Source organism: Nocardia sp. NPDC004415 (assembly GCF_053602435.1).
The window spans coordinates 115,344-167,280 of the sequence record NZ_JBSGDP010000003.1 but is presented as its reverse complement, the minus strand read 5'-3'; the positions used below and the strand labels follow the sequence as shown (position 1 = coordinate 167,280).

45 protein-coding genes (1 of these 45 running past the window's edge) are annotated in these 51,937 nt (G+C 70.7%); 27 read left to right on the top strand and 18 right to left on the bottom strand.

The genetic code is table 11. The features are described from left to right. Positions 1-183 precede the first annotated feature (183 nt). On the top strand, positions 184-1,548 hold the full coding sequence (locus ACWEMY_RS02815) for an MFS transporter (protein WP_452388607.1): 1,365 nt from the start codon (positions 184-186) through the stop codon (positions 1,546-1,548). A 1-nt stretch (position 1,549) separates the two neighbouring features. Here ACWEMY_RS02815 and ACWEMY_RS02810 read toward each other — a convergent pair whose 3' ends face one another. From ACWEMY_RS02810 to ACWEMY_RS02800, 3 genes are all read right to left on the bottom strand, one after another. Beyond that, complete coding sequence (locus ACWEMY_RS02810) at positions 1,550-2,026, bottom strand: nucleoside deaminase (protein WP_452388606.1); 477 nt, start codon at positions 2,024-2,026, stop codon at positions 1,550-1,552. Positions 2,027-2,110: 84 nt separating this feature from the next. Continuing rightward, positions 2,111-2,926 carry a class I SAM-dependent methyltransferase gene (locus ACWEMY_RS02805; RefSeq protein WP_452388605.1) on the bottom strand — a complete coding sequence of 272 codons (816 nt, stop codon included), beginning with the start codon at positions 2,924-2,926 and terminating at the stop codon, positions 2,111-2,113. Positions 2,927-3,009: 83 nt separating this feature from the next. Then, positions 3,010-3,891 carry a LysR family transcriptional regulator gene (locus ACWEMY_RS02800; RefSeq protein WP_452388604.1) on the bottom strand — a complete coding sequence of 294 codons (882 nt, stop codon included), beginning with the start codon at positions 3,889-3,891 and terminating at the stop codon, positions 3,010-3,012. Between the two features lie 71 nt (positions 3,892-3,962). On the opposite strand from ACWEMY_RS02800, the gene dapA reads away from it, so the two are divergent. Both dapA and ACWEMY_RS02790 read left to right on the top strand, forming a co-directional pair. Beyond that, complete coding sequence (gene dapA, locus ACWEMY_RS02795; protein WP_452388603.1) at positions 3,963-4,877, top strand: 4-hydroxy-tetrahydrodipicolinate synthase; 915 nt, start codon at positions 3,963-3,965, stop codon at positions 4,875-4,877. Between the two features lie 55 nt (positions 4,878-4,932). Continuing rightward, a complete protein-coding gene (locus tag ACWEMY_RS02790; protein ID WP_375926679.1) occupies positions 4,933-6,459 on the top strand; it encodes a DHA2 family efflux MFS transporter permease subunit in 1,527 nt (508 codons plus the stop codon). Between the two features lie 66 nt (positions 6,460-6,525). Here the strand turns inward: ACWEMY_RS02790 and ACWEMY_RS02785 are convergent, their stop codons facing one another. Beyond that, on the bottom strand, positions 6,526-6,957 hold the full coding sequence (locus tag ACWEMY_RS02785; protein ID WP_375926682.1) for a type II toxin-antitoxin system Rv0910 family toxin: 432 nt from the start codon (positions 6,955-6,957) through the stop codon (positions 6,526-6,528). A 293-nt stretch (positions 6,958-7,250) separates the two neighbouring features. Here ACWEMY_RS02785 and ACWEMY_RS02780 point away from each other — a divergent pair, with 293 nt between their 5' ends. From ACWEMY_RS02780 to ACWEMY_RS02760, 5 genes are read left to right on the top strand one after another with little or no spacing between them, the layout of a single operon-like run. Next, positions 7,251-8,636: a sensor histidine kinase gene (locus tag ACWEMY_RS02780; RefSeq protein WP_452388602.1), complete on the top strand. Its 1,386-nt coding sequence runs from the start codon at positions 7,251-7,253 to the stop codon at positions 8,634-8,636. Continuing rightward, complete coding sequence (locus tag ACWEMY_RS02775) at positions 8,614-9,024, top strand: roadblock/LC7 domain-containing protein (protein WP_278262022.1); 411 nt, start codon at positions 8,614-8,616, stop codon at positions 9,022-9,024. Before ACWEMY_RS02780 ends, ACWEMY_RS02775 begins: the two co-directional genes overlap by 23 nt. Continuing rightward, positions 9,024-9,374, top strand: coding sequence for a DUF742 domain-containing protein (locus tag ACWEMY_RS02770; protein ID WP_375926688.1), 351 nt, complete (start codon positions 9,024-9,026; stop codon positions 9,372-9,374). Before ACWEMY_RS02775 ends, ACWEMY_RS02770 begins: the two co-directional genes overlap by 1 nt. Beyond that, positions 9,349-9,951 carry a GTP-binding protein gene (locus ACWEMY_RS02765; protein ID WP_375926691.1) on the top strand — a complete coding sequence of 201 codons (603 nt, stop codon included), beginning with the start codon at positions 9,349-9,351 and terminating at the stop codon, positions 9,949-9,951. Before ACWEMY_RS02770 ends, ACWEMY_RS02765 begins: the two co-directional genes overlap by 26 nt. After that, entirely contained in the window at positions 9,948-11,153 is a 1,206-nt protein-coding gene (locus ACWEMY_RS02760) for a cytochrome P450 (protein ID WP_375926694.1), read from the top strand. Before ACWEMY_RS02765 ends, ACWEMY_RS02760 begins: the two co-directional genes overlap by 4 nt. A gap of 4 nt (positions 11,154-11,157) precedes the next feature. On the opposite strand, the gene ACWEMY_RS02755 is transcribed toward ACWEMY_RS02760, so the two are convergent. Beyond that, positions 11,158-11,712: a TetR/AcrR family transcriptional regulator gene (locus ACWEMY_RS02755; RefSeq protein WP_452388601.1), complete on the bottom strand. Its 555-nt coding sequence runs from the start codon at positions 11,710-11,712 to the stop codon at positions 11,158-11,160. A 194-nt stretch (positions 11,713-11,906) separates the two neighbouring features. Between ACWEMY_RS02755 and ACWEMY_RS02750 the strand changes: the two genes are divergently transcribed. From ACWEMY_RS02750 to ACWEMY_RS02740, 3 genes are all read left to right on the top strand, one after another. Further along, a complete protein-coding gene (locus ACWEMY_RS02750) occupies positions 11,907-13,136 on the top strand; it encodes a cytochrome P450 (RefSeq protein WP_452388600.1) in 1,230 nt (409 codons plus the stop codon). Between the two features lie 388 nt (positions 13,137-13,524). Then, positions 13,525-14,343 (top strand): carbohydrate-binding protein, encoded by an 819-nt coding sequence (locus tag ACWEMY_RS02745; protein WP_452388599.1) that lies wholly within the window; start codon positions 13,525-13,527, stop codon positions 14,341-14,343. A 71-nt stretch (positions 14,344-14,414) separates the two neighbouring features. Then, positions 14,415-14,807 carry a hypothetical protein gene (locus ACWEMY_RS02740; RefSeq protein ID WP_452388598.1) on the top strand — a complete coding sequence of 131 codons (393 nt, stop codon included), beginning with the start codon at positions 14,415-14,417 and terminating at the stop codon, positions 14,805-14,807. A gap of 61 nt (positions 14,808-14,868) precedes the next feature. Here ACWEMY_RS02740 and ACWEMY_RS02735 read toward each other — a convergent pair whose 3' ends face one another. Then, the gene (locus tag ACWEMY_RS02735) at positions 14,869-17,427 is read right to left on the bottom strand and encodes an ATP-dependent Clp protease ATP-binding subunit (RefSeq protein ID WP_452388597.1); all 2,559 of its coding nucleotides are present in this window, start codon (positions 17,425-17,427) and stop codon (positions 14,869-14,871) included. A 318-nt stretch (positions 17,428-17,745) separates the two neighbouring features. On the opposite strand from ACWEMY_RS02735, the gene ACWEMY_RS02730 reads away from it, so the two are divergent. Beyond that, a complete protein-coding gene (locus tag ACWEMY_RS02730; RefSeq protein WP_452388596.1) occupies positions 17,746-19,812 on the top strand; it encodes an AMP-binding protein in 2,067 nt (688 codons plus the stop codon). Position 19,813: 1 nt separating this feature from the next. On the opposite strand, the gene ACWEMY_RS02725 is transcribed toward ACWEMY_RS02730, so the two are convergent. Together ACWEMY_RS02725 and pruA are read right to left on the bottom strand one after the other, a co-directional pair. Beyond that, positions 19,814-20,788 carry a proline dehydrogenase family protein gene (locus ACWEMY_RS02725; protein ID WP_452388595.1) on the bottom strand — a complete coding sequence of 325 codons (975 nt, stop codon included), beginning with the start codon at positions 20,786-20,788 and terminating at the stop codon, positions 19,814-19,816. After that, positions 20,788-22,434, bottom strand: a complete 1,647-nt coding sequence (gene pruA, locus ACWEMY_RS02720) for an L-glutamate gamma-semialdehyde dehydrogenase (protein WP_452388594.1) — start codon at positions 22,432-22,434, stop codon at positions 20,788-20,790. Before pruA ends, ACWEMY_RS02725 begins: the two co-directional genes overlap by 1 nt. A 129-nt stretch (positions 22,435-22,563) precedes the next feature. Between pruA and ACWEMY_RS02715 the strand changes: the two genes are divergently transcribed. Further along, positions 22,564-24,426, top strand: coding sequence for a PucR family transcriptional regulator (locus ACWEMY_RS02715; protein ID WP_452388593.1), 1,863 nt, complete (start codon positions 22,564-22,566; stop codon positions 24,424-24,426). 26 nt (positions 24,427-24,452) lie between these two features. On the opposite strand, the gene ACWEMY_RS02710 is transcribed toward ACWEMY_RS02715, so the two are convergent. Next, positions 24,453-25,256 carry a VOC family protein gene (locus tag ACWEMY_RS02710; RefSeq protein ID WP_452388592.1) on the bottom strand — a complete coding sequence of 268 codons (804 nt, stop codon included), beginning with the start codon at positions 25,254-25,256 and terminating at the stop codon, positions 24,453-24,455. 299 nt (positions 25,257-25,555) lie between these two features. Here ACWEMY_RS02710 and ACWEMY_RS02705 point away from each other — a divergent pair, with 299 nt between their 5' ends. Beyond that, positions 25,556-27,547, top strand: coding sequence for a CocE/NonD family hydrolase (locus ACWEMY_RS02705; protein WP_452388611.1), 1,992 nt, complete (start codon positions 25,556-25,558; stop codon positions 27,545-27,547). A 12-nt stretch (positions 27,548-27,559) separates the two neighbouring features. On the opposite strand, the gene ACWEMY_RS02700 is transcribed toward ACWEMY_RS02705, so the two are convergent. Further along, the gene (locus tag ACWEMY_RS02700) at positions 27,560-28,477 is read right to left on the bottom strand and encodes an LLM class F420-dependent oxidoreductase (RefSeq protein WP_452388591.1); all 918 of its coding nucleotides are present in this window, start codon (positions 28,475-28,477) and stop codon (positions 27,560-27,562) included. 128 nt (positions 28,478-28,605) lie between these two features. Between ACWEMY_RS02700 and ACWEMY_RS02695 the strand changes: the two genes are divergently transcribed. After that, positions 28,606-29,088 carry a gluconokinase gene (locus ACWEMY_RS02695; protein ID WP_375935139.1) on the top strand — a complete coding sequence of 161 codons (483 nt, stop codon included), beginning with the start codon at positions 28,606-28,608 and terminating at the stop codon, positions 29,086-29,088. Here the strand turns inward: ACWEMY_RS02695 and ACWEMY_RS02690 are convergent. After that, positions 29,079-29,825: a M50 family metallopeptidase gene (locus ACWEMY_RS02690; RefSeq protein ID WP_452388590.1), complete on the bottom strand. Its 747-nt coding sequence runs from the start codon at positions 29,823-29,825 to the stop codon at positions 29,079-29,081. The genes ACWEMY_RS02695 and ACWEMY_RS02690 overlap by 10 nt on opposite strands. Before the next feature lie 179 nt (positions 29,826-30,004). Here ACWEMY_RS02690 and ACWEMY_RS02685 point away from each other — a divergent pair, with 179 nt between their 5' ends. Next, entirely contained in the window at positions 30,005-30,997 is a 993-nt protein-coding gene (locus ACWEMY_RS02685; protein ID WP_452388589.1) for an SMP-30/gluconolactonase/LRE family protein, read from the top strand. A gap of 6 nt (positions 30,998-31,003) precedes the next feature. Here ACWEMY_RS02685 and ACWEMY_RS02680 read toward each other — a convergent pair whose 3' ends face one another. Beyond that, a complete protein-coding gene (locus tag ACWEMY_RS02680) occupies positions 31,004-31,588 on the bottom strand; it encodes a pyridoxamine 5'-phosphate oxidase family protein (RefSeq protein WP_452388588.1) in 585 nt (194 codons plus the stop codon). A gap of 128 nt (positions 31,589-31,716) precedes the next feature. On the opposite strand from ACWEMY_RS02680, the gene ACWEMY_RS02675 reads away from it, so the two are divergent. Continuing rightward, positions 31,717-32,544 (top strand): NADPH-dependent oxidoreductase, encoded by an 828-nt coding sequence (locus ACWEMY_RS02675; protein WP_452388587.1) that lies wholly within the window; start codon positions 31,717-31,719, stop codon positions 32,542-32,544. Between the two features lie 3 nt (positions 32,545-32,547). Here ACWEMY_RS02675 and ACWEMY_RS02670 read toward each other — a convergent pair whose 3' ends face one another. Continuing rightward, a complete protein-coding gene (locus tag ACWEMY_RS02670; RefSeq protein WP_452388586.1) occupies positions 32,548-33,540 on the bottom strand; it encodes an LLM class flavin-dependent oxidoreductase in 993 nt (330 codons plus the stop codon). Positions 33,541-33,687: 147 nt separating this feature from the next. Between ACWEMY_RS02670 and ACWEMY_RS02665 the strand changes: the two genes are divergently transcribed. Together ACWEMY_RS02665 and ACWEMY_RS02660 are read left to right on the top strand one after the other, a co-directional pair. Next, on the top strand, positions 33,688-35,103 hold the full coding sequence (locus ACWEMY_RS02665) for an amino acid permease (protein WP_452388585.1): 1,416 nt from the start codon (positions 33,688-33,690) through the stop codon (positions 35,101-35,103). A 132-nt stretch (positions 35,104-35,235) separates the two neighbouring features. Beyond that, on the top strand, positions 35,236-36,240 hold the full coding sequence (locus ACWEMY_RS02660) for a hypothetical protein (protein WP_375926751.1): 1,005 nt from the start codon (positions 35,236-35,238) through the stop codon (positions 36,238-36,240). A 3-nt stretch (positions 36,241-36,243) separates the two neighbouring features. On the opposite strand, the gene ACWEMY_RS02655 is transcribed toward ACWEMY_RS02660, so the two are convergent. The 5 genes from ACWEMY_RS02655 to ACWEMY_RS02635 all read right to left on the bottom strand — a co-directional run bounded on the left by ACWEMY_RS02655 (position 36,244) and on the right by ACWEMY_RS02635 (position 44,692). Next, on the bottom strand, positions 36,244-37,686 hold the full coding sequence (locus ACWEMY_RS02655; protein ID WP_452388584.1) for a hypothetical protein: 1,443 nt from the start codon (positions 37,684-37,686) through the stop codon (positions 36,244-36,246). Beyond that, positions 37,683-40,709 (bottom strand): hypothetical protein, encoded by a 3,027-nt coding sequence (locus tag ACWEMY_RS02650; RefSeq protein ID WP_452388583.1) that lies wholly within the window; start codon positions 40,707-40,709, stop codon positions 37,683-37,685. The genes ACWEMY_RS02655 and ACWEMY_RS02650 overlap by 4 nt, the downstream gene beginning before the upstream one ends. An 80-nt stretch (positions 40,710-40,789) precedes the next feature. Next, on the bottom strand, positions 40,790-42,202 hold the full coding sequence (locus ACWEMY_RS02645) for an MFS transporter (RefSeq protein WP_452388582.1): 1,413 nt from the start codon (positions 42,200-42,202) through the stop codon (positions 40,790-40,792). Between the two features lie 89 nt (positions 42,203-42,291). Beyond that, on the bottom strand, positions 42,292-43,758 hold the full coding sequence (locus ACWEMY_RS02640; RefSeq protein WP_452388581.1) for an alpha/beta hydrolase: 1,467 nt from the start codon (positions 43,756-43,758) through the stop codon (positions 42,292-42,294). Positions 43,759-43,939: 181 nt separating this feature from the next. Continuing rightward, positions 43,940-44,692, bottom strand: a complete 753-nt coding sequence (locus ACWEMY_RS02635; RefSeq protein ID WP_452388580.1) for an IclR family transcriptional regulator — start codon at positions 44,690-44,692, stop codon at positions 43,940-43,942. 214 nt (positions 44,693-44,906) lie between these two features. Here ACWEMY_RS02635 and ACWEMY_RS02630 point away from each other — a divergent pair, with 214 nt between their 5' ends. The 8 genes in view from ACWEMY_RS02630 to ACWEMY_RS02595 are tightly spaced (at most 16 nt apart) and all read left to right on the top strand, a layout consistent with a single transcriptional unit that may run on beyond the window. Then, positions 44,907-45,944 carry an NrtA/SsuA/CpmA family ABC transporter substrate-binding protein gene (locus tag ACWEMY_RS02630; RefSeq protein WP_452388579.1) on the top strand — a complete coding sequence of 346 codons (1,038 nt, stop codon included), beginning with the start codon at positions 44,907-44,909 and terminating at the stop codon, positions 45,942-45,944. A gap of 1 nt (position 45,945) precedes the next feature. Beyond that, positions 45,946-46,761, top strand: a complete 816-nt coding sequence (locus tag ACWEMY_RS02625; RefSeq protein WP_452388578.1) for an ABC transporter permease — start codon at positions 45,946-45,948, stop codon at positions 46,759-46,761. Next, entirely contained in the window at positions 46,758-47,522 is a 765-nt protein-coding gene (locus tag ACWEMY_RS02620) for an ABC transporter ATP-binding protein (protein WP_452388577.1), read from the top strand. Before ACWEMY_RS02625 ends, ACWEMY_RS02620 begins: the two co-directional genes overlap by 4 nt. Next, positions 47,519-48,544 (top strand): ABC transporter substrate-binding protein, encoded by a 1,026-nt coding sequence (locus tag ACWEMY_RS02615; RefSeq protein WP_452388576.1) that lies wholly within the window; start codon positions 47,519-47,521, stop codon positions 48,542-48,544. The genes ACWEMY_RS02620 and ACWEMY_RS02615 overlap by 4 nt, the downstream gene beginning before the upstream one ends. Then, positions 48,541-49,641 (top strand): LLM class flavin-dependent oxidoreductase, encoded by a 1,101-nt coding sequence (locus tag ACWEMY_RS02610; protein ID WP_452388575.1) that lies wholly within the window; start codon positions 48,541-48,543, stop codon positions 49,639-49,641. Before ACWEMY_RS02615 ends, ACWEMY_RS02610 begins: the two co-directional genes overlap by 4 nt. Next, positions 49,638-50,807 carry an LLM class flavin-dependent oxidoreductase gene (locus tag ACWEMY_RS02605; RefSeq protein WP_452388574.1) on the top strand — a complete coding sequence of 390 codons (1,170 nt, stop codon included), beginning with the start codon at positions 49,638-49,640 and terminating at the stop codon, positions 50,805-50,807. Before ACWEMY_RS02610 ends, ACWEMY_RS02605 begins: the two co-directional genes overlap by 4 nt. A gap of 16 nt (positions 50,808-50,823) precedes the next feature. Further along, on the top strand, positions 50,824-51,543 hold the full coding sequence (locus ACWEMY_RS02600) for a class II aldolase/adducin family protein (RefSeq protein ID WP_452388573.1): 720 nt from the start codon (positions 50,824-50,826) through the stop codon (positions 51,541-51,543). Continuing rightward, on the top strand, positions 51,540-51,937 hold the 5' portion of the coding sequence (locus tag ACWEMY_RS02595) for an ABC transporter substrate-binding protein (RefSeq protein WP_452388572.1). Its footprint extends 532 nt past the window's final position; only the first 398 of its 930 coding nucleotides appear in the window; it begins with the start codon at positions 51,540-51,542; its stop codon lies off the right edge, out of view. The genes ACWEMY_RS02600 and ACWEMY_RS02595 overlap by 4 nt, the downstream gene beginning before the upstream one ends.

Sequence of the window (51,937 nt, the reverse complement as noted above, 5' to 3'; positions counted from 1 at the left end):
TCGGCCGCGATCTCGGCCAGCACCCGAGGGTCGGCGAGCTCCCCGAACGGCGGGAGATACACCCCGTGTCGCAGCACCATTTCCGCAGTGTAGAGCTATTCCGCAGCGATCTTCGCGCACTCGTCACGTTTGTCCGGGATGTCGTCCGGGTAGTCCGAATAGGCGACGACGAGAGGTATGTGCATGTCACAGGAATCGAAATCGGTGCTGCACCGCGCAATCGGTGCATCGGCGATCGGAAATGCGGTCGAATGGTTCGACTACGGTGTCTACGCCTATCTGGCCACCTATATCGCCACCTCCCTGTTTCCCGGCGACGGCGAGTCGGGCATGGTGTTCACCCTTCTCGGTTTCGCCCTCTCGTTCCTGATCAGGCCGATCGGCGGCATGATCTGGGGCCCGCTCGGTGACCGGATCGGCCGCAAGCGGGTGCTCGCGACCACCATCATCCTGATGGCAGGCTCCACGCTGTGTGTCGGCCTGATCCCGAGTTTCGACATGATCGGCATCGCCGCGCCGATTCTGCTGTACGCACTGCGGATGATCCAGGGATTGTCGGCCGGTGGTGAATACGGTGGCGCCGCGACATTCATGGCCGAATACGCGCCCGACCGCAAACGCGGTTTCTACGGCAGTTTCCTCGAGGTCGGCACGCTCGCCGGTTTCACCCTCGGCAATCTGGTGGCACTGCTGCTGGTGAATCTGCTCGACGACGCGTCCATGCATTCGTGGGGCTGGCGCATCCCGTTCCTGATCGCCGCGCCGCTGGGCCTGATCGGCATGTACCTGCGCAGCCGCGTGGAGGACACCCCGGTCTTCCGCGAGGTCGAGAGCAAAGACGAGACCGAGGAGACCGTCGGCGTCTACCGCGACCTGCTCACCCGGTACCTGCGCCCCGTGCTGACCCTGTTCGGCCTGGTCATCGCGCTGAACGTGGTCAACTACTCGCTGCTGAGCTACACCCCGACCTATCTCGGCTCCGCGCTGGGGATGGAGCAGTCCGACGCGCTGCTGGTGCCGCTGATCGGCCAGGCGGTCATGCTGTTCACGCTGCCGTTCCTGGGCGCGCTGTCGGACCGGATCGGGCGCAGGCCCATGTGGATGTTCTCCTGCGCGGCCATGATGATCGCGGTGATCCCGGTCTACATGCTGATCGGCACCTCGCTGACCGGCGCGATCGTCGGCTTCGCGATCCTGGGCCTGCTCTACGCGCCGCAGCTGGCGACGATCTCGGCGACCTTCCCCGCGATGTTCCCGACCATCGTGCGCTTCGCGGGTGTGGCGATCGGCTACAACGTGGCGACCTCGATGTTCGGTGGCACCGCCCCGGTCATCAACGAGGCGCTGATCAGCGCGACCGGCGATCACTTGATCCCCGCGTACTACATGTTCGGTGCCTGCCTCATCGGCCTGATCGCGGCGTTCTTCCTGATCGAGACCAAGGGTGTCTCGCTGCGCGGCACCCAGGTGCCCGGTACGCCGGAGGCCATCGAGGAGCAGAAGGAACTCGGCGATCTGCCCGAGGCCGAACTGACCCCGGTGAAGTAGGTCAGAGCCGCGCGGCGGCACGGAAGACGGTCAGCGCGTCCTCACCCAGGTGCGGACCGCTGACCTCCACCGGCACCGTCGCGGTGGCCACCAGCTCGGCACAGGTGATCGTGAACGCGGGCCCGCCCGGCAGAATCCGCCCGAACTCCGCGGCCGCCGCGCCGAACACGATCCGCCCGACCCCCGCCCACACCATCGCCGCCGCGCACATCGGGCACGGCTCCCCGCTGGCGTAGACGGTGGCACCCCGCAGCCCTTCGGCCTTGCCCGCCGCCGTCGCCACCGTGATCGCGACCAGCTCGGCGTGCGTGGTCACATCCCCGGTGGTGTTGACCGCGTTGACCCCCTCCGAGAGCACCTTCCCGTCCACATCCACGGCCACCGCCCCGAACGGCCGGTCCCCGAGCGCCAGGGCCTGCCCGGCGAGCTCGACAGCCCGCCGCAGATGAATGCTGTCGATCTCGGTGAGTGCGGTCATCGCCAGAGCCCACTTCCGTTCCGATGCCGTCGACCCCGGGTGCCGCCGGACTTGGTGAATGCGGTCGGCGCCGAGTCTACGACCTCACGATTCGGGCGAGTCACCCTTGCGTGCCCACGCTCGAATCGTCGGCGGGGCGTACAACCATCCCTGTTCGTCCGCCAGCTCCGCTTGCGCAGTGGTGATCGTCTCCGGCGCGACACCGAGGCCGACCAGCGTGTCCTGTGCCTGCGACCAGGTGAGATCCCACATCCGCGCCATCGGCGAACCTCCGCGAAAGATCGGGATGTCCGCTTCGGCGTGGACGTCGACGAGACCGAGCGACGCCAAGCGCGCAGGCAGGTTCCTGGCCCACGACTGGCTGGCACCGGCGTGCTCGGTCGAACGCGCGAACGCGCGCCAGACCACGCCGAACGCACCGGGCATCACGTCGAGCACGCCGAGCCCGTCGCCTTCTTCCAGCAGGAGAATGCCGCCGGGTGCCAGCGCGCGGACCAACCTCTCCAGGACGACCTCGCGCTCGGCGATGTGCAGAAGCACGAACCGGGTATGAACGAAATCGAAGGCGCGTTCGGGGATGTCGCCGGAGACGAGATCGAGCTCGGCGACTTCGCCACCGAGGCCGGGCAGGTCGGCGAGGTGGCGCGGGTCGGCATCCACCGCGAGGACCCGGCCGCCCGGCAATGCGGCACCGCACAGCCAGCGCGCGAACGACCCGCCACCGGCACCGGCTTCCAGGCATCGCCATCCCGCGCGCACGCCCAGCCGTCGAGCGAGCGCGATGCTTTCCGGGTCGTAGGCCGCGCCGAGCAGGGCCAGGCGTTCGTCCGCGAGCTCCCACGCGTTCGGCAGCGTGTAGTACGAGTCGCCCGACGAGGAGATCGATGGAGACCAGCTCATCCCTCAGACGCTAGGCCCGGAAACCCTGCGCCCGCATGGCTACTCGCGTCCGGTGATCGAAGCCACACCGGTGTCGGCCGTTGTCAGGTCGTGGTCGGGTGGGCTCGTGCCGCGGTGTGGAGGGCGCGGCGGGCGGCGTGGATGGCGGTGCCGTTGCGGTAGGCGAGGTGGGTGCGGCGGCGGGTGGTCAAAGGGGTGAGGGTGACGTCGAGGGGGTGGGTGGGGAGGGCCATGCCGGGGACGATGGCGGTGCCTGCGCCTGCGGCGACGAGGGCCAGGACGGTGTCGAAGTTGTCGGCATGGTGGCGGATGTGGGGGGTGAAACCGGCGGCCTGGCAGACGCGCAGGGTCATGGTGTGGCAGAGGGTGCCCGCGGTGCCCGCGATCCAGGGAGCCGTGCGCTGGGCGAGGAGGGGGTCGGAGGCGGACACGGGGTGGGGGGTGGCCAGGTGGACGGTGTCGGTGTGCAGGGGTTCTGTTTGGAGGGCGGGGCCGGGGTCGGCGGGGACCAGGTCGTAGTCGTGGGTGAGGGCGATGTCGAGCGTGCCCGCGCGCAGGGCGTCGGGAGCGTCGGCGGGGTCGATCTCGGTGACGGTGAGTTCAAGGTGGGGGTGTTCGGTGCTCAGCGCGACCAGGGCGGGGGAGAGCAGGCCGCGGGCGGCGGTGGGGAAGGCGCCGATGCGCAGGGTGCCCACGAGATCGTCTCGGGCGCAGGCCAATTCGGCGTCGGCGTGTTCCAGCGCGGCCAGGATGGTCTCGGTGTGGCCGACCAGCAGCTGCGCCGCGGGGGTGAGGGCGACCCGGCGGCCGGTGCGTTCGAGCAGCGGGACGCCTGCCTCGCGTTCGAGGGCGGTGAGCTGCTGGGAGACCGCCGAGGGGGTGTAGCTGAGCGCGTCGGCGACCGCGGCGATGGTGCCGCGGTGGGCGAGTTCGCGCAGCAGGCGCAGCTTGCGGACATCGAGCATCAGTTCAGCTTAGGTGTTTCGTCAAGAATGTGAACTGGACCTGATGTATCACGGGGTCGAGCATTGGAGTCATGACTTCGCTCCACGGACTCTTCGTCCCGCTGATCACCCCGTTCACCGCCGATGGCGCCCTGGCCGCCGACGCGCTGACCCGCCACGCCCACCGCGTCCTCGACGCGGGCGCCACCGGCCTGGTCGCGCTCGGTACCACCGCCGAGCCCGGCGCGCTCACCTCCGGCGAGCGGGCGCGGGTCCTCGACATCTGCGCCACCGTGAGCGCCGAGCGCGGCACGCCGCTGATCGTCTGCGTGGGTGGCACCGCCACCGCGGCGGCGGTCGAGGCGATCACCGCGCTGCCCGTCGACGCGGCCGCGGTGCTCTCGGTGGTGCCGTACTACGTGCGGCCCAGCGAGGAGGGCGTGATCGCCCACTTCACCGAACTCGCCGCGCACAGCCCCGTTCCCGTGCTCGTCTACGACGTCCCGTATCGCACTGCCCGCCCGCTCACCGGCGACACCCTGGTGCGCCTGGCCGCGATCCCGAACATCGCCGGGTTCAAGCACAGCGTCGGCGGCATCGACGCGGCCACCGTGGAACTGATGGCCCGCGCCGGAACCGCCACGACGGTGCTCGCCGGGGACGACCGCTTCGCCTCCGCCCTGCTCGGCCTCGGCGCCCACGGCGGCATCCTGGCCGCCGCCAATGTCGCTCCCGGCGCCTACTCCGAGCTGGTGGCCGCCTGGCGCGCCGGGGATCTGCTCAGGGCCCGCGAGATGGGTCACCGTCTCGACGCGCTCGGGGCGGCGCTGTTCGCCGAACCCAACCCCACGGTCATCAAGGCGGTCCTGGCCGCCCAGGGGTACATCCCCAGTCCCGCGGTCCGGCTGCCACTGCTGCCCGCCTCCGAGCCCGCGACGTCGGCCGCCCTCGCCGCGGCGACACTCCTCGGCGACGACATGATCCTCCCTGGTCAGCACGCTGTCTGACCACGAACATGAGATTTCGCTGGTCATCGGCGCCGAAAGGTGTCAGGCTCAAGCGGTGACGAAACCTCCGGATATCGGCGCCGCCGATCCCACTTCCGACAAACTGGACGCCGCCGTACTGAAGGTCGCCGGCGTGGTCGTCCTCGGCGCGGTGATGTCGATCCTCGACATCACCGTCGTCACCGTGGCGATCCCGACCTTCATGGCGGATTTCGACGCCTCCGTCGAGGTCGTCGCCTGGACCATGACCGGCTACACCCTGGCCCTGGCCTCGGTCATCCCGATGACCGGCTGGGCCGCCGACCGCTTCGGCACCAAACGCCTCTACATGGCCGCGCTGACCTTCTTCATCCTCGGCTCGGTGCTGTGTTCGATGGCGTGGAGCATCGAGTCGCTGGTGGCCTTCCGCGTCGTCCAGGGCATCGGCGGCGGCATGCTCATGCCGCTGGGCATGACGATCATGACCCACGCGGCGGGCCCGCAGCGGATCGGCCGGGTGATGGCCGTGCTCGGCGTGCCGATGCTGCTCGGCCCGATCTGCGGCCCGATCCTGGGCGGCTGGCTGATCGACTCCTTCAGCTGGCACTGGATCTTCCTGATCAACCTGCCGCTGGGCCTGCTCGCGCTGGTGCTGGCGTTCGTGGTGTTCCCCGCCGACAAGCCCAAGCCTTCCGAATCGTTCGACTTCGTCGGCATGCTGCTGGCCTCACCGGGCCTGGCCCTGTTCCTGTTCGGTGTCTCCTCGATCCCGGAGAAGGGCACCGTGCTCGCCGCGCGGGTCCTGATCCCGGTGATCGTCGGCGCGATCCTGCTGGTGGCGTTCGTGTTCCACGCACTGCGCACCGAGCACCCGCTCATCGATCTGCGCCTGTTCCGCAACCCGTCGCTGCGCTTCTCGGTGCTGACCATGTCGCTGTTCGCGACCGCGTTCTTCGGTGCGGGTTTCCTGCTGCCCAACTATCTGCAGCAGGTGCGCGGGGAGACCGCCTTCGACTCCGGTCTGCTGATGGCGCCGCAGGGCATCGGCGCCATGCTCACCATGCCGGTCGCGGGCTTCCTCGTCGACAAGATCGGCCCCGGCAAGATCGTCATGTTCGGCATCACCTTCATCACCATCGGCCTGGCCGGGTTCACCCAGCTCGGCGCGGACACCTCGTACCTGATGATCGGCAGCGCGCTGTTCGTGATGGGTCTGGGCATGGGCTGCACCATGATGCCGGTGATGACGGCCGCGATCCAGACACTCACCCACGCGCAGGTCGCCCGCGGCTCGACGCTGATGAACATCATCAACCAGACCGCCGCCTCGATCGGCACCGCGACCATGTCGGTGGTGCTGGCCTCCCAGCTCAACAATCACGAGGAGGCGGGCATCGGGATCGCGGCCACCGTGAATCCCGAACTCGCGTCGCAGTTCCCGGCGGCGGTGATCGAGCAGGGCAGGCAGCTGGCCGCGGAGGCGTTCAGCAACACCTACTGGGTGACGGTGATCCTCGCGGCGCTCACCCTGATTCCCGCGTTCTTCCTGCCCCGCACCAAACCGAAGGCCCCGGTCGACCCCGAGGCCGCGATGATGGTCTGACCCCGGACATCGCGGAAAGCCCGGGCCGAACAGCACAGTTCGGCCCGGGCTTCGTCGTCGGTGGGGTCAGCCGTAGAGCTTGACGAAGGCTTCCAGCGAGCGCTCGATGTCGCCGCGCAGTGCCTTGGCCACCGCCGAGCCGATCGGACCGAACAGCGGCGCGCCGCCCAGGTCGATGTCGACCTTCACCTTGGAGCCGCTGCCGTGCGGCTCGACGATCATGCCGAGACCGAACTTGGTGCCACCGATGCCCGTGCCGCGCAGTTCCAGGCGCCGCGGCGGTTCGGCCGTGCGCACGGTCCAGGTGACCTTGTTGCGGAAGCCCTTGACCCGCGCGATGCCGACGAGCACGGTGCCCGCGGTCAGTTCCTCGGGCAGCGTGCCGCGCCACGCCTCGTGAATGGTCAGCCAGTCGCCCAGGTGGGGCAGGTCGGAGGCATGGGCCCATGCCTCGTCCGGCGGGACGGGGACATCGACGGAGAGCTGGAGTTTCGCCACGCCCGGATAGTATCCGGTACCCGAGGTTCCGTTCCGGGCGGCTCGAGGCATAGCAAACCAGAATAGATCAGTTGCCCAATACCACGGGCGGCTTTCGGCCGGAAATCTGATGGCGGACAGGACGATCCGGCCTCGGGAACGATCATGGTGCTGCTAGGGTGTGCGGGTCGCTGGAACCGGAGTGTGTGTATCGGGTAACCGATACATCGCCCGGCTCCGCGAATGCCTCCCGGGCCGGCCGGTGAGGGCCCACCGACCAGGGCGCCCAGTGGTCGACGACGACGAAAGATCTGATGAACTCAGGAATCGCGGTGCTGTTACTGATCATCGGGGCTCCGCTGTTACTGCTCGCGATGGGTGTCGCCGTCCTGGCGATGCGCAACGAACGCCAGCAACGGCTGCGCACCGATGCCGCCGTCCGGGAACGCCTCGCGATGGAGGAGGCCGTGGTCGCGTTGGCGCAGACCACGTTGCCCGCCATCACCGACGCCGTGCGCAGGCACGAGATCCCGCAGGTCGGTGTCGAGATGCCCGCCGAGCTGGCGGAATCGCGACCCGGCCAGGCGCTGCAGTGGATCGCGACCGGGCACGCCGAGGACCTGCGTGCCGTCGCCGAGGACACCAGGGCGATGGTCGAGCGCTACAGCGAACAGCGCCGCACCGCCGAGGTGCAGGCCGCCCACGAGCAGGCGGGCAACGAACTCTCGGCCGCCTCGCGCGCGGCGACCAGCGCCGCGGTGCGCTCGTTCGGTACCTCGGTGGTCAGCCTCGGTACCGACCTCGGGCAGGTGGTGAGCACCGCGCTGCGCGAGCACCGCGACGACGCGATCTACGAGACGCTGACCCGCATCGACCACACCGTGCAGCAGATGATCCGCCAGGCGCAGTCCTATGTGATCGTCTCCGGTGGCCTGCCCGGGCGCCGGTGGCCGCAGCAGTCGCTCACCGACGTCGTCGGCGGTGCGACCGGCCGGGTCCGCGAATTCCTGCGGGTGCGCTCGGGCCAGTCCGACCGGGTGGTGATCAGCCGCGCGGTGGAACCGCTGGTGCACACGCTGGCCACCCTGCTCGACAACGCGCTGCGGTATTCGCCGCCGTCGTCGTTCGTCGAGGTCGGGTTCCAGGAGGGCCACCACGGCGTCACCGTGATCATCGACGACGCGGGCATGCGGATGAGTCCCGAACAGCTCGAGGACGCCCGGCAGGTGCTCAGCGGTGAACGCCCCGTCGACATCCACGATCTGGGCCCCGCGCCCAAGGTCGGCTTCCCCGGCATCGCCGCGCTGGCCCGGCGCTACGGCTTCTCCGTGCACGTGGACGGCCCCAACATCTTCGGCGGTATGCGGGCGATGGTGTATGTGCCCGCCGCGCTGCTGGTCTCGGGCGCGGCCCCGCGCCTGCCCGAACCCGAACTCACCGCGCCGGCGCACGTTCCGGTGCCGGTGCCCGACCTCGTCGAGCCCGAACGCGGCGCCGAGGTGCACGAGATCACCAGCGGCGGGCTGCCCAAGCGCCGCCGCAGGCCGGTTGCCCCGGATTCGGCGGGGGCAGTCACCGAATCGGGGCAGGCTCGCCCCGAACTCGCCGCTGCCTGGCACAGCGGTTCCCGCAGCGGTCGTGCCGCTGCGGCCGAGCGAACCACGGAAGGAACAGCCGATGAGCACACCGGTGGCCGATAGCACGAACCGATTGGCGTGGCTGCTCGGGGATCTGGAGATCCCCGGCGTCCGCTTCGCGGTGCTGCTGTCCGAGGACGGACTGCGCATCGCCCACTCCCGTGGTGTGGCCAAGGACGACGCCGAACGCTTCGCCGCGGCGGCCTCGGGCCTGCGCTCGCTCGGCAAGGCGCTCGGCGAGTTCTGTGGGGGCTCGCAGAACGCGGTGCGCCAGAACATGACCGAGTACGACGAGGGCATGATCATGATCACCGCCGCCGGAACCGGTGCGCTCCTAGGCGTGGCGACCACGCTCGACGTCGACGTCGCGCTGGTCGCCCACCGGATGAACGAGCTGGCCTCCCGGGTCGGCCACGAGATCGGCAGCGCGCCCCGTCACGGTGGCAGGTAATGACGCGCGGCAGGCGTGATCCCGACCTCGTCCGGTCCTATGTGCGGGCCGGTGGACGGGTCAAGGCCGCGCGGGAACTGGATCTGGTGACCCTGATCCGCGCGGTCGCCGACCCGCGGCCCGACCACCGGCCCGACCAGCGCCGGGTGCTGGCGTTGCTGAGCCGCCGTGGCGCGCTCTCGATCGCCGAGCTGTCGGCCTATCTCGATCTGCCCGCCTCGGTGGTGAAGATCCTCGTGTCCGATCTGCTCGACAGCGGACATCTGCAGTGCCCCACTCCGGCCGAGGTGAAGCCGGAACTAGCGTTGATCAAGGAGGTGCTGCATGGGCTCCGTGCCCTCGCGGGCTGAGGTCGATTACGTCGCGGATACCGTGACGCGCTCGGTGAAGATCCTGGTGGCAGGCAACTTCGGCGTCGGGAAGACCACCTTCGTCGGAACCGTGTCCGAGATTAGGCCGCTGCGCACGGAGGAGACGATCACCGAGGCCAGTATCGGCGTCGACGACATGGCGGGCCTGGGTACCAAGGTGCAGACCACCGTCGCGCTGGACTTCGGCAGGCTCACCCTGAATCCGCAGTTGGCGCTGTATCTGTTCGGCACCCCGGGACAGGAACGTTTCGCCCCGCTGTGGGAGGAGCTGGCCCGCGGCGCGCTGGGCGCGCTGGTACTGGTCGACACCCGTCGCATCGAGAAGGCCGACGACGTGCTCTCCGCGCTCGAGCAGCGTGGCGTGCCGTACGCGGTGGCGGTCAACGAGTTCGAGGGCTTCCGCCGCTATCCGCTCGAGGAGATCCGCGAGGCGCTGGACCTGGCGCCGGAGACGCCGGTGGTGGCCGTCGACGCGCGCCGCCGCGATCACGGCCTGCGCGCGCTGATCACGCTGGCGGAGTTCCTGTTCCACCGGCAGGAAGTAGCGGCGTCATGACGCTGGATCTCTCGATCGACGAGCGCGTGCCGATGTACGCGCCCGAGTTCGCCGCCGACCCGCAGGCGGCTTACCGCGAGATGCGGCGCCGCTTCGGTTCCGTGGTGCCCGTGGAGCTCTCGCCGGGGATCCGGGCGACGCTGGTCATCGGCTATCACACCGCGGTGCGCATCCTCAACGATCCCGAGCACTTCCCGGCCGACCCGCGGCTGTGGCAGCGCGACATCCCGCAGGACTGCCCGGTGCTGCCCATGCTGCAGTTCCGGCCTGCCGCGCTGCGCACCACCGGCGCCGAGCACGCGCGCTACCGGCAGGCCAATGTGGCCGGCATCGCCGGGGTCGACCTGTACGCGATGCACGCCACCATCGAACAGTTCGCCATCCCGCTGATCAACAGTTTCTGCGCCACCGGCTCGGCGGATCTGCTGAGCCAGTACGCGTTTCCGCTGGTCTTCCAGGCGCTGAACTCGATGCTGGGGTGCACGCCCGAGATCGGTCAGCAGGTGGCCACCGGCATGGCCCAGATCTTCGAGGGCGACGACGCGGAGGCGGGCAACAATCTGCTGGCCAGCGCGCTGTCGGACCTGGTCGCGTTGCGCCAGCGCGAGCCCGGCGACGATGTCGCCACCCGGCTGCTGCACCACCCCGCCGCGCTCACCGACGAGGAGATGGTGCACCAGCTGCTGGTGCTCTACGGCGCCGGGATCGAGCCGATGCTCAACCTGGTGGTCAACACGCTGCGGCTGATGCTCACCGACGACCGCTTCGCCGGTGATGTCCTGGGCGGCAGCCTGTCCACCCGTGACGCGCTCGACGAGGTGCTCTTCACCGACCCGCCGCTGGCCAACTTCTGCATGACCTATCCGCGCCAGCCGGTCCTGATCGACGAGATGTGGCTGCCCGCCAACGAACCCGTCGTGATCTCCATGTCGGCGTGCAACAACGATCCGGCCATCGCGGGCCGCGACGTGGTCGACAATCGGGCGCACCTGGCCTGGAGTGCGGGCCCGCACGGGTGCCCGGCCAAGTCGGTGGCCTACCTGATCGTGCAGGACGCGATCGACCAGCTGCTCGACGCGCTGCCCGAACTGCGCCTGGCCGTGCCCGCCGAGGAGCTGGTGTGGCGGCCCGGTCCGTTCCATCGTTCGCTGGCCGCGCTGCCGGTGGAGTTCCCGAAGACGCCGCCGCTGCCGATGCCCTGAGCCGTCACCGCGGACGCAGCGCCGGACCGACGAAGCGTTCGACCAGCGCGCGTTCGGCGGCCGCGTCGGGCAGTGGCCAGGTGAGCAGCGAGAGCACGACCCGCACGATCCAGCCCGCGGCCGCGTCGTCGGGGGCGATACGGGTGAGTGTGGTCGCGAGGTGTCCGAGTTCGGGTGCGGACGCCAGCAATCCGTCGGTGCCGGGGGAGCGGTGCCGGGTCAGCCACTGGTGCAGCACCGGATCGGCGCGCAGGGCGGCCACGGCGGCCAGGATCGCCTCGACCGGCCTGCGCTGCGCGGGAATCTTGTCGACGGCGTGGTCGATGCGCGCGACCACGCCGCCCGCGGCCCGCAGCACGACCGCGCGCACGAGCTGGGGTCTGCCGCCGACGTGGCGGTAGAGCGTGGCGCGCGAGCAGCCCGCCGCCGCGGCGATGTCCTCGGCGGTGACACTGTCGATGCCGTGTTCGAGGAACAGTGCCAGTGCCGTGCGTTCGATGCGGTCGACGGCCGCGGCCCGGCGGTCACCACCGGTCAGCCAGTCGTCGTGTCCGGTCATCGGTCCTCCTCGTGTCTCGGCATGAGACGCATTCGCGAATCTGTCTAGCCGAATCAGCGCTGGAAGGTCGGTGTTTCCGCGGAAACCACCGGATGGTGGTCGCGGCGGCGCCGTCTCAGTGCGAGACAGTCGTTGACCGGATGACCGTGGCGGCGCACGGTGGGCGCCGACACCCCTGACCCGGAAAGGCCGCCATGACCACCGACCTCGCGGCGTTCGACCTGTTCGACCCGGCCGTCCTCGACGACCCCGCTCCGCTGTATCGCGCTCTGCGCACCCACGCGCCGGTGTACCGGGTGCCGGGCACGGACTTCTTCCTCGTCGCCTCCTGGGCGGCGGTCGCCGAGGCCGCCGCCCGCACCACGGACTTCTCCTCGCACCTGACCGGCGTGCTCGTCGCGAACCCCGGCGCGGCGCCGGTGACCTTCGACCTGGACGCGGCGGGCGAGGCCGTCCATGTCCTGGCCACCGCCGACGGCGGCACGCACGCCGCGCATCGCGGCCTCGTCGGCCCGGCCCTCGCCAAACGCGTTCGCGCGCTGGGTCCGGTCGTCACCGCGCTCGCCGACCGGCTCTGGACCGAGGAACTCGACGACGACCGGATCGACTGGGCCACCGGTATGGCCGACCGCCTGCCGCTGGCCGTGATCGCCGAACTGGTGGGATTCCCGGCCCGGGACGTGCCCCGGCTGCTCACCTGGGCCTACGACTCCACCGAGATGCTGGGCGGGGTGGTCGCCGAGGGGCGGATGGCCGCGCTGGTCACCTCCGCCGCCGAACTCGCCCACTACGCCTACCTGGCCCTCCAGGAGGCGACAGCGCGTGGTGCGCAACCGCATACGCTGCTGGCCGTCCTCGTGGCGGCGGTGGCGGACGGGCGCATCGACGAGCAGCAGGCGGTGCTGATCCTGGTGCAGCTGATCGGCGCGGGTGGGGAGTCGACCGCGGGCCTGATCGCCGCGGCGGCACGCATCCTGGCCACCGACCACGCGCTCCAGGCCACGCTGCGCGCCCGCCCGGACCTGGTCCCGGCCTTCCTGGACGAGGCGCTGCGCCTGGAATCACCGTTCCGCGGTCATCACCGGCACGTCGTGGCCGGCACCCGCCTCGGTGGTGTCGACCTGCCCGCGGGCAGCCACCTGCTCCTGCTGTGGGGTGCGGCCAACCGCGATCCGGCGAGGTATCCCGATCCCGACACCGTCGACCTGACCCGCCCGCGCGGCCGATCCCACACCGCGTTCGGGGCAGGCGCGCACTTCTGCATCGGCTCGACCCTGGCCCGCCTCGAGGCCACCGCCGCGATCAGCCTGCTGCTGGAGCGCACCGCGCACATCTGCCTGCGCGCCGACGCCCCACCGCGCTGGGTGCCGAGCCTGTTCGTCCGGCGGCACGCGAGCCTGCCACTGCTGGTCACTCCACGCTGAGCCGGGGCACCGAGCACGACGAATTCGGCGTGGGTCGCGCAAGTTCGCCGCGGCGACCCGCCCGCCCCGCCCACAACCATGAAAAGTGCTCTTGTTGCGAACTGGTGGTCCTATCCGCAAACTCCGGCAAATCCCGGGAACGCCCCGAGCAGCGGGATTAACCGGAGTGTTGCGGTGGGTGGATACCGGTTGGTTCGGCGGGCGATGATTCGCCGAATTCGCACCGTGGGGATTCGGCCCCGGAATACCGGCTGGTAACGGTATTTCGGAGCGAAAGCGACCCTTGACGGTTGATCTTCGCCGCCCTACTGTCCCACTCTCTCGAAATGTTTCCGGACGGCACGCCGGCCCCTGCCGTCCCCCGTATGCGTTTCCAAGGAGTATTCACGTGAGAAGTCGATTTCTTTTCCTCGCCGGTGCGATGGTGGTGGCGCCCCTCGCGACGCTGCTCGTCCCCGTCGGAAATGCCCAGGCGCACGGCTGGGTCACCGGCCCCGCCAGCAGGCAGGAACAGTGCGCCCGCGGACTGGTGTCCTGCGGTGCGGTGAAATACGAACCCCAGAGCGTGGAAGGCCCCAAGGGGCTCACCTCGTGCAGCGCGAACAAATATCCCGAACTCGACGACGACACGCTCGGCTGGATACCACAGAAAGTCTCCGGCGCGACCACTTTCACGTGGAAGAACACGGCCAATCACCGCACCCTGAATTGGGAATACTTCCTCGGGAACACCAGGATCGCCGTCATCGACGGCCGCAATGAACAGCCGCCGATGGAAGTCACCCACACCATCGATCTCTCACCGTATTCCGGGCGCCAGAAATTGCGCGCGGTCTGGAACATCGGCGACACCGCCGCCGCGTTCTACAGCTGCGTCGACCTCGAGATCGGTGGCGGCGGCAGCACCCCGACCACCACCCCGACACCGACCACCACCACGCCCCCGCCCACCACGACGGTTCGGCCGACCACCACGAAACCCCCTGCCACCACCACGAATCCGCCCGCCACCACCACACCCGGCGGCGGTCACCACCACCCGACGACCACCGCGCCCGCCTCCTCCGCGTGGCGCCAGGGCGCCACCTACGCCGTCGGCGACAAGGTCACCTATCAGGGCGTCACCTACACCTGCCGACAGGCGCACACTGTGCACGACCCCAACTGGACGCCCCCGAACACCCCCGCCCTCTGGTCGCGCGCATGAATCGTGTGTGTTCTCCCACCATGAACGCGCCGATGGGGTGAGGATTGGGACGACTCGAAGGGACGTGAGAGATGAGTGACAGGAAGTTCGCTTTCGCCATCGCGGCCACCGGCGCGACGGTACTGGCGATGACGATCGGCGCACCCGGCGCCTCGGCGGGTGTTTCGCAGTTGACCGTCAAACCGAATATCAGTGTCGGGTCGTCGACCAATTACGGCACCGGATGCACCTATCAGTTGCTGGCCCGGCTCAGTATCGGGATCGTCCCCGTGTCCTACTACGACAACGGCCAGTTGCTGGCCGTTGTCGCCCCCACCGATGGTGTCGCCATGTACAACTGGGTGCCCGCCTACGAGGGCGTCCACACGCTGACCGCCTACCAGGACGGCATCGGCAGCAGCGCCACGGTGTCGGTGGGCCGTGGCTACCACTTCGGCGAGAACTGCGTGGTCACCGGCGGCTGATCCGGCACACCACCACCGGCCCGGTCCCTCGCGGACCGGGCCGGTTGTCGTCTACCGGGTATCACTTCTTGGCGTCGGCCTTCTTCTTGCTCGCCTTCTTCGCGGGCTTCTTCGGATCCGACCCGTTACTGCCCGCCGTGCCCGCCGGTTCCGCGGCGGTGACGACCAGGTCGTCGTCGACCACCTCGACCCGCACCGTGGCACCCGGTGTCAGCCCACCGTCGAGCAGCAGCCGCGAGATCCGGTTGTCGAGCTCCTTCTGCACCGTGCGCCGCAGCGGCCGCGCACCGAACTCGGGCTGGAAACCGCGCTCACCCAGCCAGTCCACCGCCGGTTCGCTGATCTCGAGATCGATGTCCTGGGCGGCGAGCATGCGTCGCGTCTTGTCCAGGATCAGGTTGACGATCCGTTCCAGCTGCGACTTGTCGAGCCGGTGGAACACCACGGTCTCGTCGATGCGATTGAGGAATTCCGGCCGGAAATGCTGCTGCAACCGTTCCATCAGCTGCGGCGTGATCGCGTCCAGATCGCCCTCGGGGGCCTTCAGAATCAGATCCGAGCCGATATTGGAGGTCATGATCACGATGGTGTTCTTGAAATCGACGGTGCGGCCCTTGGAATCGGTGACCCGCCCGTCGTCGAGCAGCTGCAGCAGCACATTGAACACATCGGGATGCGCCTTCTCGACCTCGTCGAACAGGATCACCGAATACGGTTGCCTGCGCACCTTGTCGGTGAGTTGCGCGGCATCGTCGTAGCCGACATATCCGGGCGGCGCGCCGACCAGTCGCGAGACCGTGTGCTTCTCCTGGAATTCGCTCATGTCGAACCGGATGAGCCGGTCCTCGTCCCCGAACACCGCCTCGGCCAGCGCCTTGGCCAACTCGGTCTTGCCGACACCGGTGGGCCCGAGGAACAGGAACGAACCGATCGGCCGGTTCGGGTCCTTGAGCCCGGCCCTGGCCCGGCGCACCGCCTCGGCCACCGCCACGATCGCCTCGTCCTGACCGATCACCCGCTTGTGCAGCACGTCCTCGAGTTCCAGCAGGCGCTGCTTCTCCTCGGCGGTGAGATCGGCGACCGGGATGCCGGTCTGGCGCGAGATCACCTCGGCGATGTCGACCACGTCGACCACCGGATCGGTCGAGGTGAGCCCGGACTCCTCGAGTTCCTCCTCGGCCGTGGCGATCTCGGCCTTGATGGCGGTGGCGCGCTCGTAGTCCTCGGTGTCGACGGCGGCGTCCTTCTCCCGGTAGAGCCGGGCGATGTGCTCGTCGCGGGCCTTCACCTCCGGATCGGGTGTGCCCGAACGCAACCGGACCCGCGCGCCCGCCTGGTCGATCAGGTCGATCGCCTTGTCGGGCATGAACCGGTCGGTGATGTAGCGATCCGAGAGCTGCGCCGCCGCCACCAGCGACTCGTCGGAGTAGCGCACCTGGTGGTGTTCCTCGTAGACATCGGACAGGCCGCGCAGGATCTCCACGGTGTCCTCCACGGAGGGCTCCGACACCATCACCGGCTGGAACCGCCGCTCGAGCGCGGCGTCCTTCTCGATGTACTTGCGGTACTCGTCGATGGTGGTCGCGCCGACGACGTGCAGTTCGCCGCGCGCCAGGGCGGGCTTGAGCAGATTGCCCGCGTCCATCGACCCCTCGCCGCCGCCCCCGGCGCCGACGATGGTGTGCAGCTCGTCGATGAACACGATCAGTTCGTCCTTGTGGGCCCGCACCTCGTCGAGGATCTTGGTCAGCCGCTCCTCGAACTCGCCGCGGTACTTGCTGCCCGCCACCAGCGAGCCGACGTCGAGGGCTATCACCCGGCGATCGGCGAGCGTGGAGGGCACGTCATCGTTGACGATCCGCTGCGCCAGCCCCTCCACGATGGCGGTCTTGCCGACACCCGGATCGCCGATCAGCACCGGATTGTTCTTGCGGCGGCGCGAGAGGATCTCGATGGTCTGCTCGATCTCCTCGGCCCGCCCGACCACCGGGTCGACCAGGCCCTCCCGCGCCTCGGCCGTGAGGTCGCGGCCGTATTCGTCCAGCGTGGGGGTGTCGGACTTGTCCCGTTTGCGGCTGCCCGCACCGGCACCCGGGGTCGGGGAGGCCCCCGAGGACCCGCTCTGGCTGGCCGCGAGACCGGCGACCAGGGCCTGGGCGGCGACACTGTCGGGCAGCGAGGCGATGCCGAGCAGGATGTGTTCGGGGCCGATATAGCTGCTGCCCGCCTGGGCGGCCTGACGCTGGGCGGCGCGCAGGGCGAGCTTGGTGGCGGGGCTGAGGGTGATGTCGGTGATGTCGCTGTCGCTGGGTGAACCGGTGTCGAGATAGTCCTGCATCTGCTCGGCGACCTGGTCGGGGTCCAGGCTGAGTTCGGCGACGATACTGCGTCCGGGTTCGGCTTCGGTGGCCGCGTAGAGCAGGTGTTCAGGGGTGATCTCGGTATTGCCCCACTCCTGGGCCGCCTCGCGGGCCGAACCGACGAGCAACTTGGCGTTGTCGGTCATCAACCGGCCCAGATCGATGCGCTGTACGGGTGGTTTCGAGGACATCCCGGATCCGAAGAATCGCTGGAAGATGTCGTCGAAGGAGTCCATCGAACTCGGCCAGCTCGCAGTCATTCCCTACCTCTTCGCTCGTCGGGCCGCGCCGCGGCGGCCGCTCCTGCTGATCGGGTCGGTGCTGCCAGCAATCTTTCGGCATCCGTGGACACGGTGCAAGCGGTTGGACAGTTTCACATCTGCAACGTCGTGAGGTGTGGCGCGCAAACCAAACTCCGGCGAAATCGGTCCGAAACCACCGGTTTTGTCTGATTCTTGATCACGGAGCGACACGGCCGGGTAGCGTGACGACCCGCGCGGAGGGTATCGACCGCCGCGCCCATTTTTGCCCGCCGACCGCGCTGGTCGAACAGGCCGACGGGAAGAAGAGCACGGAGTTTGGTCACCGACGTCATCGATGTCACCGCGGATTTCACCATCGCGCGACAGGCATTGTGGGATGTACTGCTGGATCCGCAGAGCTATCCGCGGATGTTCACCGGGATCGGCAGCTGCGAACGAGTGGAACGCCCCGACGGGGCGGTGGTCTGGCAGGTCCGCGTCGGTTCCGCCGACGCGGGGATCCAGACCCACGAGTTCGTCCTCGAGATCGGCCGCTGGTACGAGAGTTTCGAGCTGCGCAGCAGGCAACTGGGCAGCTTCGCTTCCATCCGGTTGCGCGGCGACCAGCAGCGCACCCGCCTCGACATCACCCTGTTCGCCGCCGCCCGGGTGCATCCGGCGCTGGAACAGCGCAACAACTCGGCGGTGACCGACTGGGTGCGGGCCGGGCTGCGCCGCACGGCCGATGTGATCGCCGGGACCAGGTCCTCGGTGGTAGTCAATGCCGAGCGTTCGGTGCTGCGCCGCAATGCGGGGGTGGCGCGCAGTATCGCCGCCACCGGGCTCATGCGGCCGGAACCGATGTCGATCGTGCGGCAGTTGCGTTCGCTGTCGAAGTGGGGTTTCAACCTGGCCGGTGGCTACGCGGCGGGGGCGGCGCACGCGCCGGACCGGGTCGCGCTGATCGATCCGCACGGGCAGCGCACCTTCGGCGAGGTCGACGCCAGGTCCACCGCGCTGGCCGGGGCCATGCACGCGCTCGGGCTGCGCGCCGGTGACGCGATCGGCCTGCTGGCGCGCAATCACGCGGGCATGGTCGAGACCATGGTCGCCGCGGGCAAACTCGGCGTCGACGTGGCCCTGCTCAATGCCGGGCTCTCGGGCAGGCGGATCGAGGAGATCGTCCAGCGGCACCGGCTCAACGCGGTCTATGTCGACGGCGAGCTGGAGAAACTGATCCGCTACCTGCACAACGACGTCCCGCGCTTCACCACCGACGACCGTCCGCCGAACCTCGAACGCACCACGATCGAGCGCCTGATCGCACTCGGCCACGGCGATTTCCCGGTCCCCGCCCATCCCGGTCGGCTGATCGTGCTCACCTCCGGCACCAGCGGTTCCCCCAAGGGCGCGCGCCGCCCGCACGCCAAGGGGTTCGGCACCATCGCCGCGCTGCTGTCCCGGATTCCGCTGCGCGTGGAAGAGGTCGTACTCATCCCGGCGCCGCTGTTCCACACCTGGGGCCTGGCCGGGTTGCAGCTCAGCACCGCGCTGCGCGCCACCGTGGTCCTCAGCGACGGGTTCGACGCGGTGGAGTGTCTGCGCGCGGTCGCCGAGCACAAGATCACCACCCTGATCGTGGTCCCGACCATGGTCGAGCGGTTGCTCGACGTGCCCGACGCGGTGCGCGCGGGGCTGGACCTGTCGAGCCTGCGGCACGTGGTCAGCTGTGGCGCGCCGCTGGCCGGGGCGACGGTGCTGCGCTTCCTCGACACCTACGGCGACCTGCTCTACAACGTATACGGTTCCACCGAGGTGTCCTGGGCGAGCGTGGCCACCCCGGCGGACCTGCGGGTCTCGCCGACCACCGCTGGCAGGCCGCCGCTGGGCACCCGCGTCGCGGTGCTCGGCCCGGATCTGCGCCCGGTGCCGGTGGGCACCACCGGACACATCTTCGTCGCCAACCACATGCTCTTCGACGGCTATGTGAACTCCGCGCCGCCGGAGGAGGCCGACGGCATGCTCGACACCGGTGACCTGGGCTATCTCGACGCGGCGGGCCGGTTGTTCGTGGCGGGCCGCGACGACGAGATGATCATCTCCGGCGGCGAGAACGTCTTCCCGCGCCCGGTGGAGGAGGCGCTGGCGCACCTGCCGCAGATCACGGAGGTGGCCGTGGTGGGGGTGCCGGACCGGGAGTTCGGGCAGCGGCTGGCCGCGTTCGTGGTGAAACGCGAAGGGGCGGGCCTGGATTCGGACATGGTCCGCACCTACATCCGCAATCGGCTCAGCCGGTTCTCGGTCCCGCGCGACGTCACGTTCCTCAACGCGCTGCCGCGCGGGGAGACCGGCAAGATCCTCAAGCGGGTGCTGGTGCGCCCGGAATCGGCGCTGAGCGAATAGCTCAGCGCGGCGATTCGCGGCCCGGTCCGGCCAGCGCGCGCAGGAAGAACGCGAGATTGGCCGGACGTTCGGCCAGCCTGCGCATGAAGTACCCGTACCACTGCTCGCCGTAGGGGACGTAGACGCGCAGGTGATCGCCCGCCGCGGTGAGACGTCGCTGCTCGTCGGCGCGGATGCCGTAGAGCATCTGGTACTCGTACTCGTCGGCCTTGCGCCGCGCCGAGCGCACCCCGACCCCGGCCGCGTCGAGCATGGCCGGATCGTGCGAGGCGATCATCGGATAGCCCGCGCCCGCGGTGAGGATCGCCAGGCACCGCAGATACGAGGCGTCGACCTCGGAGCGCTCCCGGAAGGCCACGCCGACGGGTTCGTCGTAGGCGCCCTTGCACAACCGGATGCGCGAGCCGGGGTCCGCCAGGGTGCGGCAGTCCTCCTCGGTGCGGCGCAGATACGCCTGCAACACCGTGCCCAGCCACGGATAGTCGGTGCGCAGCTCCCGCACGATCGCCAGGGTGGAGTCGGTGGTGGTGTGGTTCTCGGCGTCGACGGTCACCCACAGACCGGCGGCCTCGGCGGCCGCGCAGATCTCGCGGGCATGCTCGCGGGCCACCGCGTGCCCGTCACGCGGCAGCGCCTGGCCGAGCGCGGACAGCTTCACCGAGACCTCCAGCGGCCGCACGGCTCCCGCCGCCACCGCGGCCTGCGGGAGCCGCCCGAGCGCGGCGATCAGCGTGCGGTACTGCTCGACGGTCGCCTCGGCACCGGCGAGGTCGGTGGTGTCCTCGCCGAGGTAGTCGATGCTGACGAACCGGCCGGACCCGACCAGGGCTTCGGTTGTGCGCACCGCCTCCTCGACCGTGGTGCCAGCGACGAAGCGGGACACCACGTCACGGGAGAGCGGCAGCCGGGTGATCGTGTGCTCGAGCCGCGGCGAGCGCGCGGCGGCCAGCATGGCCGAACGCAGCATGGCCGACATCAGCCGACCTCCGGTTCCTGGTGCGGGTAGCGGTGCTCGGTGGGCGGGGTGAAGGTCTCCTTGATCGTGCGCGCCGAGGTCCAGCGCAGCAGATTCTGGGCCGAACCCGCCTTGTCGTTGGTGCCCGAGGCCCGTCCGCCGCCGAAGGGCTGCTGGCCGACCACCGCGCCCGAGGGCTTGTCGTTGATGTAGAAGTTGCCGGCGGCGAAGGTGAGCCGGTCGGTGGCCGCGGCGATCGCGGTGCGGTCCTCGGCGATGACCGAGCCGGTCAGGCCGTACGGGCTGCCGCGGTCGACCAGGTCCATGGCGTCGGCGAAACCGGTCGGGGTGCTGTCGTCGTAGACGTGCACGGCCAGGATCGGGCCGAAGTACTCGGTGTGGAACGCCTCGTCGCCGGGGTCGTCGCCGACCACCACGGTCGGTTCGACGAACCAGCCGACGCTGTCGTCGCTGTGCCCGCCCGCCACGACGGTCAGCCCGGGCGTGGCCTTGGCACGTTCGAGCGCGGCGACATTGCGATCGAAGGCCCGCCGATCGATCAGGGCGCCACCGAAGTTCGAGAAGTCGGTGACATCGCCGTAGCGCAGCGCGGAGGTCTTCTCGATCAGGTCTTCCGACATCACCGTCCACACCGAGCGCGGCACGAACGCGCGCGAGGCCGCCGAGCACTTCTGACCCTGGTAGTCGAACGCGCCGCGCAGCAGCGCGGTGGTGAGTACCGCCGGATCGGCCGAGGGGTGCGCGAGCACGAAGTCCTTGCCGCCGGTCTCGCCGACCAGTCGCGGATAGGTGCGATACCGGTCCAGTTGCTGGGCCACCGCCCGCCAGAGCTGCTGGAAGGTGCCCGTCGACCCGGTGAAGTGCACGCCCGCCAGACGCGGATCGGCCAGCACGACCTCGGAGATCTCCGGCCCTGGCCCGTTGACCAGGTTGATCACCCCCGGCGGCAGCCCGGCCGCCTCGAGCAGCCGCATCGTGAGGTAGGCCGCGACCGCCTGCGAGCGGGCCGGCTTCCAGACCACGGTGTTGCCCATCAGGGCGGGCGCGGTCGGCAGATTGCCCGCGATGGCGGTGAAGTTGAACGGCGTCACCGCGTAGACGAACCCCTCCAGCGAGCGGTACTGCATGCGGTTCCACACCCCGCGCGTCGAGAGCGGCTGCTCGGCCAGGATGCCGCGCGCGAAGGACACATTGAACCGCCAGAAGTCGACCAGCTCGCAGGGCGCGTCGATCTCGGCCTGATAGGCCGACTTGGACTGCCCGAGCATGGTCGCCGCCGCGATCCGCTCACGCCACGGGCCGGCCAGCAGGTCGGCGGCTCGCAGGAAGATCGCGGCGCGGTCCTCGAACGGCATCGCCTGCCAGGCGGGCGCGGCCGCGCAGGCGGCGGTGACGGCGGCGGCCGCGTCGGCGGCACTCGCGTCGCGCAGGGTGCCGAGGACGGCGGCGTGCCGGTGCGGCTGGACGACCTCGAAGACCGGACCGTCACCGCGGACCGCGCGGCCGCCGATGACGTGGGTGATCTCGGTGGGAGAGGCCGCCAGCTCGGCCAGCGCGGCCTGCAACCTGCGGCGTTCGGGGGTTCCGGGAGCGAAGCTGCCGACGGGCTCGTTGACCGGCGTCGGCGTGGTCGCGATGGCATCCATGGGTGCGGCTCCTGCGTCGTCGGGGCGGGATGTGACGTAGTCAACTCCGATCTTGCGCGCGCATAATCGTCTGATCGGATGAATGTCGCGGTGTGTCTTCATCCGATCCGCCAAAGCAGGAGGCCGTCGATGCCGGAGGACGCCATCACCCTCGGTGCGCTGCTCGCCGCGCTCGACCACACGGTGGCCACGCTGGTCGAAGCGCCCGCGGGGGAGCAGGTGACGCTGCGCTCGGTCGCGCTCGGCGAACCCGCCGACCTCGCCGGCATCTCCGGTGCCCTGCCCGAGGTGTATCTGCTGGTCGGCGCGGACGCGGCGGCCACCGGGGCGTGGCTGCACACGGCCGGGAAGCGCGAGCGGTCGCACCGGCCCCGGGTGCTGATCACCAAGAGCGCCGACGACGCGCCGGTACGCGCGGCCGCCCGGGACGCGGACATCGCCCTGGTACGGCTGCACCGCGAAGCCCGCTGGGACCAGGTGTTCCCCCTGGTCCGTCGCCTGGTCACCCGAGCACCCGCGCGCCGCACCCCCGCCGGCGACCACGACCTGCTCGCCCCGGACACCGACCTGTTCGGCCTGGCTCAGGTGGTGGCCGGGGAGACCGGCGGCATGGTCTCCATCGAGGACCCGTCCTCGCACGTGCTCGCCTACTCCGCCTCGGACTCCTCCGCCGACCGGCTGCGCATCGAATCCATCCTCGGCCGCGAAGGCCCCGCCGACTACCTGCGCATCCTGCGCGCCTGGGGCGTGTACGACCGGGTCCGGCGCAGCGACGAGGTCGTTGACGTCCCCGAACATCCCGAACTCGCGATGCGCCGCCGCCTCGTCGTCGCCATCCGCCGCGGCACCGGCGCCCAGGCCAGAATGCTCGGCACCCTCTGGCTCCAACAGGGCGCCCGCCCACTGCGCCCCGACGCGGCCCAGGTCCTCCGCGGCGCCGCGGCGGTAGCGGCCCGGATCATCGCCCGCAGACTCGACGCACCCTCGACCGAGGCCCTGCTGGTCCGCCGCCTGTTCGGCGCACACGGCGACGGAGTCGACGTACCGTCGGTCGTCGCGGCCCTCGGCCTGCCTGTCGAGGGCCCCGCCGCAGTGATCGGCTTCGCGGCCCTCCGCACGGCCGACGGAGTCGGTTCGGCGTCAGCGCACGGCGTGAGTGCCGGGCGCGGTTCGGGAGCGGCGCGCGGCCCGAGTGTCGGGCGCGGATCGGGAGCGGCGCCCGGCTCGAGTGCTGGGCGCGGTTCGGGAGCGGCGCATGGCCTGAGCGCTGGGCGCGGTTCGGCGGCGGAGATCGGCTCGGCAGCGGGGCATGGCCGGAGCGGCGGGTCCGGTTCGGCCAGTGACATCGGTTCGGGAGCCGCGCTCGGTCCGGTGGCCGGGTTGGTGACTTCGAGTGGCCTGATCCGGTTGTACGCCAGTGCTTTTCGTGACGATTCGGTGACCGAGGCGATCGGTGATCGGGTCTATGTGCTGGTGCCCTCCTATCATTCGGCCGCCGGTGTGGGTTCGTGGGTTCGCGAGCTGGTCGCGCAGCTCGAGCAGGCGCGCGGCCTCGTTGTCCGGGCCGCGATCGCAGCGCCCGTCGCCGGGCTCACCGCCGTCGCGGCGGCCCGCGAGGAGGTCGACCGGGTGCTCGACAGCCCGGCCGACCCCGACGCGCGCGTCACCACCCTGGCCGAGGCGCGCACCGCGGTACTGCTGACCGAGATCATCGAACTCATCCGCGACCGGCCCCACCTGCACGACCCCCGCCTGGCCGCCCTCGACACCTACGACCGCGCCCACGCCGCCGACCTGCGCGCCACGGCCCGCGCCTACCTGCGCGCCCACGGCGAGGTGAGCGCTGCCGCCGCCGCGCTGCGCATCCATCCGAACACGCTGCGCTACCGCCTGCGCCGCATCGAGTCCGTCCTGGGCATCAGCCTGAACGACCCCGCCGACCGCCTGCTGCTCGAGCTGCAATTGGCCGCGGCTCCCGACCCGTCGACCTAGGCCGACTCCGGGGCCCGGTGTGGGGATCAGGTTCCGGTGGGTACCTCGCCGACCGCCATCGCCGGGTCGATCACGCCGAACACCTCGCCCTGGGGTGCGCGGACGATGCCGGTCCGGCCGAAGGGACTGTCGTCGGGGCCCATGATCACCGTGGCGCCCAGTGCGGTGGCCTGGTCGAGGGTCGCGTCGGTGCCGTCCACCTGGATCCAGGCCAGCCAGTAGGGCGGCATGCCCATGCCCGAGGCGTCCATCATCCCGCCGATCTCGACGGTCTCGCCGGGGCGCGCGAAGGTGGAATAGGTGAAGTTCTCGCCGTCGCCGATCTCGGTGTAGTGCCAGCCGAAGACGCTGCTGTAGAACTCGTGCGCCCGGTCGTATCCGGTGGTGTGCAGCTCGTTCCAGCAGTAGGCCCCCGGCTGGTTGTAGATGCCCGCGCCGTGATGGGCCTTGGCTTGCCACACCCCGAACACGCCACCGGTCGGGTCGGCCGCGACGAACATCCGTCCCGCGTCGAACACATCGAACGGTGGCATGAACACCTTGCCGCCCGCCGCCACGACCCGCTCGGCGATCTCGTCGGCACGGTCGGCGGCCAGATACGTCGTCCAGGTGGACGGCATCTGCGCCATCCCTTCGGGTTTCGGGCCGATGGCCGCCGCCGGGCGCCCGTCGAGATCGGCCATCAGATAGCCGCCCGCCCCGGCGGGCGCGTCCTGGACCTCCCAGCCGAACAGCGCGCTGTAGAACGCGCGGGCGGCGGTGGTGTCGTCGACCTGACAGTCGATCCAGCAGGGCGTGCCCTGCGGCCAGGCTTCGTCACGTGTCGGCATGTCGAACGTCCTTCCTCGATGATGGATGGCACCCGGCCGGATCAGCACCGGCACACGCCAGTCAACCACCGGCCACCGACAGATCCGGTGACCCCGCGACCCCACTGAACTGGAACAACACGTATTCACTGCGACAGTCCGAGCGGTCCGGCGCTCACCGTGGCAACTCGTTACCGCTGTTATGTTCTTCGCGCCGATCCTGCGGTGGCTAGGTCAACGACGGACACGAAACCGGTCGGGGAGCGACTCATATGGTGCGAAGCGGTGCGGAGCGTGGGCGCGTGCGACTACTGGCGACGATGCTGGCGCTGGTGGTCGTCTTCGGATGTGGTGGTGGTCCGGCGGCCGGGCAGCCCGCCGTGACCCCCGCCGCGCGCTGGACCGCCCAGCACGACGGTCCCGCCCCCTACCCGGAGGTCCGGGTGGAGCGTGGGGTCGACATCGCGATGAGCGACGGCGTGGTCCTGAAAGCCGATGTGTACCGGCCCGCCGACGCCGCGGGCGTGATCGAGCAGCGGCCGCTGCCGACCATCGTCAGCCTCACGCCCTATTCGAAACTGATGACCGGGCTGATCGAACAGGCCGCGGCCACACCGGGATTGCAGCCGATGGCGGTCGATCTGGTGCGCAGGCTGAACCTGTCCACCACCCCGATCAGCGGATTCGGTGATCTGATGCAGGCACTCGACGGCGGCATGATCCAGACCATGCTCGGCGTCGACCGCCAGCTGATCAGCTCGGGGTACACCGTGGTCGTCGCCGACGTGCGCGGCACCGGCCTGTCGCAGGGCATGTGGGACACCCTCGGCGCCCGCGAGCAACTCGACACCCGCGAGGTGATCGACTGGGCGGCCGCCCAGCCGTGGTCCAACGGGCGGATCGGGATGAGCGGTGGCTCCTACTCCGGCATCAACCAGTTGCGCGCCGCCGAGGACGCCCCCGCGGCACTACAGGCGATCTTCCCGGTGGAGCCGGGCAGTGATCTCATGCGCGATGTGGTCGCCCCCGGCGGTGGTGTCGGCACGACCTTCCTGCCGATGTGGCTCAACTCGGTCAACCAGCTCAAACTGGTGCCGGATGTGGCCTCGATGGTCCAGGGCCGGTTCGACTGGACCTGGCTCGAGGACCGCATCGCCGACCCCACCACCAATTTCGACCTGCTCGCCCAGGCGCTGCTCACCCCGACCCTCGACGACATGCCCCCCGAGCTGGCCGCCGCCCTCGACGACAAGTCCGCGTTCCGCCAGGCCATCCAGGGGCACCCGGACCGGATCACCGTGCCCACCTTCGTCTACGGCGGCTGGCACGACATCTTCGCCAACAGCGCCACCAAGCTCTACGAGCAGATCCCCCTGGACCCGGGCCGCAAACAGCTCGTCGTCGGCGACACCTATCACGCCAATCCCGGTGCGGGCACCGGTGTCGCGGGCGCCCCGCCGCGCCTGGACGTGCTGCAGCGCGCCTGGTTCGACAAGTGGCTCAAGGACATCGACAGCGGCATCGACGATTTCGGGCCGGTCACCGTGAAACAGCAGGGCGGGGACTGGATCACGCTGGCGCAGTTCCCGCAGCCCGGCGTCACCCATCGGCGGGTGTATCTGAGCCCGGCGGCCAGCGGCACCACCGAGGACAGTGTGCACGACGGTTCGCTCTCGGCGGCCGGTCCCGGCGCGGCCGAAAAGCTCACCGTCGCACCGGGACTCAGCACCGCATGCTCCCGCGACGCCGCCCAGGGCGCGGCCGGGATGCCCGCCGTCATCGACATGTGCGCCAAGGACGCCCGCATCGCCGAACGCAACGGGCTCACCTTCACCAGCGCGCCGGTGGCCGAGCAGACGGTGATCTCCGGCCCGATCAATGTGCGGCTCACCACGATCCACGACGCCGCCGACGGCTACTGGAACGTCACCGTCAACGATGTCGATCCGGACGGCACCTCCACGGTGCTCACCACCGGCCAGCTCACCGCCTCCATGCGTGCCATCGACGAGCGCCGCAGCGCCCGCTCCGTCAACGGTGACCTCACCGCCCCGTTCAATCCGCTCAGCATCGACCAGCTGCTGCCGGTGGTGCCGGGCGAACCGGTCGCGCTCGACATCGCCGTCATCCCCACCCAGGCCGTGCTCGCGCCGGGCCATCGCCTGCGTATCGATGTCTTCGCGGGCAACTCACCCAAGGGACTCGCGTTCCGGCCGATGCTCAACAACACCGAACTCAAGCCCCAGCACCTGCTGCTGGACCCGGCGGCCCCGAGCTTCGTCAACCTGCCCACCGACAAGCCGATCCCGTGACCGCCGCGGACCTCACAGCTGCGATTTCACCTCGGCCGCGATGAGCTCCAGGTGGTCGAGGTCGGCGAGATCGAGGATCTGCAGGTAGATCCGGCTCGCGCCGATCTCGCGGTAGCGGGCGATCTTGTCGACGACCTCCGCGGGCGACCCGGCCAGCCCGTTCTCCTTCAGCTCGTCGACCTCGCGGCCGATCGCCGCCGCCCGGCGGGCCACCTCGGCGTCGGTGCGCCCGACACACGCCACCAGCGCGTTGGAGTAGACCAGCTCGTCGGTGCGTCCGGCCGCGCGCACCGCGGCCCGCACCCGGTCGAACTGGGCCGCGCTGTCGGCGACCGAGGAGAACGGCATGTTGAACTCGGTGGCGTAACGGGCCGCGAGCCGGGGCGTGCGGACCGGGCCGTGCCCGCCGATCACCACCGGCACCGGGCTCTGCACCGGCTTGGGCAGCGCGGGGGAGTCGGTGAGCCGGTAGTGGGTGCCCTCGAAGTCGAAGGTCTCGCCGGGCTTGGTCTCCCACAGGCCCGTCACGATCGCCAGCTGCTCCTCGAGCAGGCCGAAGCGGTTGTCCGGGAAGGGGATTCCGTAGGCGGCGTGCTCGGCGGCGAACCAGCCGCTGCCCAGCCCGAGCTCCACCCGGCCGCCCGACATCTGATCCACCTGGGCGACCTGGATGGCCAGCGGGCCGGGCAGCCGGAAGGTGGCGGCGGTGACGAGGGTGCCCAGCCGGATCCGGGAGGTCTCCCTGGCCAGGCCCGCGAGGGTGATCCAGGCGTCGGTGGGTCCGGGCAGTCCGGAGGCGTCGCCCATGGCCAGGTAGTGGTCGGAGCGGAAGAAGGCGTCGTAGCCGAGGTCCTCGGTGGCCCGGGCCACCGCGAGCAGCGTGTCGTAGTCGGCGCCCTGCTGTGGCTCGGTGAAGATGCGAAGGTCCATGATCACCATCGTGCCCGAACCGGGCCGGTTCCCGCGCCGCGCGGGCATCCGGTGCGCGACGATGTGGGTTCGAGGTGATCGAGCGAGCGCGAGGAGTGGGTGTGGTGGCCGAGCCTGTCATCGTCGTCATGGGTGTGTCCGGGTGCGGGAAGTCCACGATCGGCGCGCTGCTGGCCGCACGGCTCGGACTGCCCTACGCCGAGGGCGACGACTACCACCCGACCGCGAACATCCAGAAGATGGCCGCGGGTATTCCGCTGACCGACGAGGACCGCGCGCCCTGGCTCGCCATCGTCGGCGTCTGGCTGCGTGAGCACGAGGAATCCGGGGGCGTGGTGGCGTGCTCGGCGCTGCGGCGCGTGTATCGCGATCAGCTGCGTGCCGGTGCGCCCGACGCCTTCTTCGTGCACCTGGCCGTCGACCGCGCCGAGCTGGTGCGCCGGCTCTCGGGTCGGCACGGCCACTTCATGCCGACGACGCTGCTCGATTCCCAGCTGGCCACGCTGGAACCCCTCCAGCCCGACGAGGCGGGCGTGACACTGGACGCGACGGTGCCGCCCGAACTACTGGTCACCGAGGCGATCGCGGCCTGGCGGGCCGATCACCGCTGAAGCAGCGGGTGCAGCTCGGCCACCGGCGCCAGCATGAGTCCGGCACCGAAGACCAGCGCGGCCAGGCAGATCACCGCGAAGAACCCCACCCACAGCAGGGCGGGCAGGTGGGTCAGCCGGGCCAGCTGATCGGCGTCGGAATCGCCGCGGCCCGGTTGCCTGCGTCTGCTGCGCTGCATCTCCACCACCGGCCGCACGGCCGCGGCCAGCAGGAACCACGCCGCCAGATAGGCGAAACCGGCCTGCAGCAGGTCGCTCCCGAACCACGAGACCCCGAACACCAGGGCGCCGAGCACCACGACGGTGAGCAGGCCGTAGACATTGCGCACCTTGATCAGCACGGCGACCAGCATGGCCAGCGTCGCCCACAGCATCACCGTGACGCGTCCCGAACCGAGCAGCGCCGCGTAGCCGAGGCCGAGCAGGGCGGGCGCGGTGTACCCGGCGGCGGCGGTGAGGATCATGCCCGGCCCGGTGGGTTTACCGCTGGACACGGTCAGGCCGGAGGTGTCGGTGTGCAGGGTGATCGCGTGCAGCCGCCGCCCGGTCAGCAGGGCCACCAATGCGTGCCCGCCCTCGTGCGCGACGGTGACCGCGGCCCTGGCCAGCCGCCACAGCGGCCGGTAGCCCACGAGCACCAGCGCGGCCACGGCGGTGACCAGCACCAGCCACCACGGCGGTGCGGGCTGCGGGGCGAGAAGACGATCGAACGTAGTGCTGACGGACTCGGTATCCACCGCCGCACCTTAGCCGTGAATTCCCGGCCCCATCGTCGGGTCGGCCCGGCCCGGAGGGAAGGCCGTGGTCCCGCTCGGCGCCGCCGGAGTCGACACGCCGCGACGGCGGTGGACGGCGCACCCGTTGTGCGCGTGGGTCTTCCGCTACCGGTAGAGCTGCCCGCGTGATAGCAATGGGCATGCCGATGCGACCCCACCGCTGGAACCCGCCCCGTCCGACCGCGCGGGCCCGGCAGACCACGAGCGTCCCGCCCCTGCCGCCCGTGCGCCTGCTGGCGCTGCCGGGCACCGCCCCCGAGGACGTGGTGGTGACACCGGAGGGCCGGGTGCTCACCGGCACCGACGACGGCGCGATCTGGAGCATCGACCCGGCCGACGGCACCCACGAGAAGATCGCGCAGGTCGACGGCCGCCCGCTCGGCCTGCACGCCGACGCCGACGGCTCGCTGCTGATCTGCGTCACCGGGCAGGGCATCCTGCGGCTGGCCCACCCGGCCGCCGAGCCGGAGGTCCTCGTCGACGAGGTCGACGGCGAACCCCTGGCCTTCCCCAGCAATGTCGTGCGCGACACCGACGGCACCGTCTACTTCTCGATCGCCTCGCGTCTCTGGCCCTTCGAGCAGTGGATGGGCGACATCCTCGAGCACTCCGGCAGCGGCCGGCTGGTGCGCCGCGACCCGGACGGCACGCTCACCGTGCTGATCGACGGCCTGCAGTTCGGCAACGGCGTGGTCCTGGCCCCGGACCGCTCGTGCGTGCTCGTCGCCGAGACCGGCGCCTACCGGATCTCGCGCCACTGGCTGACGGGTCCGCGCGCCGGTACCAGCGACCATCTCGTGGAGAACCTGCCCGGCTCACCGGACAACATGTATCTCGGCACCGACGGCCTGGTCTGGGTCGGCATGGTGGCACCACGCAACCCGTTGCTGGACAAGCTGTTCGCCCTGCCCGGTGTCTTCCGGCGGCTGACCTGGGCGCTGCCCGACAGCCTGCGTCCCGCCCCCGCCCGCACCACCTGGGTGCTCGCGCTCGACCTCGACGGCACCGTCGTCCACGACCTGCAACGCGACGGCACCGGCTTCGCCATGGTCACCTCCGTCGCCGAACACGACGGCACGCTCTACCTCGGCAGCCTGTCCGAATCGGCGGTGGCGGTGAGCACCGTGCCGTGACCCGGCTCAGCGGCGCGCGGTCACCGAGGACGGCAGCGGGTGATCGGGTTCGAGGGCGGGCAGGCCGTCGATGCTCACGGAGTTGTCGCCCGCGATCCGGCGGGCGAAGTCCTCGTCGGTGCGGCGCAGATGCGCCTCGTCCAGCACGGGACGTTCCTCGACCAGGTCCAGCCGCGGGACCGACCAGCCGCAGGAATCGGCGATCCGGTCCACCGCGACCACGACCACCGCGCGGATGCCGGTGTGGCCGGTGCCGAAACGGTCTCGCAGCGTGTCGAATTCGGCGCTGTCGGGTCGCACGACGCGGCCGGTGCCGAACAGCCGCAGGATGCGGGCAACGCGGCCGAACGAGCAGAACATCACGGTGATCCGGCCGTTGTCGCGCAGATGCGCGATGGTCTCGGAGCCGCTGCCGAACAGGTCCAGGTAGGCCACGGTGTGCTCGTCGAGCACGGCGAAGGTGTCGCGATATCCCTTGGGAGAGACATTGACATGGCCGCCGTCCGAGGGCGCCGTGCCGATGAAGAACATCGGTTGCGCCTCGATGAACGCCTGTAACTTGCCGTCGATCCGCTCGAAGACCTTGCCCATCTCGCCCTCCTTCGTCCCGCCGGGCGGCGAGCTCCCCGTCCCGAGTGTATCGGCCGCGCCGCGGCGCCCTTCGATTCACGGTGAGGGTTACCCCTGACGGCGGCGACGCGATATCCGACGATCACTGCATGACGCAGACCGTTCCCGACACCACCCATCCCGTCCAGCAGCGCTACGCGGACCCGGCCACCGAGGTTCCCGCCCAGTGGAATTCCGTGCTGCAGGTGTTGCACGAACACAAGTCGGTGCGTCGCTACCTGCCCGACCCGGTGTCACCGGAGACGGTCGAACTGCTGGTCTCGGCCGCGCAGTCGGCGGCGACCTCGTCGAACCTGCAGGTGTGGAGCGTGATCGAGGTGCGCGACGACGCCCGCCGCTCCCGGCTGGCCGCCATCGCGGGCGGCCAGGTCCACATCGAACAGGCGCCGGTGCTGCTGGTGTGGACGGCCGATTTCGCGCGGCTACGTCAGCTCGCCGCCGATCAGGGCGCCCCGCTCGACGGCGCCGACTATCTGGAATCGAGCTATGTCGGCTTCATCGACGCGGCCCTGGCCGCGCAGAACGCGGTGGTCGCGGCCGAATCCCTCGGCCTCGGCACGGTCTACATCGGCGCGCTGCGCAACAATCCGGAACAGGTGGCCGCCGAACTGAACCTGCCCGACGGTGTCTTCGCGGTCTTCGGCCTCGTCGTCGGGCACCCGGACCCGACCGAGGGCACCCAGGTCAAGCCGCGGCTGCCGCGCGCCGCGGTCCTGCACCGGGAGAGCTACGACCTGGCGGTCCAGCGCGCGGCCGTCACCGCCTACGAGCAGCGCATCGGCGAGATCTACAGCGGCCAGGGGCTGCCGTTCTCCTGGATCGAGCGGGTGCTGGCCCGGCTGGCCTCGGCCGAGGCGCTCAACGGCCGCGACCGGCTGCGTGACCACCTGCTCGCCCGCGGCTTCGGGCTGCGGTGACCGTCAGCTGTCGAGCACGGCGCGGGTCAGCGCCAGCGAACGGCAGCGCGCGTCGAGGTCGTAGACCAGGGTGTTGAGCATGAGCTCGTCGGGGGTGGTGGCGGCGAGCAGCTCGGCGGCCTGGGCGCGCACCGTCTCCGGCGAACCCTGGAGCTGACCGGTCTTGCGCTGGGCCGCGAAATGCCGTTCGGCCTCGCTGCCGGGGAACGCGGCGGCCTGCTCGGGTGTGGCCAGCGCCTGTGGCCTGCCCGCGCGCAGCTGGGCGAAGGCCAGGTCGCGGGGTGCGGCGAGCCGGTCGGCCTCGGCGTCGGTGTCGGCGCAGATCGCCGAGGCGGCCACGATCGTGTACGGCTCGGCCCTGGTCGGCGAGGGGCGGAAGTTCTCGCGGTAGAGCGCCAGCGCGGCGGCGGTGTTGTCCGGCGCGATGTGATGGGCGAAGGCGAACGGGAGTCCGAGGATGGCCGCGACCTGGGCGCTGTACCCGCTGGAACCCAGCAGCCAGACCTCCGGCTCGGCGCCCCGTCCGGGGCTGGCCACGATGCCGTCGGGGTCGGTGCCGCGGAAGAAGCCGATCAGCGCGCTGAGTTCGCGGGGGAAGGAGTCGGCGCCGAGGCCCTCGGCATGACGGCGCAGGGCACGCGCGGTGGCCGGATCGGTGCCGGGCGCGCGCCCGATACCCAGATCGACGCGGCCGGGATGCAGCGACTCGAGCGTGCCGAACTGCTCGGCGACGACCAGCGGCGCGTGATTGGGCAGCATCACCCCGCCCGAACCGACCCGGATCCGCGAGGTCGCCGCCGCCAGATGGGCCAGCACCACCGCGGGCGCCGCACTGGCGATGCCCGGCATGTTGTGGTGTTCGGCCACCCAGAACCGGCGCGCGCCCAGCTCCTCGGCGTACTGCGCGAACTGCGTCGTGGCACGCAGTGCATCGCCCGCGGTGGCTCCGTCCTGCACCGGCGCCAGATCCAGAACCGACACCTCGACCGTGCTCATGCGTCTCCTTCGCCCCGAAATGGTCCCTGCCGCTCCAACCGGTGACCCCACCCCGGATATTTCCGCGCGGTGGTGGGGGTGACCGGAGCCACTACCGGCGGGCGGTAGCGTGCAGGACTGATCGCCGTGAGGGAAGGACTTGTTTTCATGTCAGCAGACGGCTCCGGCCTGTCCACCGACACTGCGGCGGCCGCCGCGCCGAGCGCGGGATCGGAGGGCTACGAGCGCGGGCTCAATCCCCGCACCATCCAGATGATCGCCATCGGCGGCGCGATCGGCACCGGCCTGTTCTACGGGGCGGGCGCCGCCATCGAGCAGGCGGGCCCGTCGCTGATCCTGGCCTATCTCGTCGCGGGCCTGGCCATCTTCGTCATCATGCGCGCACTCGGCGAACTGCTCACCTACCGTCCGGTCTCGGGCAGCTTCGCCGAATACGCCCACGAGTTCCTCGGCCGTTTCGCCGGTTTCGCGACCGGCTGGTCGTACTGGGCGGTGTGGGTGTCGACCTGCATGGCCGAGATCACCGTGGCCGGGCACTACGTGCAGTACTGGTTCGACATCCCGCAGTGGGTGACCGCGCTGGTGGTGCTGGCGGTGCTGTTCACCGCGAACCTGATCTCGGTGCGCCTGTTCGGCGAGGGCGAGTTCTGGTTCTCGGCCATCAAGGTGACCGCCATCCTGGCGATGATCCTGATCGGCATCGGCGTGCTGGTCTTCGGCTTCGGCCACGCCGCGAACCCCACGGTGACCAACCTGTGGGCCGAGGGCGGCGTGTTCCCGAACGGCTTCGGGCAGACGCTGCTGGTGTTGCAGATCGTCGTGTTCGCCTACGTCGGTGTCGAACTCGTCGGTGTCACCGCGGGCGAGGCCCGCGACCCGAAGACCACCCTGCGCAAGGCGATCAACACCCTGCCCTTCCGGATCGGGCTGTTCTATGTGGGCGCGCTGGTGATCATCATGTCGGTGGCGAGCTGGCGCAGCTTCCACGCGGGCCGCAGCCCGTTCGTCGAGGTGTTCGAACAGATCGGCATCCCGGCCGCGGCGGGCATCATCAACTTCGTGCTGCTCACCGCCGCGCTGTCGTCGTGCAACTCCGGCATCTACTCCACCGGCCGTATGCTGCGCAGCCTCGCGCTGCGCGACGAGGCACCCACCCAGTTCGCGAATCTGAGCAAGCAGTCGGTGCCGTTCACCGGCATCTGCGCCTCGGCGGGCGCGATGGTGATCGGCGTGGTGGTCAACCTGGTCTCGCCGGACAAGGCCTTCGCCTACATCACCTCGGTGAGCACCGTCGGCATCATCGTGGTGTGGAGCGTGATCCTGGTGTGCCACCTGAAGTATCGCGCCAAGGTGCGCGCCGGTGAGCTGCCCGCCAGCGACTACCGGCTGCCCGGCGCCCCGGTGACCAACTGGGCGGCGCTGGCCTTCCTCGGCCTGGTCGTGGTGCTGCTGCTGTGGACCGACGGTGGCCGCAGCGCGCTGGTCGTCGGCGCGGTGTGGGCCGCGCTGGTCTGTGCCGGGTACTACGCCTTCGGACGTCGTCCGGTGGTGCGGGCACCGTAGTCGCGCGTCGCTCCCGTTTGCTGGAAAGCCGCTGGCAGACAAGCGTTTTCTGTCGTACCCCCTCGGTATCGTGGACAGCTGTCACGAGCGTCCGGCGCGTGGGGCCGGACGGTGCGAGAACGGGGGCACGAGATGAGTGACGAGAACCGCGGCGAGCTGCTGCCGCCGCGCCAGCACGGAAGCACCTGGCGCGAATCGGAATACCGGGTCCTGGCCGACGATCTGCGCGCGGGCGTCGATCTGGCCGCGACGGCACGCACGGTGGGGCGCACCGAATCGGCGGTGCGCACCGCCCTGCGCAACTTCGTGCCACCCGAGGAACGGGTGCCCGCCGCCGGTCGCGAACAGTGGATTCGCGCCCGGCTGGTCGCCGAACCGGAATGGGACTGGTGGGCGGTGGTGATCGACCATCACCGTCGCTCCCGCAGTGGGCTGTGGTTCACCCGCCACGAACACTGCGCCCGTATCGGCTGGCGCAGACGCACCCCGATGCCCGCGCTGGCCCAGGAACTGGGCACCTCGGAGCTGACCACCGCGGAGCTGCTGCGCGCGCTCGGCCTGGCCGAGAGCATCGAGGACGCCGCCGAACGGCTCGGCGCCACCCCGGGCCAGGCCCTGGCCAAACGGGTCTCCGCGCACCGCGACAACGCGGTGGGCGCGCGCTGGATCCTGGTGATCGACGGCGCGGCGGGCACCACCCGCTCCCGCAATGCCCCGGTCCGCCGCCAGATCTCGCTGCACGAGAGCCGGGCGGCCGCCGAATCCGAACGCGATCGGGTGCTGGCCTGGCATGCCAGGGTCGCCGCCGACGACGACACGGCCGTGTGGTGGACCATCGCCGAACGCGGCCTCGACGGCACCGCCGGAACCACCCGCTGCGGCGCCTTCGATCCCGCCGCCGTCACCGGTGGCCGGGTCAGGGCCGAGGCGCTGACCGTGGGTGACGTGATCCGGGTGGCCGTCCCCGACGGCGGTTTCCTGCAGGACCGCATCACCGCCATCACCCAGCCCGGCGCGGGCGCGCCCATCGTCGTCGACCTGGCGCCGGTGGCGAATTCGCGGGTGCGCCGGGTGGTGGAGTTCGCGCCCGGTGAGGTCGTGGAGGTGGTCCGCCGACCGGGTGAGTCCTTCGGGTAGCCGCTAGCCGTCCGCCCTCACCGCGACGATCACCTCGGCCGAGCCGTCCGGTGGGGTGCGGCGGACACCGCCCGGGACCGGCTGCCAGTCATCGTGTCCGGCGGCGGTGATCACCTCGATCCGCAGGCCGTCGAGCCGGATCGCGTCGGCACCGTCCTGCGGTGGCACCGAGCTGTCGATGGCGGTGCAGCCGCTGACCCGCAGCACCACCCGGTCCGGGTCGTCGAGCACGACCTGCCAGCGGCCGTCGCGGGCCCAGATCGCGCCCACCTCGCCGTCCGCGCGGCGCCCGTGCAGCACGAACGGCATGCGCTGCTGCGCGCCGACCCAGGAGGGTGTGCCGGTGGATGTCTCGACCCCGAGCATCCATCGGCTCGCGCGGAACAGGATGAACCCCCGGTCGCCGAGCTCGATGGTCGTGGTGCGGGGCGCGGTGGTCGTCCGCAGAGTGGCGGGACCCCAGGTGTCGGCGAGGTCGGCGACGAGCGGGCCCAGCATGATGTCGTGGCCGTGGGTGGCCAGGTGCGGCGCGTCCTCGAAGGCGGGGCCCACCCGCACCCCGGTCCTGGCCCAGATCCACAGCGCCGACAGCGCCACATACGTGGTCATGTCCGGGAAATGGGCGCGGCTGTAGGGGCCGGTGAGATTGCCCAGGTCCGCGTGGAAGAAGTCGTCGAGCTGGGTCCAGAGCGCCTCACGCAGTGGCTGCGCGGTGGCCGCGATCCGCGCGGAACCACTGATCTCGCACAGCAGCGACAGGGCGAACAGATTGATGCCGTCGTAGGTCGGTGCGTTGAATTCGTCGAACCGCCCACCCCGGGCCCGGTGGCGTTCGGCGATGCGTTCCAGTTCGGCTTCGGCGGACGCCAGCTCGGCGGTGTCACCGCGGCGGCTCGCCGACCAGGACCGCGCGGCGACCTGCATGAGCCGGGGGTTGGTGTAGTCCTGCGGGATGCGGCCCGGTGGCTCGGAACGCACCGCGCGTTCGATGGCGGCCGCCAGCTCGGAGGCGAGCTCGGCGGGCAGCAGCGACTCGAACCGGTGCAGGGTCACCGCGAACGCGCAGGCCACGAACTGGCGCCAGTTCGGGTCGTAGTCCCACCATTCGATCGCGCCCTCCGGCGGCCGCTGCGGCCATTCGGCGAAGCGACGGAAGGTGCCGTCCCACGGCAGGCCGGGACCGTCGAGTTGCAGGTCGAGCACCGCCCGCAGCACCCGCTGGGCCTCGGCGAGGTCGCCGGGGCCGCCCCGGGCCAGCAGCCCGTAGGCGAACCAGGCCGAATTCGGCACCAGATGCAAGGTGGCAGGGGGTGCGAATTCCTCGTGTGTCCCCGGGGGATTCAGCACCAGCGCGGCATCGGCGTCGTAGAACAGTTCGGTGTAGGCCACCGAGAGCCGTCGCAGCCGGTCGGCGCCGGGCTGGGTGTCGTCGCGCGCGAATGTCATCGGAACAGGATCGCTTTCCCGTGCTGGAGATCGTCGACCATCCGGGCCAGTCTATGGGCGGGATCGATGCCGAAGCGCGCCACCTTCGCCGCGACGTCGTCGACCAGCAGCCGGGCCAGCGCGGGATTGCCGCGTTCCCGATGTGCCTCGGACAGATACAGTTCCGACCGCAGCACCTCCGGATGCCGCGCACCCAGATCGGCCAGCTGACCACGGCACAGCGCGGCCAGTTCCCGGACGTCTTCGGCGGACCATCCGTTGTCGAGCGTGGCCGCGCAGCAGGCGTCGATGGTGAGCTGCCAGCGCATGGGCGCCGACATGTCCGGCCGCTGCCGCGCTCGTTCCACCGCGTCCAGCAGCAGCGCGCGTCCGCGTTCGAGATCGGCGGACGCGCCGGACTCGACGAAACGGTAGAGCAGGGTTCGCCCACGCTCGCGGACGGTTTCGATGATCTCGATGCGGGCGCCGTCGCGTGCTTCGGACCGCGCCTGCACGCGGGTCAGTGTCTCCAGTGCCTCGTCCAGGAAGCCCGCGTCGCGGCGGCACACCGCGTAGTTGTGCAGGTCGCGCAGCGTGGTCCAGTGATCGGCGTCGACATCGCCGCCTTGCGCGGCCAGGGTGCCGAAGATCGCGGCGGCCTCGCCGTAGTCGCCGAGTTTGCGGTGCAGCCACGCCACGTGACTGGCGGCCTCGCGGGTGGATTGCGAGGCACCGAGCACCCGGCCGCGCAGTTCCCGCAGATCCTCGGCCTGCGCCATCGCCTCGCCGAGCCTGCCCCGATCGCGCAGCACGGCGACGACGAGCTGCTGAGTGGCCAGCGTGTCCGGGTGGGTGCGCCCGAGCAGTAGCCGCTGACGGTCCAGCAGTGGCCCGGCGATGGCGGCGGCCCCGGCGAGATCACCCCGGCGGCGCAGCACCGAGGCCATCTGGTGTTCGGCGCGCGGCAGATCGCGGTCGGCACCGGGTGCCCAGGCCGTCGCGAGGACATCGTGCAGAATCGCCTGCGCCGCACCGTATTCCCCCTTCACCGCGTGCGTGTAGGCGATATCGCAGCGGGTGGTGAGCAGCGCGGGGGCATCGGGGCCGAGCAGCGCCTGTTGCCGTTGCGCCACGGTGTTGAAACGCCGCAGGGCCGCGTCGGCGCCGACCGCGACCCGCTCGGCGCGCGCGTAGAGCCACTCGACGCGCAGCCGCTGCTCCTCGGGCAGCGCGGTCGCGTCGAGCTCGAGCAGGGGCGCGAGCACCGCGTACGCCGTGCGGTGCTCGCCCTGTTCGGCCAGCGACCGCGCCCACATCTCGGTGAGTTCGGTCAGCTCCGGGCCGCGGGGCAGTCCGGCGGCCTGGGCGCAGGCCACGGCCGTGCCGCTGATCTCGCCGAGCAGCGGGATGTCGCCGTAGTCGCCGCGCAGCGCGAACACCAGCCGGCAGCAGGCCGCCACCAGCGCCCCGACGTGCACCTCGTAGCCCGCGCGGGCCAGCGCGACGATCAGCGCGTCACGGATGCCGCGGCGTGGGTCGTCGTCGACCGCCCAGTCCGCGTCGTGGGTCCGCAGCGCCAGCAGGGCCCGGATCTCGGGCCCCAGATCCTCGTCGGCGGCGTCGCGCAGGGCCAGCCCGCGTCGCTGCCGGTCGAGGAAGCCGTACACCGGGCCCTGCACCGGGCGCAGCCAGTGCCGCCGCACCGCTTGGTCGAGGAACCGGTCCGCGGCGGGCTCCGGCAGCAGCAACGAGAGGTCGCAGCGTTCGTCGAAGTACAGGTTCGCCCGATGATCGGCCTCCTCGATCGAGGCCGGAGTGGCGCAGGCGATGCGGCGCAGCCGGTCACGCACCCGATGATCGAGTGTCGCCCACGACTCGTCGAGGAACTGCTCGACGCGGCGCGGCAGATCGTGCAGCAGGCGCGGATCCAGGGAGGACGCGGCCAGCGCTTCGCGGGTCCGGCGCATACCGCACACCAGCAGCAGCATGTGCAGGTTCGTGTACTGGGCGGCGAGCATCCTGGCGGAATCGCGGTGCGCGTGCGGGACGAGTTCGCCGATCACGGCGGCGCGTTCGTCGACGGTGAGCGGCGCCAGCGACGCACCGGCCGGAAAGCACCGGGCGAGCGCGGGATCGGGGGAGTGGACGCCGGATTCGGTGACGGTGACCCAGCGATCGACGGCGGGTTCGGCCAGCCGCTGATCGCCCCGTTCCCACTCGGAGGTGATCACCAGCAGCGGTCCGCGTTCCTCGGCGAGCAGCCGCTTGAGCGCGTCGAGCAGCAGCGGATGGCTCTCGTGCAGGTCCTCGACGTAGATCACCACCGGCAGCTGGTCCAGGACAGCGGAGATCTTGCGCAGGAACTCGTCGACCGCGTTCCCGGCGACCGCGCGCAGATCCACCTCCTCGCCGGCCCCGACCCGCCCGCTCAGCTCGCGTTCCGCGCGGATCCGGGCGGCGATGAGCCCACCCAGGTGTACCGCGGGGCCCACCCCGGGAATCTGTGCCCCGACGAGCTTGAGCCCCGCCTCGATGCCCTGCACGGCCAGTTCCTCGACCGACATCCGGCCCAGCTGACCCCCGAATTCGCTTGCCGCCCCGCGCGCCTGCCGGACCAGGCCCGCGCGGCGCTGCACGAACGGGAAGTGCGTGTCGATCTGGCGCAGCTCCGCGCCGAGCTGGATCTCGGGCAGGCCGTCACCACGCCTGCCCGCGAAGCCCAGCCACAGATATCCGGGCAGTGCCCCGGCCGGCCGCTCCCACGCGGTCGGGCCCGCCACCTTGCGCGGACCGGTCGGCCGGTCGTCGCCGAGAACGCTCGGCGGCCAATAGCCGGGCGCTTGCTGACCGGCGGCCAGCCTGCGATAGAACTCGTGGACGATGCGCGTCTTGCCCGCTCCCGGTGGTCCTTCCAGCGACACCCAGGTCCGGCGCGGGGTCTCGGGCAACTGATCCCACAGCGCGCCGAGCCCGTCGATGACGCCGACGCGGCTGCCGCCGGTGAACGCGGGCGGGGTGGACCGGCCGGGCGCGTTGTTCTCCACAGCGTCACGATAGTCGCGCCAGGCCCCCGGTACCGGGGGAATTCCGCGACGGGAACCGTTGGGCCACTTCGGCTTCCGCGCTACAGGCGGTCGGCGGTGCGCCCCGGCATGGCGGCCGCGCCGACCACCATGACGATCGCCATCACGAACATGACGACGAACACCCGGTGGATGCCCTCGGCGAGCTCGGCCGGTGCGGGCCGGTCGGGATCGGCGATCCCGGCGTTGACGACCGCACCGAACACCGCGACCCCCACCGCGCTACCCAGCGAACGGGCGAACATATTGGCCGAGGTCACCACGCCACGCTCCTGCCAGGGCGCCTCGGTCTGCGCCGCGATGAGCGACGGTGTCGAGACCAGCCCCATGCCCGCGCCGATGAGGAAGCACGACAGCGCGATCTGCACCGGGCTGGTCCGCGCGTCGATGAGCAGGGTGCTCGCGCAGCCGACCACGGCCAGCACGCTGCCGACCAGCGCCGTGACCCGGAAACCCCAGCGCAGGTACAACCGGCCGGACAGGGTGGCCGACAGCGGCCAGCCCAGCGTCATCCCGCCGACGGTGAGCCCGGCCACCAGCGCGGTGGTACCGAGCACCCCCTGCGCGAAAGTGGGCACATACGAGGTGGACCCGAGCACCACGGCGCCGATCAGCAGGGCCACGGTGCTGCTGGCCACCACCACACGGCTGGTGAAGATCCGCAGCGGCAGCACCGGATCGGGCACCCGGGTCTGCACATAGGCGAACAGCGCCAGCACCACCGCGCTGCCCGCGAATAGGGTCAGCGACATCGGCGAACTCCACGCCCACGCCTGCCCGCCCTCGAGCAGCGCCAGGATCGCCGCGCCCGCGCCCACCGTGAGCAGCAGCGCGCCGAGCCAGTCGACGCGATGCGCGCGGCGCGGGGCGGATTCGGTGAAGTGCCGCAGCAACATCCAGCCCGCGACCACGGCCAGCGGCAGATTGATCAGGAAGATCCACCGCCAGCTCAGATGATCCGAGAGCAGGCCACCGAGCAGCGGCCCCAGCACCGCCGAACCGGCCCACACCCCGGCCATGTATCCCTGCACCTTGGCGCGCTGCTCCAGCGTGTACAGATCGCTCGCGATCACCATCGTCATCGGCTGGATGGCTCCGGCGCCGATGCCCTGGATCGCCCGGAACACGATGAGCGCGGGCATGCTGGTGGCCAGCCCGCACAGCAGCGACCCGAGGGCGAACACCGCGATCCCGACCAGGATCACCGGCTTGCGCCCGACCATGTCGGCGAGCTTGCCGTAGATCGGCACCGTCACCGCCTGCGCGAGCAGATAGATCGAGAACAGCCACGGGAACAGCGCGAACCCGCCGAGGGTGTCGGTGATGGTGAGCACCGCCGTGGCGATGATGGTCGAGTCGAGCGCGACCAGCCCGGTCGAGAGCATCAGCGAGGCGAGGACCGCTCCGCGTTCGGAGCGCAGGCCGATGGCCGGATCCACAGTCTCGGTCGCCACCGCTGTCCTCTCGTCGCTGTCTCAACCATCCGGGTTCAACGTATCCACGGCAGGTCTGTTCCCGCGCGGGGTTTTTCGCCCCGCCGTGCTCATCTCCCGGCGGGGCATGGCAACTGCGCGGGTGGGGGAGTCAGGTCGACGAGGTAGCGCACGACCGCGTCGTCGACACAGGCCACGCCCTGCCCGACCACTCCGTGCTGCACGCCCTCGTAGGTGATCAACGAGGCGTCCAGCGCCCGGGCGAGCGCGATCCCACCCTGATGCGGTGTCGCCGGATCGCCGGTGGTGGAGACGACCACGACCGGCGGCAACCCGGATATCTCGGGGGTGTGCGGTTGTGCGGCGGTCGGCAGCGGCCAGAAGGCGCACAGGTCCAGGGGCGCCTGCCCGGTGGCCCGGCCGTCGTCGAAGATCGGTGCGGCGGCGCGGGTCCGGCGATCCAGATCGGCCGCCACCGCGCGATCGGTCACGCGCGGTTCCTCCAGGCACAGCACAGCGCTCTGCAGGTCGCGTTCGACGACCCCGGCGGTGGCCATCCGGTCGGCGACGGCCAGGAACAGATCGCCGCGCCCCTGTGTCAATTCGGCGAGCCCCGCGGTGATACCCGGCCACGCCTGCGGGGTGTACAGCGAGTTCGTGAGCGCGCTGAGCGCGTCGGGATAGCCGAGGCCGCGCGGGTCGGCGGTGGCCGCGGGCCGGTCGACGAGCGGGTTGATCAGCGCCCGGACCGCCTCGGTCGCGCCCGCCGGATCGGTGCCGACCGGGCAGTCCGGCCGGGGCGCGCAGTCGGCGGCGTAGGCGTCGAACGCGCGCTGGAAACCGGCCGAGAAATTCACCTGGTCGATCATGTTCGCCGCCGGGTCGATCCCGCCGTCGAGCACCATCGCGCGTACCCGGTCGGGAAACATCTCGGCGAGCGTGGAACCGATCCGGGTCCCGTACGACCCACCGAAGTAGGTGAGCTTCTCGTCACCGAGAACAGCCCGGATGACATCGAGATCCCGGGCGACATCGGCGGTTCCGACATGCGCGAGCACGTCGAGACCGGTGCGCTCGACGCAACGGCCGATGTAGTCACGGTGTTCGCGCTCGGTCTCGGCGATGCCCGCGGCGGAGTAGTCGTTGTCGAGATCGCCGCGCTGGGCCCGGAATTCGGCTTCGGTCGAGCACACCACCTTCGGGGTGGACGCGCCGAGACCGCGCACGTCGACACCGATCAGATCGAAATGCCGGGCGATCGGGTGCGTCGCGAACGCGGCGAGGAAACCGAGGCCCGGCGCGCCCGGACCGCCGGGGTTCGACAGCAGCGACCCCACCTTGTCCCCGTCCGCCGGTCGCCGGGAGATGGCGATCTGCGCGGTGCGCCCGTCGGGATCGGCGTAGTCCAGGGGCACCTGAATCCGCGCGCACTCGAAGCCCGCCTCGATGATCGCGGCGCCACCGGCGAAGTCCGCGCACGAGCCCCAGCTCGGGCTCTGGCCGTAGAACTTGTCCAGTCCGCCGGTGGGCGCGGGGTCGGTGCCCGCGCAGGCCGTACCCGTCAGCAGCAGTGTCATCGCCACCGCTACTCGCCCTGTGATTCTTCGCGTACGCAGTTCGCGCATGTCACCGATCCCCCTGTGGTGTACCGAATTCCGGCGTCAGTCTGCCGGGTGCGGATCGGTGTGCCAAGGACCTGTCCGGGTGCCGGGAGTACCCGGACCCGCTTGCCGGACAAGGGGACACGATCGGGCGGGATCAATCGGTGGCCGCGGCGAAGGTCGCGGCGATCTCGGCCGCGGTGACCTTGGCCAGCTCGACGAAGAACGGGACGCGTTCGTCGATCATCAGGGTGACCGGGCCGCGCAGACCGAGCGCGAAACGGCAGCGGCCGTGCGGGTCGAGCACCGGGATACCGATGGTGCGGAAGCCGGGGTCGAGCTCGCGGTCGTTGAACGCGTAGCCGCGAGCGCGCGTGGCGACCAGTTCGGCACGCAACTCCTCGGCGCTCGACACCGACCGCTCGGTGCCCTCCTCGTAGGGCAGTGACCGCAGTTCGGCGTCGTCGACCTCCGACCAGGCCAGCAGCGCCTTGCCCAGCGCGCTCGCGTGCAACGGCAGCCGCACGCCCTGCAGTTCGTGGCCGTCGCTCTCACGCCACCGGCTCGTCCCGAGCAGGACGGCGTGGATGCCGTGGCGGATCGCCACCGAGGCGTTGGCGCCGGTGGTGGCGGCCAGCTGCTCGAGTGCGGGTTCGGCGAGATAGATCTTGTGCTGGCGGTAGGCGATCTGGCCGTATTCGGCCAGCGCGCCGCCCATCCGGTAGCGGCTGGACTCGGCGTCCTTCTCCAGGAACCCGGCCTGTACGAGCGCCCCGAGCAGGCGATGGGTGGTGCTCACCGCGAGCCCCTGCGCGCGGGCGACCTCGGAGACCCCGCGCTCCTCGCCGCCACGAAAACAGTCGAGGACGGACAGGGCCCGGGTCACGGTCTGCACGCTGGAGGTCTCCACGCAGCCGACGGTAACACAGGCGAGCCACTCACAGCGCCGATGCTTTCCGTATATCGGAAAGCTATGCGGCGGATCGGGCGAAAAGTCGCCATAGATTGCGGAATCCGGCTCTGTCAAGCTTTCCGATCCCTGGAAAGGCATACCTCGTTCGCCGCCATGACCGCTCCTACGCTCCGTAACCATCACCCGCCCTACCTCTCACACAGGAGCCCCGATGTCCCGCAGGCTGCCGGCCTTCTCGCGGATCGCCCTCGCGATCGCCCCCGTCGTCGCCCTCGTCGCGGCGTGTGGCTCCGGCTCCACGCCCGAACAGGGCGCGCAGGCCTCGTTCGTTCTCAAGGTCACCGACCCCGGCAACACCGGACCGCTCGCGGTCGGCAAGCGCGACGGCACCTTCGACGAGGCGCTGGCCCCACTGGGCGCCAGGATCGAATGGGTCAGCACCACCCCCGGTTTCAGCTCCAACCTGAAACTGTTCAACACCAAGGAACTCGACGTCTCCGGCGCCGCCTTCAGCCCGGTCGTCGGCGCGCTGTCCAAGGACGTCGGCGTCAAGATCGTCGCGGTGGCCGACCCGGCGGGCCAGGACCAGAGCGGCATCGTCGTCAGCCCCGAATCGGGCGTGGACTCCGTGGCCGGGCTCGTCGGCAAGCGGATCGCGGTGAACCCCGCGGGCAAGGGCGAGTACATCACCCTGAAGGCGCTGGCGCAGGCCGGGATTCCCGCCGACAAGGTGACCAGGGTCCCGTTGCAGCAGAAGGACGCCGCCTCGGCCTTCGCCACCGGCAAGGTCGACGCCTGGGCGTCGTTCCTGGTGCCCTACCAGGAGGCCAAGGCCGCCGGGGCCCGCGAGATCGCCACCGAGAAGTCCATCGGCTCCAACGACAACACCGTCGTCGTGTTCCGCACCGAGGTCCTCGACCAGCGTCCCGATGTCGCCGCCAAGTACCTGGAAGTGCTCCAGCAGCTGACCGCGAAGCAGAAGACCTCTCCCGCCGATTTCGAGAACGTCTTCGACAAGACCGGCCCGCGCGCGCTGACCGGCGAACGCCTCGCCGACGCCGTCCGGGTGGGCGGGGAGGCCACCGTGCCGCGCCTGCCCGCCGAGTCCGACGCGGCCGATCTCGCCGATGTGGTGAACACCTTCGCCGACAACGGTGTCATCAGCCGCCGCATCACCGCCGCCGACATCTTCTACGACCTGCGGTCCAAGCTCAGCCCGGAGCAGCTGGCCGCGCTGAAGGAAAACTGACATGACCAGCCTCGAACTGGCGCCACCGCGCGCCAGAACGGCCGGGCAGCGGCCCCGATGGCTTTCCCTAGCCCTGCGCGCCGCGCTGCCCGCGGCCATCGTCGCCGCCTGGTGGGCCGGCTCGGCCGCCGGCGCGATCTCGCCGCGGGTGATCGCGAGCCCCGGCGCGGTCTGGTCGGCGTTCGTGGAACTGCTCGACAGCGGGCAGCTGATCGATTTCGCGCTGGCGTCGTTCGGCCGCGCCGCCGCCGGGGTGGCCCTCGGCGTGGCGGTCGGGTTGCTGCTCGGCCTGGTCTCGGGCCTGTCGAGCCTGGGTGAGGAGCTGGTCGACTCCACGATGCAGATCGTGCGGGCCGTGCCGTTCCTGGCGCTGGTGCCGCTGTTCATCTCCTGGTTCGGCATCGACGAGCTCTACAAGGTGCTGCTCATCGCGGTGGCCACCACCGCCCCCATGTACGCCTACACCTATCTCGGTGTGCGCAATGTCGATCGCAAGATGGTCGAGGCCGCCCGCAGCTTCGGGCTCACCGGCACCCGGCTCGTCGCCGAGGTCATCGTGCCCGCCGCGCTGCCCGGCATCCTGATGGCCCTGCGGATCTGCCTGTCGATAAGCATCACCGGCCTGATCGCCGCCGAACAGGTCGGCACCCAGGAGGGCGTCGGCTATCTGGTGACGCTGGCGCAGGAATACAACCGGACCGACTACATGGTGCTGTGCGTGGTGCTCTACGCGCTGCTCGGTCTGGTGTTCGACGCACTCGTACGGCTCGCGGAACGCTACGCGATGCCCTGGCGCACACAGGTGGCGATCCGATGACCGCGACCACGGCCGCACCCGTCGCGCGCACCGAGTCCGCGCAGCCGCCGGTGGCGGTCTCGATCACCGGACTGCGCAAGGCCTTCGGCGAGAAGGTGGTGCTCGACGGCATCGACCTGACCATCCGCCAGGGCGAGTTCGTCGTCCTGCTCGGTCCCAGCGGCACCGGCAAGACCACGCTGCTGCGGCTGCTCACCGGACTCGAGGTGCCCGACGCGGGCGAGGTGCTCGTGCCCGGCCGGCGCACCACCGTCTATCAGGAACCCCGGCTGATCCCGTCCAAGCGGGTGCTGGCCAATGTGCTCGTCGGCCTGCGCCGCGGCAAGGCCCAGCGCGAAGCCGGACTGCGGGCACTCGGGGAAGTGCAGCTCGACGGCAAGGCCGGGCAGTGGCCCGCCACCCTGTCCGGCGGCGAGGCCCAGCGTGCCGCGCTGGCCAGGGCGCTGGTGCGGGAACCGCAACTGCTGCTGCTCGACGAGCCGTTCGCCGCATTGGACGCGCTGACCCGGCTGCGCATGCAGGACCTCGTCGGCGATCTCGTCGCCCGGCACCGGCCCGCCGTCCTCATGGTCACCCACGATGTCGACGAGGCCATCCGGCTGGCCGACCGGGTGATCATCCTCGACCACGGCCGCTTCGCCGTCGACGAGGTCATCGACCTGCCCCGCCCGCGTGACCACGCGGCACCCGAAACCCTCGGTTACCGAACGCAATTCCTCGACCGCCTCGGCGTCGGATCACACACCAGGAGCCTGTCATGACCGAAACCCTGTGGTACACCCGCTGCCCCGTGCCGACCGCCAGCGGTCTGGCACACAGCCTCGGCTGGCTCGGTGAGACCGCCGCGAGCGCCGGGCTCGAGTTCGGGGTCCTGCAGGACGCGGGCCCCGAACTCGCCGGGCACCATTTCCTGCACGACCTGTCCGGGCTGATCCGCGAGGGCGGCAACGTTCCCGCGCTGGCGGCCCGCGCGCAGGGCTCGCCGACCCGGCTGATCGGGCTGACCTGGATCGACGAATCCCAGGCCGTCCTGGTCGGGCCCGACTCGTCGGTCACCGGCGCGGCCGACCTGGCCGGGCTGCGTGTCGGCGTGCCCGCCTGGGCCCAGGACCAGGCCCGCAGCTTTCCCCGGGCGATGGCGCTGCACGGCTTCGCCAATGCCCTGCGCCCGGCCGGGCTGACCCTGGCCGATGTGCGGGTCACCGAACTCGCCGTCGACCGGGACCCGCAGGTGCGCACCGAGATCCAGTCCGCGCGCCGCTCCACCACCTGGGGCGTCGAGGAACTCCTCGCGGGCACGGTCGACGCGATCTACGTCAAGGGCGCCCGCGCCCAGGAGGTGGCCGTCGAGCACGGCCTGCGCGTCGCGGTCGACCTCGACGCCTCGGCGACCAAGCGCCTGCGCGTCAACAACGGCACCCCGCGGCCGATCACCGTGCACGCCGACCTGCTCGAATCGCGCCCGGAGGTCGTCGTCGGATTCCTGGCGCAGAGCCTGCGCGCCGCCGACTGGGCCGCCGGTGACCTCGACGGAGTCCGCGCGGTGCTGCAACGCGAAACCCTGTCCGGCCCCGACGGTGTCGTCGCCGCCTACGGTGACGAGTTCCATCGCGGCCTGCACCCCTCGCTCACCGAGGAACGCGTCGAACTGCTCGGCGTGCAGAAGCAGTTCCTCTACACCCACGGTTTCCTGGCCGCCGACTTCGACCTCGAAGCCTGGGTCGCCCCCGAGCCGCTGGCCCGTGCCCGCGAGCTCGTCGCCGCCGAAAGGGTGCCCGCATGAGCGAGTTCGTCTGGAGACTGCCCAGCCGGGGTGACGGCCGCCGCGCCGAACCCGGCCTGCGCACCCGCGCCGGCTTCGGCCCGGCGACACCGCCTACGGCGGCCACCGATGTGCGCCCCGGCCGCTTCGGCCCGTTCGACGATCTGGCCCAGATCGTCGACGCCGCGGAACTCAACGGCTTCGACGGAGTGCTCGCGCCCTACGATCCGCTCGGCGAGGAATCCTGGATCGTGGCGGGTGCCGCCTTGCGTGCCACCCGTTACGCGCAGGTCACCGTCGAATTCCAGCCCGCCTTCGGCACACCCGTGTACGCGGCCAAGATCTCGGCGACCCTGCAGCGGCACTCGCGCGGCAGGCTGAACTGGCGCCTCGCTGTGGACACCGATCCGGCCGAGGCGGCCGCGCGCGGCGACCGGGTCGACGGCGACGATCGCTACCGGCGCGCCGCGGAGTTCCTCACCGTGGCCCGCGGTGTCTGGAACGAGACCGAGATCGGCGCGGCCGGATTCGCCGGTACCGGCTTCGCCTACGCGGGTCAGTACTACGACGTCGTCGACGGCGGATTCCGCGGCATCCTGTCCGGGCTGCCGTTCCCGCGGGTCCACCTCAGCGGCACCGGCGCGGCGGCCTTGCGGTTGTCCGCTGAGCACGGCGATGTCCACGTCTTCGGCGAGGAGGTCGACGGAATCTCGCGGGCCACCGCCGAATTGCGCGAACTGGCCGACGCGGCGGGCCGCCGGGTCCGGGTCGCGCTCGAGCTGCCGATCATCGCCAGGGAGACCGAGGACGAGGCCTGGGCCCGCGTCCACCGGCAGTGGGACGAACTCGGCCGCCCCGGGTCCGCGGCCGAGCACGCGCTGGGCGACGGCCGCTGGGCGGGCTTCGAGGCACTCGGCTACGACCGCCCCATCGGCCTGGTCGGCAGCTACGAACAGATCGCCCGCCAGCTCGCGGTCTACGAGATCGCCGGGGTGCAGACCTTCGTGCTGTCCGGCCATCCGCACATCGAGGAGATCCACCGCGCGGGCGAACACCTGCTGTTCCTCGCCGACCCGGCAGGCCGCACCCTCCCCACCGCGCAGGAGCTCACCGCATGACCATCGACGTCTACTGGCGCATCGGCATGGAAGGCGACCACGCCTCCCTGCGCACCCCGCGCCGCTACAACCGCGGCAACGCAGGCGGTTACGGCCCCGGCAATCTGGCCCCGGCCGTCCGCGGTGGCGCGCTGGACGAATACAGCTACCTCGACCACGTCGCCGCCGTCGCCAAGGCCACCGAATCGGCGGGCTTCCTCGGCGGGCTGCTGCCGTCGTTCCCGGTGACCGACGACCCCTGGGCCGTGGCCGCCGCGCTGGCCGCCGAGACCACCACCTACCGGTTCATGGTGGCCTTCCAGCCCGGCTTCCTGCACCCGGTGCAGGCGGCCAGGATGTCGGCGAGCCTGCAACGCGCCACCGGCGGCAGGCTGGTCTACAACATCATCAGCGGTGGTGGCGGACCGGCGCAGCTGTGGTGGGGCGACAAGGTCGCCCACGACGACCGTTACGCCCGCACCAGCGAATTCCTCGACGTGCTGCGCGGCGTGTGGGACGGTGAGCCCTTCGACCACGACGGGCGCTTCTTCCGCACCGAGGGCGCCGCGCTGCCGCCCGGCCTGGCCGGTCAGCCCTTCCCGGAGGTGTACTTCTCGGGCTCCTCGGGTGCCGCCGTCGCCGCGGCGGGCCGCCACGCCGACTACTACCTGTCCTGGCTCGAGCCGTTCGCCGACCTGCGCGCCAAGTTCGACGGCGTGCGTCGCAATGCCGAAAGCCTCGGCCGCACACCGAAGTTCGCCGTGCGTATCGACATCGTCGCCCGGCACACCGAGGAGGCGGCCTGGGCGGAGATCGAGAAGGGCTGGGCCTTCGTCGACCGCGACGCCGCCAACCGGGCCGCCCAGGGCGACTCGGTCGGCGCGGCCCGGATCGCGGGCTGGGTACCCGAAACCATCACCGGCTACCGCGATCTGGAAGTCCAGCGCAACGTCTGGTGCGGGTTCAGCCTCATCCGCGGCGGCCCCGCCTTCGGCCTGGTCGGCAGCTACGAGCAGGTGGCCCAGCGCCTCGACGAACTCATCGACCTCGGCGTCGACGCCTTCATCCTCGCGGGCAACCCGCACCTCGAGGAGGCCTACCGCGTCGGCGAGGAAGTACTGCCCCTGCTCGGCCGCTCCCGGCTCACCAGCCCCACCACCGACGCCGTCCTCGCGACGGCCCGATAACCGCAGGAGAATTCCGATGACCACCACCGAAACCCGCCTGCCGGAGGCCGTCGCGGCCTTCGCCGAGGCGGCCACCCGCGACGCCGAGACCGCGTTCCGGGTCTTCCGCGAGACCGGCACCGTCACCGGCAACGGCACCGTCAACTTCGTCGAGCGCGTCCCCGGCGAGGAGATCGCCGTCGCCCTCAACGAGCCGGGCCCCTGGGCGAGCGACCGCACCGTCGCGCCCGTGGTCGCCACCTTCGACGGAGAAGTGCTCTCCGGCAAGGGTTCCGCCGGATTCGTCACCGGCTACGCCAAGGTGTTCCGGGCGCACCCGGAGATCACCTCGGTCGTGCACATCCACACCCCGTGGCTGGGCGGCTGGGCGCAGACCCACCGCACCCTGCCCATCCGCTACGCCGCCTCCCAGCGCCTGACCCTGTCGCGGGAGATCCCGCCGCACATCGACCGCAGCATCGGCGCGGGCGATTTCATCCTCGACAAGCTCACGACCGACCCGCACCTGGTCGCCATCTTCGAGGCCAACGGCGGCGCCAATGTGATCGGCCGCGCCGGTCTGCTGGAACTGGCCAAGTTCGTCGTCCTGCTGGAGGAGGGCGCCCAGTACCAGGCCATCGCCGAAACCCTCGGCGGTTCGGTCGAATTCGACCCGTCCAACCTGGCGGTGCAGTGGAGCCGCAGCGGCCTGGCCGACGAGGCCCGTCGCCTCGGCCTGATCGGAGAGGCCCGATGAGCCTGCGCGTCGGGTACTTCCCGCACAACAACTCGCTGTTCGTGCTGCGCCACCGCGGCATCCTCGAGCGCGTGATCCCCGACGTCGAGTGGGTGGACCTGCGCGAGCTGCCGCAGGCCGCGCGCGTCGACCCGAAAACCGCGCTGCCGGGCGAGCATTCGGACTGGCTGTTCACCGAGGGCGGCTACGACATCATCGGCACCGGCTTCACCCCGCCGCTGACCGCGCTGGCCAACCAGCGCGACATCGTCTACCTCGGCATCTCCGGCCCGCGCGTGGAGAACGGGCGGCTGGTCGCCACGGCCGCGAGCGGCATCACCTCCGCGGCCGACCTGAAGGGCAAGCGCGTCGGCATCGCGCACGGCTCCTGGCAGACCACCCTGCTGCTGTTCGC

Coding starts and splice junctions, on each gene's coding strand:
- ACWEMY_RS02775 (WP_278262022.1), top strand. CDS start 8,614: ATGAGCACACCGGTGGCCGATAGCACGAACCGATTGGCGTGGCTGCTC.
- ACWEMY_RS02685 (WP_452388589.1), top strand. CDS start 30,005: ATGCCGATGCGACCCCACCGCTGGAACCCGCCCCGTCCGACCGCGCGG.
- ACWEMY_RS02615 (WP_452388576.1), top strand. CDS start 47,519: ATGACCGAAACCCTGTGGTACACCCGCTGCCCCGTGCCGACCGCCAGC.
- ACWEMY_RS02755 (WP_452388601.1), bottom strand. CDS start 11,712: ATGACCGGACACGACGACTGGCTGACCGGTGGTGACCGCCGGGCCGCG.
- dapA (WP_452388603.1), top strand. CDS start 3,963: ATGACTTCGCTCCACGGACTCTTCGTCCCGCTGATCACCCCGTTCACC.
- ACWEMY_RS02770 (WP_375926688.1), top strand. CDS start 9,024: ATGACGCGCGGCAGGCGTGATCCCGACCTCGTCCGGTCCTATGTGCGG.
- ACWEMY_RS02665 (WP_452388585.1), top strand. CDS start 33,688: ATGTCAGCAGACGGCTCCGGCCTGTCCACCGACACTGCGGCGGCCGCC.
- ACWEMY_RS02810 (WP_452388606.1), bottom strand. CDS start 2,026: ATGACCGCACTCACCGAGATCGACAGCATTCATCTGCGGCGGGCTGTC.
- ACWEMY_RS02705 (WP_452388611.1), top strand. CDS start 25,556: ATGCTGGCGCTGGTGGTCGTCTTCGGATGTGGTGGTGGTCCGGCGGCC.
- ACWEMY_RS02630 (WP_452388579.1), top strand. CDS start 44,907: ATGTCCCGCAGGCTGCCGGCCTTCTCGCGGATCGCCCTCGCGATCGCC.
- ACWEMY_RS02735 (WP_452388597.1), bottom strand. CDS start 17,427: ATGACTGCGAGCTGGCCGAGTTCGATGGACTCCTTCGACGACATCTTC.
- ACWEMY_RS02715 (WP_452388593.1), top strand. CDS start 22,564: ATGCCGGAGGACGCCATCACCCTCGGTGCGCTGCTCGCCGCGCTCGAC.
- ACWEMY_RS02760 (WP_375926694.1), top strand. CDS start 9,948: ATGACGCTGGATCTCTCGATCGACGAGCGCGTGCCGATGTACGCGCCC.
- ACWEMY_RS02670 (WP_452388586.1), bottom strand. CDS start 33,540: ATGAGCACGGTCGAGGTGTCGGTTCTGGATCTGGCGCCGGTGCAGGAC.
- ACWEMY_RS02600 (WP_452388573.1), top strand. CDS start 50,824: ATGACCACCACCGAAACCCGCCTGCCGGAGGCCGTCGCGGCCTTCGCC.
- ACWEMY_RS02750 (WP_452388600.1), top strand. CDS start 11,907: ATGACCACCGACCTCGCGGCGTTCGACCTGTTCGACCCGGCCGTCCTC.
- ACWEMY_RS02675 (WP_452388587.1), top strand. CDS start 31,717: ATGACGCAGACCGTTCCCGACACCACCCATCCCGTCCAGCAGCGCTAC.
- ACWEMY_RS02620 (WP_452388577.1), top strand. CDS start 46,758: ATGACCGCGACCACGGCCGCACCCGTCGCGCGCACCGAGTCCGCGCAG.
- ACWEMY_RS02695 (WP_375935139.1), top strand. CDS start 28,606: ATGGGTGTGTCCGGGTGCGGGAAGTCCACGATCGGCGCGCTGCTGGCC.
- ACWEMY_RS02660 (WP_375926751.1), top strand. CDS start 35,236: ATGAGTGACGAGAACCGCGGCGAGCTGCTGCCGCCGCGCCAGCACGGA.
- ACWEMY_RS02700 (WP_452388591.1), bottom strand. CDS start 28,477: ATGGACCTTCGCATCTTCACCGAGCCACAGCAGGGCGCCGACTACGAC.
- ACWEMY_RS02740 (WP_452388598.1), top strand. CDS start 14,415: ATGAGTGACAGGAAGTTCGCTTTCGCCATCGCGGCCACCGGCGCGACG.
- ACWEMY_RS02605 (WP_452388574.1), top strand. CDS start 49,638: ATGACCATCGACGTCTACTGGCGCATCGGCATGGAAGGCGACCACGCC.
- pruA (WP_452388594.1), bottom strand. CDS start 22,434: ATGGATGCCATCGCGACCACGCCGACGCCGGTCAACGAGCCCGTCGGC.
- ACWEMY_RS02640 (WP_452388581.1), bottom strand. CDS start 43,758: ATGACACTGCTGCTGACGGGTACGGCCTGCGCGGGCACCGACCCCGCG.
- ACWEMY_RS02815 (WP_452388607.1), top strand. CDS start 184: ATGTCACAGGAATCGAAATCGGTGCTGCACCGCGCAATCGGTGCATCG.
- ACWEMY_RS02680 (WP_452388588.1), bottom strand. CDS start 31,588: ATGGGCAAGGTCTTCGAGCGGATCGACGGCAAGTTACAGGCGTTCATC.
- ACWEMY_RS02725 (WP_452388595.1), bottom strand. CDS start 20,788: ATGTCGGCCATGCTGCGTTCGGCCATGCTGGCCGCCGCGCGCTCGCCG.
- ACWEMY_RS02710 (WP_452388592.1), bottom strand. CDS start 25,256: ATGCCGACACGTGACGAAGCCTGGCCGCAGGGCACGCCCTGCTGGATC.
- ACWEMY_RS02655 (WP_452388584.1), bottom strand. CDS start 37,686: ATGACATTCGCGCGCGACGACACCCAGCCCGGCGCCGACCGGCTGCGA.
- ACWEMY_RS02610 (WP_452388575.1), top strand. CDS start 48,541: ATGAGCGAGTTCGTCTGGAGACTGCCCAGCCGGGGTGACGGCCGCCGC.
- ACWEMY_RS02625 (WP_452388578.1), top strand. CDS start 45,946: ATGACCAGCCTCGAACTGGCGCCACCGCGCGCCAGAACGGCCGGGCAG.
- ACWEMY_RS02800 (WP_452388604.1), bottom strand. CDS start 3,891: ATGCTCGATGTCCGCAAGCTGCGCCTGCTGCGCGAACTCGCCCACCGC.
- ACWEMY_RS02805 (WP_452388605.1), bottom strand. CDS start 2,926: ATGAGCTGGTCTCCATCGATCTCCTCGTCGGGCGACTCGTACTACACG.
- ACWEMY_RS02780 (WP_452388602.1), top strand. CDS start 7,251: ATGAACTCAGGAATCGCGGTGCTGTTACTGATCATCGGGGCTCCGCTG.
- ACWEMY_RS02765 (WP_375926691.1), top strand. CDS start 9,349: ATGGGCTCCGTGCCCTCGCGGGCTGAGGTCGATTACGTCGCGGATACC.